This is a genomic window from Exiguobacterium sp. UBA3968, from assembly GCF_002385115.1.
Taxonomy (GTDB): Bacteria; Bacillota; Bacilli; order Exiguobacteriales; family Exiguobacteriaceae; genus Exiguobacterium_A.
Map to the genome: position 1 here is coordinate 57672 of NZ_DGCW01000008.1, position 57671 is coordinate 115342.

General features: G+C 45.5%; 58 protein-coding genes, 1 tRNA gene and 1 other annotated feature (1 of these 60 only partly in view). Of the genes, 19 read left to right on the top strand and 40 right to left on the bottom strand.

The features are described 5' to 3' along the window. Both pflA and abc-f read left to right on the top strand, forming a co-directional pair. A protein-coding gene (gene pflA, locus B3S86_RS14210) for a pyruvate formate-lyase-activating protein (protein ID WP_035412629.1) crosses the window boundary here: on the top strand, positions 1-684 show its 3' portion. Its footprint begins 36 nt before the window's first position; only the last 684 of its 720 coding nucleotides appear in the window; its start codon lies beyond the left edge, outside the window; the stop codon is at positions 682-684. Between the two features lie 274 nt (positions 685-958). Next, entirely contained in the window at positions 959-2659 is a 1701-nt protein-coding gene (abc-f, locus tag B3S86_RS14215; protein ID WP_290753943.1) for a ribosomal protection-like ABC-F family protein, read from the top strand. Positions 2660-2729: 70 nt separating this feature from the next. Here the strand turns inward: abc-f and rsgA are convergent, their stop codons facing one another. Next, on the bottom strand, positions 2730-3779 hold the full coding sequence (rsgA, locus tag B3S86_RS14220) for a ribosome small subunit-dependent GTPase A (RefSeq protein ID WP_214856470.1): 1050 nt from the start codon (positions 3777-3779) through the stop codon (positions 2730-2732). 273 nt (positions 3780-4052) lie between these two features. Between rsgA and B3S86_RS14225 the strand changes: the two genes are divergently transcribed. From B3S86_RS14225 to B3S86_RS14245, 5 genes are read left to right on the top strand one after another with little or no spacing between them, the layout of a single operon-like run. Beyond that, positions 4053-4430 (top strand): hypothetical protein, encoded by a 378-nt coding sequence (locus tag B3S86_RS14225; protein ID WP_290753948.1) that lies wholly within the window; start codon positions 4053-4055, stop codon positions 4428-4430. A gap of 50 nt (positions 4431-4480) precedes the next feature. Next, on the top strand, positions 4481-5098 hold the full coding sequence (locus B3S86_RS14230) for a hypothetical protein (protein ID WP_023467259.1): 618 nt from the start codon (positions 4481-4483) through the stop codon (positions 5096-5098). 59 nt (positions 5099-5157) lie between these two features. Beyond that, positions 5158-5877 carry a cell wall-active antibiotics response protein LiaF gene (liaF, locus tag B3S86_RS14235; protein ID WP_029340864.1) on the top strand — a complete coding sequence of 240 codons (720 nt, stop codon included), beginning with the start codon at positions 5158-5160 and terminating at the stop codon, positions 5875-5877. Continuing rightward, positions 5874-6899, top strand: a complete 1026-nt coding sequence (locus B3S86_RS14240; RefSeq protein WP_056063588.1) for a sensor histidine kinase — start codon at positions 5874-5876, stop codon at positions 6897-6899. The genes liaF and B3S86_RS14240 overlap by 4 nt, the downstream gene beginning before the upstream one ends. Continuing rightward, on the top strand, positions 6896-7525 hold the full coding sequence (locus B3S86_RS14245; protein ID WP_023467256.1) for a response regulator: 630 nt from the start codon (positions 6896-6898) through the stop codon (positions 7523-7525). The genes B3S86_RS14240 and B3S86_RS14245 overlap by 4 nt, the downstream gene beginning before the upstream one ends. Before the next feature lie 99 nt (positions 7526-7624). Here the strand turns inward: B3S86_RS14245 and B3S86_RS14250 are convergent, their stop codons facing one another. The 11 genes from B3S86_RS14250 to B3S86_RS14300 all read right to left on the bottom strand — a co-directional run bounded on the left by B3S86_RS14250 (position 7625) and on the right by B3S86_RS14300 (position 18542). After that, the gene (locus B3S86_RS14250; RefSeq protein ID WP_251137987.1) at positions 7625-9316 is read right to left on the bottom strand and encodes a b(o/a)3-type cytochrome-c oxidase subunit 1; all 1692 of its coding nucleotides are present in this window, start codon (positions 9314-9316) and stop codon (positions 7625-7627) included. A 1-nt stretch (position 9317) separates the two neighbouring features. Then, positions 9318-9788 (bottom strand): cytochrome c oxidase subunit II, encoded by a 471-nt coding sequence (locus B3S86_RS14255; protein WP_290753954.1) that lies wholly within the window; start codon positions 9786-9788, stop codon positions 9318-9320. A 12-nt stretch (positions 9789-9800) separates the two neighbouring features. Further along, entirely contained in the window at positions 9801-9914 is a 114-nt protein-coding gene (locus B3S86_RS14260) for a cytochrome C oxidase subunit II (RefSeq protein ID WP_155960209.1), read from the bottom strand. Positions 9915-10146: 232 nt separating this feature from the next. Beyond that, positions 10147-10860 (bottom strand): Crp/Fnr family transcriptional regulator, encoded by a 714-nt coding sequence (locus B3S86_RS14265; RefSeq protein ID WP_290753959.1) that lies wholly within the window; start codon positions 10858-10860, stop codon positions 10147-10149. A 157-nt stretch (positions 10861-11017) separates the two neighbouring features. After that, positions 11018-12172 carry a CDP-glycerol glycerophosphotransferase family protein gene (locus tag B3S86_RS14270; protein ID WP_056063580.1) on the bottom strand — a complete coding sequence of 385 codons (1155 nt, stop codon included), beginning with the start codon at positions 12170-12172 and terminating at the stop codon, positions 11018-11020. A gap of 52 nt (positions 12173-12224) precedes the next feature. After that, positions 12225-12614, bottom strand: coding sequence for a glycerol-3-phosphate cytidylyltransferase (tagD, locus tag B3S86_RS14275; RefSeq protein WP_035412608.1), 390 nt, complete (start codon positions 12612-12614; stop codon positions 12225-12227). 16 nt (positions 12615-12630) lie between these two features. Further along, positions 12631-13800, bottom strand: coding sequence for a CDP-glycerol glycerophosphotransferase family protein (locus B3S86_RS14280; RefSeq protein WP_290754235.1), 1170 nt, complete (start codon positions 13798-13800; stop codon positions 12631-12633). 62 nt (positions 13801-13862) lie between these two features. Further along, a complete protein-coding gene (locus B3S86_RS14285) occupies positions 13863-15245 on the bottom strand; it encodes an aldehyde dehydrogenase (protein WP_290753965.1) in 1383 nt (460 codons plus the stop codon). A 100-nt stretch (positions 15246-15345) separates the two neighbouring features. Then, a complete protein-coding gene (gene deoD / locus B3S86_RS14290) occupies positions 15346-16053 on the bottom strand; it encodes a purine-nucleoside phosphorylase (RefSeq protein WP_290753968.1) in 708 nt (235 codons plus the stop codon). Positions 16054-16077: 24 nt separating this feature from the next. Continuing rightward, positions 16078-16782, bottom strand: a complete 705-nt coding sequence (locus tag B3S86_RS14295; protein ID WP_035412600.1) for a response regulator transcription factor — start codon at positions 16780-16782, stop codon at positions 16078-16080. Next, complete coding sequence (locus B3S86_RS14300; RefSeq protein WP_035412597.1) at positions 16779-18542, bottom strand: sensor histidine kinase; 1764 nt, start codon at positions 18540-18542, stop codon at positions 16779-16781. The genes B3S86_RS14295 and B3S86_RS14300 overlap by 4 nt, the downstream gene beginning before the upstream one ends. A gap of 197 nt (positions 18543-18739) precedes the next feature. Here B3S86_RS14300 and B3S86_RS14305 point away from each other — a divergent pair, with 197 nt between their 5' ends. Next, positions 18740-20029 (top strand): NCS2 family permease, encoded by a 1290-nt coding sequence (locus B3S86_RS14305; RefSeq protein ID WP_290753975.1) that lies wholly within the window; start codon positions 18740-18742, stop codon positions 20027-20029. A gap of 59 nt (positions 20030-20088) precedes the next feature. Here the strand turns inward: B3S86_RS14305 and B3S86_RS14310 are convergent, their stop codons facing one another. Next, positions 20089-21369: an ABC transporter substrate-binding protein gene (locus B3S86_RS14310; protein WP_035412590.1), complete on the bottom strand. Its 1281-nt coding sequence runs from the start codon at positions 21367-21369 to the stop codon at positions 20089-20091. A 190-nt stretch (positions 21370-21559) separates the two neighbouring features. Here B3S86_RS14310 and B3S86_RS14315 point away from each other — a divergent pair, with 190 nt between their 5' ends. Next, positions 21560-23020 (top strand): potassium/proton antiporter, encoded by a 1461-nt coding sequence (locus B3S86_RS14315; RefSeq protein ID WP_035412588.1) that lies wholly within the window; start codon positions 21560-21562, stop codon positions 23018-23020. Positions 23021-23174: 154 nt separating this feature from the next. Here the strand turns inward: B3S86_RS14315 and B3S86_RS14320 are convergent, their stop codons facing one another. The 5 genes from B3S86_RS14320 to B3S86_RS14340 form a co-directional block, all read right to left on the bottom strand. After that, positions 23175-23810, bottom strand: a complete 636-nt coding sequence (locus tag B3S86_RS14320; RefSeq protein WP_056063558.1) for a DedA family protein — start codon at positions 23808-23810, stop codon at positions 23175-23177. A gap of 16 nt (positions 23811-23826) precedes the next feature. After that, the gene (locus B3S86_RS14325; RefSeq protein ID WP_035412585.1) at positions 23827-24048 is read right to left on the bottom strand and encodes a hypothetical protein; all 222 of its coding nucleotides are present in this window, start codon (positions 24046-24048) and stop codon (positions 23827-23829) included. Positions 24049-24217: 169 nt separating this feature from the next. After that, positions 24218-25192: an aspartate--ammonia ligase gene (asnA, locus tag B3S86_RS14330; protein WP_035412582.1), complete on the bottom strand. Its 975-nt coding sequence runs from the start codon at positions 25190-25192 to the stop codon at positions 24218-24220. A gap of 66 nt (positions 25193-25258) precedes the next feature. Next, positions 25259-25506: a binding site (T-box leader), on the bottom strand. A 144-nt stretch (positions 25507-25650) separates the two neighbouring features. Beyond that, a complete protein-coding gene (locus B3S86_RS14335) occupies positions 25651-26538 on the bottom strand; it encodes a carbohydrate ABC transporter permease (RefSeq protein ID WP_035412579.1) in 888 nt (295 codons plus the stop codon). Beyond that, complete coding sequence (locus B3S86_RS14340; protein ID WP_052019165.1) at positions 26535-27422, bottom strand: carbohydrate ABC transporter permease; 888 nt, start codon at positions 27420-27422, stop codon at positions 26535-26537. The genes B3S86_RS14335 and B3S86_RS14340 overlap by 4 nt, the downstream gene beginning before the upstream one ends. A 166-nt stretch (positions 27423-27588) precedes the next feature. On the opposite strand from B3S86_RS14340, the gene B3S86_RS14345 reads away from it, so the two are divergent. Continuing rightward, positions 27589-29268, top strand: a complete 1680-nt coding sequence (locus B3S86_RS14345) for a formate--tetrahydrofolate ligase (RefSeq protein ID WP_035412576.1) — start codon at positions 27589-27591, stop codon at positions 29266-29268. A gap of 16 nt (positions 29269-29284) precedes the next feature. Then, positions 29285-30241 (top strand): alpha/beta fold hydrolase, encoded by a 957-nt coding sequence (locus B3S86_RS14350; RefSeq protein ID WP_235514033.1) that lies wholly within the window; start codon positions 29285-29287, stop codon positions 30239-30241. Positions 30242-30312: 71 nt separating this feature from the next. Here B3S86_RS14350 and B3S86_RS14355 read toward each other — a convergent pair whose 3' ends face one another. Both B3S86_RS14355 and B3S86_RS14360 read right to left on the bottom strand, forming a co-directional pair. Next, entirely contained in the window at positions 30313-30732 is a 420-nt protein-coding gene (locus tag B3S86_RS14355; protein WP_023467229.1) for a hypothetical protein, read from the bottom strand. Further along, a complete protein-coding gene (locus B3S86_RS14360; RefSeq protein ID WP_231496925.1) occupies positions 30729-31274 on the bottom strand; it encodes an imm11 family protein in 546 nt (181 codons plus the stop codon). Before B3S86_RS14360 ends, B3S86_RS14355 begins: the two co-directional genes overlap by 4 nt. A gap of 169 nt (positions 31275-31443) precedes the next feature. On the opposite strand from B3S86_RS14360, the gene B3S86_RS14365 reads away from it, so the two are divergent. After that, positions 31444-31517 (top strand) — tRNA-Gly (locus B3S86_RS14365). Positions 31518-31669: 152 nt separating this feature from the next. Beyond that, positions 31670-32479: an MBL fold metallo-hydrolase gene (locus B3S86_RS14370; protein WP_035412567.1), complete on the top strand. Its 810-nt coding sequence runs from the start codon at positions 31670-31672 to the stop codon at positions 32477-32479. A gap of 53 nt (positions 32480-32532) precedes the next feature. Here the strand turns inward: B3S86_RS14370 and argF are convergent, their stop codons facing one another. From argF to argC, 7 genes are read right to left on the bottom strand one after another with little or no spacing between them, the layout of a single operon-like run. Then, a complete protein-coding gene (gene argF / locus B3S86_RS14375; protein WP_056063549.1) occupies positions 32533-33462 on the bottom strand; it encodes an ornithine carbamoyltransferase in 930 nt (309 codons plus the stop codon). After that, positions 33459-36491, bottom strand: coding sequence for a carbamoyl-phosphate synthase (glutamine-hydrolyzing) large subunit (gene carB, locus B3S86_RS14380; RefSeq protein ID WP_290753991.1), 3033 nt, complete (start codon positions 36489-36491; stop codon positions 33459-33461). Before carB ends, argF begins: the two co-directional genes overlap by 4 nt. Further along, the gene (locus tag B3S86_RS14385) at positions 36481-37539 is read right to left on the bottom strand and encodes a carbamoyl phosphate synthase small subunit (protein ID WP_290753993.1); all 1059 of its coding nucleotides are present in this window, start codon (positions 37537-37539) and stop codon (positions 36481-36483) included. Before B3S86_RS14385 ends, carB begins: the two co-directional genes overlap by 11 nt. Then, a complete protein-coding gene (locus tag B3S86_RS14390) occupies positions 37536-38681 on the bottom strand; it encodes an acetylornithine transaminase (protein ID WP_290753996.1) in 1146 nt (381 codons plus the stop codon). Before B3S86_RS14390 ends, B3S86_RS14385 begins: the two co-directional genes overlap by 4 nt. Then, positions 38647-39420: an acetylglutamate kinase gene (gene argB / locus B3S86_RS14395; protein WP_214856452.1), complete on the bottom strand. Its 774-nt coding sequence runs from the start codon at positions 39418-39420 to the stop codon at positions 38647-38649. The genes B3S86_RS14390 and argB overlap by 35 nt, the downstream gene beginning before the upstream one ends. After that, positions 39417-40634: a bifunctional glutamate N-acetyltransferase/amino-acid acetyltransferase ArgJ gene (gene argJ / locus B3S86_RS14400; RefSeq protein WP_290753998.1), complete on the bottom strand. Its 1218-nt coding sequence runs from the start codon at positions 40632-40634 to the stop codon at positions 39417-39419. Before argJ ends, argB begins: the two co-directional genes overlap by 4 nt. Positions 40635-40664: 30 nt before the next feature. After that, positions 40665-41696, bottom strand: a complete 1032-nt coding sequence (argC, locus tag B3S86_RS14405) for an N-acetyl-gamma-glutamyl-phosphate reductase (protein ID WP_290754000.1) — start codon at positions 41694-41696, stop codon at positions 40665-40667. Positions 41697-42203: 507 nt separating this feature from the next. On the opposite strand from argC, the gene nhaC reads away from it, so the two are divergent. Both nhaC and B3S86_RS14415 read left to right on the top strand, forming a co-directional pair. Further along, positions 42204-43580 carry a Na+/H+ antiporter NhaC gene (gene nhaC / locus B3S86_RS14410; protein WP_290754002.1) on the top strand — a complete coding sequence of 459 codons (1377 nt, stop codon included), beginning with the start codon at positions 42204-42206 and terminating at the stop codon, positions 43578-43580. 257 nt (positions 43581-43837) lie between these two features. Beyond that, positions 43838-44047 (top strand): DUF3006 domain-containing protein, encoded by a 210-nt coding sequence (locus B3S86_RS14415; protein WP_290754005.1) that lies wholly within the window; start codon positions 43838-43840, stop codon positions 44045-44047. Between the two features lie 90 nt (positions 44048-44137). On the opposite strand, the gene B3S86_RS14420 is transcribed toward B3S86_RS14415, so the two are convergent. From B3S86_RS14420 to nfsA, 5 genes are all read right to left on the bottom strand, one after another. Next, on the bottom strand, positions 44138-44590 hold the full coding sequence (locus B3S86_RS14420; protein WP_290754007.1) for a hypothetical protein: 453 nt from the start codon (positions 44588-44590) through the stop codon (positions 44138-44140). A 2-nt stretch (positions 44591-44592) separates the two neighbouring features. Beyond that, positions 44593-45129, bottom strand: coding sequence for a TlpA family protein disulfide reductase (locus B3S86_RS14425; protein ID WP_231496927.1), 537 nt, complete (start codon positions 45127-45129; stop codon positions 44593-44595). A gap of 150 nt (positions 45130-45279) precedes the next feature. Next, positions 45280-45990, bottom strand: coding sequence for an NAD(P)H-binding protein (locus B3S86_RS14430; RefSeq protein ID WP_035412533.1), 711 nt, complete (start codon positions 45988-45990; stop codon positions 45280-45282). A 156-nt stretch (positions 45991-46146) separates the two neighbouring features. Beyond that, positions 46147-47352, bottom strand: coding sequence for an LCP family protein (locus B3S86_RS14435; protein WP_290754012.1), 1206 nt, complete (start codon positions 47350-47352; stop codon positions 46147-46149). Positions 47353-47367: 15 nt separating this feature from the next. After that, the gene (gene nfsA / locus B3S86_RS14440) at positions 47368-48114 is read right to left on the bottom strand and encodes an oxygen-insensitive NADPH nitroreductase (RefSeq protein WP_290754015.1); all 747 of its coding nucleotides are present in this window, start codon (positions 48112-48114) and stop codon (positions 47368-47370) included. A gap of 144 nt (positions 48115-48258) precedes the next feature. Here nfsA and B3S86_RS14445 point away from each other — a divergent pair, with 144 nt between their 5' ends. Further along, the gene (locus tag B3S86_RS14445; RefSeq protein WP_290754018.1) at positions 48259-49170 is read left to right on the top strand and encodes a hypothetical protein; all 912 of its coding nucleotides are present in this window, start codon (positions 48259-48261) and stop codon (positions 49168-49170) included. A 99-nt stretch (positions 49171-49269) separates the two neighbouring features. On the opposite strand, the gene B3S86_RS14450 is transcribed toward B3S86_RS14445, so the two are convergent. Next, on the bottom strand, positions 49270-49533 hold the full coding sequence (locus B3S86_RS14450; protein WP_035412522.1) for a hypothetical protein: 264 nt from the start codon (positions 49531-49533) through the stop codon (positions 49270-49272). A gap of 149 nt (positions 49534-49682) precedes the next feature. Between B3S86_RS14450 and B3S86_RS14455 the strand changes: the two genes are divergently transcribed. Then, complete coding sequence (locus B3S86_RS14455) at positions 49683-50513, top strand: GNAT family N-acetyltransferase (RefSeq protein ID WP_349677890.1); 831 nt, start codon at positions 49683-49685, stop codon at positions 50511-50513. Here the strand turns inward: B3S86_RS14455 and B3S86_RS14460 are convergent. The 4 genes from B3S86_RS14460 to B3S86_RS14475 all read right to left on the bottom strand — a co-directional run bounded on the left by B3S86_RS14460 (position 50502) and on the right by B3S86_RS14475 (position 52955). Further along, positions 50502-51437: a hypothetical protein gene (locus tag B3S86_RS14460; protein ID WP_035412518.1), complete on the bottom strand. Its 936-nt coding sequence runs from the start codon at positions 51435-51437 to the stop codon at positions 50502-50504. The two genes, B3S86_RS14455 and B3S86_RS14460, sit on opposite strands and share 12 nt — an antisense overlap. 113 nt (positions 51438-51550) lie before the next feature. After that, positions 51551-51910 (bottom strand): hypothetical protein, encoded by a 360-nt coding sequence (locus tag B3S86_RS14465; RefSeq protein WP_035412515.1) that lies wholly within the window; start codon positions 51908-51910, stop codon positions 51551-51553. A gap of 29 nt (positions 51911-51939) precedes the next feature. Then, positions 51940-52425: a GNAT family N-acetyltransferase gene (locus B3S86_RS14470; protein ID WP_052019161.1), complete on the bottom strand. Its 486-nt coding sequence runs from the start codon at positions 52423-52425 to the stop codon at positions 51940-51942. A gap of 14 nt (positions 52426-52439) precedes the next feature. Then, positions 52440-52955 (bottom strand): GNAT family N-acetyltransferase, encoded by a 516-nt coding sequence (locus B3S86_RS14475; protein WP_035412512.1) that lies wholly within the window; start codon positions 52953-52955, stop codon positions 52440-52442. Positions 52956-53200: 245 nt separating this feature from the next. Between B3S86_RS14475 and murB the strand changes: the two genes are divergently transcribed. Beyond that, a complete protein-coding gene (murB, locus tag B3S86_RS14480) occupies positions 53201-54115 on the top strand; it encodes a UDP-N-acetylmuramate dehydrogenase (protein ID WP_214856439.1) in 915 nt (304 codons plus the stop codon). Between the two features lie 55 nt (positions 54116-54170). Here the strand turns inward: murB and B3S86_RS14485 are convergent, their stop codons facing one another. Further along, the gene (locus tag B3S86_RS14485) at positions 54171-55394 is read right to left on the bottom strand and encodes an aminopeptidase (protein ID WP_290754033.1); all 1224 of its coding nucleotides are present in this window, start codon (positions 55392-55394) and stop codon (positions 54171-54173) included. 98 nt (positions 55395-55492) lie between these two features. On the opposite strand from B3S86_RS14485, the gene B3S86_RS14490 reads away from it, so the two are divergent. Next, positions 55493-55912: a YkvA family protein gene (locus B3S86_RS14490; RefSeq protein WP_035412504.1), complete on the top strand. Its 420-nt coding sequence runs from the start codon at positions 55493-55495 to the stop codon at positions 55910-55912. Positions 55913-55947: 35 nt separating this feature from the next. Here B3S86_RS14490 and B3S86_RS14495 read toward each other — a convergent pair whose 3' ends face one another. Beyond that, on the bottom strand, positions 55948-56784 hold the full coding sequence (locus tag B3S86_RS14495; RefSeq protein ID WP_035412502.1) for a formate/nitrite transporter family protein: 837 nt from the start codon (positions 56782-56784) through the stop codon (positions 55948-55950). A gap of 183 nt (positions 56785-56967) precedes the next feature. Continuing rightward, positions 56968-57570: a hypothetical protein gene (locus B3S86_RS14500; protein ID WP_290754038.1), complete on the bottom strand. Its 603-nt coding sequence runs from the start codon at positions 57568-57570 to the stop codon at positions 56968-56970. Positions 57571-57671 lie beyond the last annotated feature (101 nt).

The window sequence follows — 57671 nt, forward strand, 5'->3', positions numbered from 1 at the left end:
GGAACAGTCGATGGTCCTGGCATTCGATTCATCGTCTTTACGCAAGGATGTCCACTACGGTGTCAATACTGTCATAACGTGGATACATGGGAGTTCGGTTGCGGACAGCGTGTCTCAGCAGACGAAGTCGTAAAAGAAGCGATCAGCTATCGCTCCTTTTTCGAGGCGACGGGTGGCGGAATCACCTTCTCTGGAGGTGAACCGCTCGCTCAGCCAGAGTTCCTAGAGGCTGCTTTAACAGAAGCGAAGCGGCATGGACTGCATACGGTCATCGATACCGCTGGATCCGTCGTCCCGAAAAACATCGACGCCATTCTCGATGCGACGGATTTGGTTCTGCTCGATATCAAGCATATCGACGATGCTGCTTGTCGCGTCTTGACTGGACGAAGTAACGCCAATACACTCGCCTTCGCAAAACGCCTAGCCGAGCGAAACATTCCCGTCTGGATTCGCCACGTCCTCGTTCCAGGTATTACGATGTCGGAACATTTCCTCCGTCAGACCGGCGAGTTCATCCGGACGCTCGGAAACGTCGAGCGCGTCGAGGTACTGCCGTATCATCAACTCGGAGTCTATAAGTGGGAAAACCTTGGTCTTGCTTATCCGTTAACTGATGTGCTTCCCCCTTCACGAGAAGAAACAAACGCTGCGCAAACCCTACTTGAATCGTACTTGTGTTAACGTTTCCAATTTGTTACAATGACATCATAGATTATGAACAGGAGGTACAACACCGAAATGAAGCAATCACTCGTACACGTCGCTTGATGAATGAAATCATCTCTTTCGCAATGCAGTTGCGGATGTCTGACGCTACGAGTCTGCTCTTTTTCGGTGTGACCATCCTCTGGTCATCGCCTTCTTTGAGTTACACTCCGGCACACCATCCGCTCGCTTCGGATGGTGTGTTTTTCATTTCATCTTATCGGAAATGAACACTAAAGGAGCTGCTTTTATGCCTACTGAAACACTTACGATCCAACACCTATCGATGGACTACGACGAACGACGCCTTTTCTCGGACGTTTCTTTTCATATTCATACCGGTGAACATGTCGCCTTAATCGGTCCGAACGGCATCGGAAAAACGACACTGTTACACTTGATCGCTGATCAACTTCAACCGACTGACGGTTCGATCAAGCGTCATTACAAAAAACTCGGTCTACTATCACAACACTTTGTGGCGGGCGATCACACCGTTCTTGATGTCGTCGAACGAGCGGATGCGGTTCGTTATCAACTTCGCGCTAATGCCATGAATGGTGACTTGACGATTTATCAACAAGCAATCGATCAGGACGCCTTCTCGCTGGAAGCAGATGCAGCACGCGTCTTAAAAGAAGTCAAATTAGAGGAAGCACTCTGGACACACAAAGCATCCAGTTTAAGCGGTGGTGAACAGACGCGCCTCCAACTTGCCTGTCTGCTTCTATCACGACCTGATTTCATCATTCTCGATGAACCGACGAATCATCTGGATCAAGAGACACTCGAGTGGCTCACGGAATGGGTCAACATGTCACGGACCTCGATTCTCTATGTCTCACACGAACGATTCTTCATCGACGCAACGGCTGATGCCGTCATTGAATTATCCGAATCAGGGGCAACGCGATACAGCGGAAACTATCAGTCCTATAAAAAACAAAAGGAACATCAAGCTCTGTCGCAACAACGAGCGTACGAAAAACAAGAACGCACCCGTAAAGAGCTGACACGCATGATTCAAGGATACCGGCAATGGCATCAAAAAGCTTCGGATCAAGCTAGTGAACGCGATCCATATGCGAAAAAGAAAGCCGCCAAACACGCAACAAAGGTCAAAGCAAAAGAACAACAGCTTGAGCGCTTACTGGAGAATCGTGTTAAAAAGCCAGAGGTTGCACCGACTGTTCACGTCGCATTTGAACATGAAGCGATTCATGCGAAGCGACTCGTTTCGTTCGAACACGTCACGTTTAGATATGAGACGAAAACCATTCTAAACGATGTCTCATTTTCAATCGATCGCGGTGACCGGATTGCTGTCATTGGACCGAATGGAAGTGGGAAAACGACCTTACTGCGTCTCATTGAGGGCGAATATGCTCCTAATCAAGGGACAGTCATCCGCCATCCTCGATTAAAAACCGGCTATTTTTCACAAGCTCTTTCCCATTTACCGACATCCGGTACGTTGTTAGAGGCATTGCTCGAGTTCGGCACGATGAGTGAAACGGATGCCCGGACACTACTCGCCTGTTTTTTATTTCGACGTGATGATGTTTACCGGTCGATTGCCGACGCCAGTATGGGTGAGAAATGTCGAATCGCCTTTTTACGCCTTTATTTCTCTGGTGCTCACTTGCTTATTCTCGACGAACCGACGAACTATTTGGATCTTGCGACTCGTGAACAAATCGAAGCCGCCCTCGATGTCTTCCCTGGTGAGCTCCTCTTCGTCTCTCACGATCGTTATTTTACCGATCGGCTATCGAACCGGACGTTTGACTTAACGACTGGATTCAACGATCATCCAGACGGAACTGCCGTGGTAAGAAATGCACGCCGAAGTGACCCTGAAGCGACTCAATCCGATCTACATCGTCTTGATGCTTTGACAGGTGATGTGCCGTTCGATACAGAAACAAATGAATCACTTTCAAAAGAATAACAAAAAAAGCATCTGCATAGAAAAAGAGACTCCTGTTTCCATTGCAGATGCTTTTCATATTTCAGTCGTATTACCGCTTTTGATACTTCAGTTTCGTATGCGCTTGTGCCTGCTTGTGGATTTTTTTCCACTTTTCTTTCTCCGCCGCCTGCAACGCCACGTTTTGCTTACGTTCCGTATAGGCGATTTCTCGTTTTAGCTTAACGAAGCTGTTCCAGCGCTCAGCAGATAGCGTTCCATCTTCTAAAGCTGTCCGAACGGCACATCCTGGTTCCTTCTCATGTTTACAGTCTCGAAAACGACAGTTTTCAGCAAGCTCTTCAATATCGGAAAACGTCGACGATAAACCGTCACTTCCATCCCATAAGGCCAATTCTCGCATCCCCGGTGTATCGACGAGTAATAAACCGTTCGCCAGTCGTTTCAGTTCGCGATGTGTCGTCGTGTGACGTCCGCGTTCATCGTCTTCCCGTACGCCACCCGTCTCCATTAACTGTTCTCCAGCTAAAGCGTTGACGAGCGTCGACTTCCCAACGCCGGACGATCCGACTAACACGATCGTTTGCTTGACTTGTAACTGGGCACGTAGTTCCTCTAATCCGTCACCCGTCAAAGAATCAACGGCAAGGATCGGTGTTCCGAACGCGACTGCTTCAACAGCCTGCAGTTCTATTTCGATCGACGGCATCAAACTTTTTTTCGTCAGGACGATGATTGGTATCACCCCTGCATCCCAAGCAACCGTTAAATAACGTTCCAGTCGACGGACGTTGAAGTCATGTCCAAAAGCCATGACGAGCAAGGCAACGTCGACATTCGCGCAGATAATTTGTTCCTCGGTCTCCGTCCCTGCCGCTTTTCGGGAAAATTGAGACGACCGTGGCAAGACCCGTTCGATTCGTCCTTTGCCTGGCTCTCGCTCTGTTTGAATGATCCAGTCTCCAACCGCTGGCAATTCAGCTTTCGTTCCTGATTGAAAACGCAGCTTACCAGACAGTTCGCTAAGTGATTCTCCTGTGTCCGTCATGACACGATAATGCGTTTGGTAGACGGCCGTGATTCGTCCCAGTTGTTCTGTTCCTGTCGTTTCGTAGACAGGTGGTGTACCCCATTCGTTCAAATGGTTTCCTCCTCTGATTTAAGGGAGGGAAACCCCTCCCTGGTTTTCGACACATGTTACTTTTTTAGCGTTGATTGTTGCACTCATCAACATCACTCCTCTCGATTCGATTCCTTTATAGAATATCATATCAATCAATGTTTCTGGTAGCGCTTCCCTCAAAGTCAGACCTTCTCTCCGCCTTAAGCCCGAGAGCAAATACGGTCCAAAGAGCGTCGTACGAACAGAAGGACTTCCGTATTATAAAGGTATCAACACAAGGGAGGCTTCCTCATGAAGCAATCGAAAGGAAAACAATTGGTGATGATTCTTACCGGACTCGCATTACTCGCCGTTGTCATCGGAACATTACCACATATGATCGGACTTGGTTTAGGGGCATTACTTGCGTTCTATTCGATCAGTAAGTTCATGCAATCGAACAAATGGCCAGCGAAACTCGGTTTCGGATTTCTAGCAGCCATCGGAATCGGACTTGCCCTCTCAAACATCTGGGCAGTCATCGGAATCGCAGCAGCCATCGCATTGTACGTCGGTTACATGCGTATGAAACTACAGCGTGTCAATGTTCAAGATCTCTTTAACCGCCGCCGTACGTCAACAACACATTTTGAAGCTGACTGGAAAGACTTAGACGAAAAACGATTCTAAATTTAAAGATAATACCCATACTGTTTACCACTTTCAAGGAGGAATTTTTCATGAAAAACGTGTTTGATCAACTCAATGATTTTGCGACACAAATGATGACAGAAGTCAAAAAAGCCGCTGAACAGGGCGAAGTACCTGCTAAAAAGCTCGTTCGTCATATTCGATCTACAGAAGCTGATTTAAAAGAGATTGATCGACTACTTGAGCGTCAACGGACATTATTGCTGGAACTGACTCAAAAGCAGGAAGAAGCGAAGGATTTAGCCGATAAACGCTTCAAACAAGTTGAAATCGCAAACGAAGCCGGTGAACAGCAACTCGCCGAACGTGCTGCCATCGAATCGAAACATTACGGAGAGCAATACCGGTTCTTCGAAGAACTCGTCGCTGAAACGAAACGCGAGTTAAATGAGCTTGAACGTGAAGCCCTCGAATTGAAGTTGAAGCTCGAAGACCTACAGAACAAACGGTACGAATGGATGATGCGCGAAAACGTTTCGAACTTAAAAAACAAGATGAACCAGGTGCTAGATCGCGAACCAAATGCTACTATAAAAGAAGAAGCACATCCGTTCACGGCGGAAGAACCTGAAGCAAAACAACCAGCCGTTGATGAAGATGATATCGATGCGCGTATCGCTGAACTCGAACGCCGCATTCACCAATAAGCAGTTCATGACGAAGGAGGCGTATGCCTCCCTTTGTCATGTTAGAAAGGAGATTGATCGTGCGACGATTAAGTACGAAACAACTGGTCGGTTACGTATCGATCCTGTTCGCCCTTGGTCTATTCTATGACCTATTATCCGGTGCAGGAAATGTATTGTTCGGTGTCTTATTCCCTTTCCTGCTGTATTACGTCGGGATTCATTTCCGGCGGCGCAATCATGAAAAACTAGCGATCCTCTTTTATATCGTCGGTACGATCATTCTTGCTGGCGTCGTCCTCAGTTCGGCTGCCATCGGTTTTGTCATTGCCGGAATTTTGCTCTATCTTGGGATCATTCTTGTGACACGGCATTCTGTCCGTGAATTTTTGTTTTCACGGATTGCCCCCCATCAATATGAAGAGGAAGGCATCAAGATTCAACCAGCTTACTCCTTCTCGACCCAGGCCGATGCACCGTATGTCTTACAGGACTTAAGTGAACAGTTCATCGTCAAGGATTTAGAAATCGATTTGACGCATGCCTATGTCCCGGAAGGTGAAACATTGATCGTCGTCAGTGGCGTCGTCGGGGACGTCCGGATTCTTTTACCGTCCGGTTATGATTATACGCTCGACACGTCGATCGGCTTCGGAAGCGTCAAGACGGACATCCGCCGTATTCCGACCTTCTTCAATCGACGCATTCAATTCCGAGCACCAGAATATGGTGAAGCGACGCGGAAGGTTCGTATTCATGTCATGCTCGGTATTGGCAACGTGGAGGTGTCTTCGATATGAAGCGTGATCAATTTCCGCTTGGTGTCATCGCTCTGCAAGTCATGACGGGCTTCTTGACAGCCGTCATGACGACGTTGTTATTCTTAAGTACACGCCAAGTCGATTGGCATGTTCTCTTCGTCCGTCAGCAAGACTTTCCTGTCCTTTTACTCGTCATCGGACTCTCATTACTACTGCCGCTTGCTATCGGTAGCATGCATTATTTTTTCTTGCGTCGTGACTTCAAGCGTGTCACGACTGCCATCATCGAACTGGAGCAAGGAAAAGATGTCACAATTGTTCCCGGTCCCTATTTTCATACATTGACACGCCTGTCACGAATTGGAAAACGTATTGACGAGCAAGTCGAGACCGTTCAAAAGATCAGCACGCGTCCGCAGCACGTCGAACAGGTACGGATTCAAGCTGTCACCGAAGAACGCAAGCGACTCGCACGTGATTTACACGACTCCGTTTCACAACAACTTTATGCCATCTCGATGATGACGACAGCAGCCAAACAGACGATTTTGTCTCAACCTGAAGCTGCTGCCAAACAAATCGAAATGGTCGAGACGATGGCACAAACGGCACAGTCTGAAATGCGTTCGCTCTTACTTCAACTTCGCCCCGTCGAACTCGAAGGGATGACGTTACAACAAGGACTTTCTCAACTGCTCGAAGAATTATCTAGAAAGCAGTCCACACAATTGAGTTGGAAGTTAGAAGAGATGTCACTCCCACGACAAATCGAAAACGAGTTGTTCCGGATCGTTCAAGAAGGATTAACGAATGCCTTACGTCACGCGAAAGCGTCCCATATGGATATCGAGCTCCGAGAATTCAACGAAACAATTATCCTGAGCATGAATGATGATGGTGTTGGATTTGTTGTGGATGAAAAAAAACTTGCCTCTTATGGCATCAATTCGATGCGAGAACGAACGGCTGAGATGGGTGGAACGATTCGTCTCGTCAGTGTTCCTGGACAAGGAACCCAAATCGAAGTAAAACTTAGAAAAGATCGGATGGTGCAAGTATGATACGCGTATTATTAGTAGATGACCACGAGATGGTCCGGGCCGGTGTGTCTGCTTTCCTTTCCACACAACCAGACATCGAGGTCGTCGCTGAAGCTTCGGATGGTCAAGCGGGAGCCTTGCTGGCGCTCGAACACCGACCGGATGTCATCTTGATGGATTTAGTGATGGAGCCAGTTGATGGCGTCGAAGGAACCCGGTTGATCCGCAAAGACTGGCCGGAAGCAAAAATTCTCGTCGTGACGAGTTTTCTTGATGACGAGAAAGTCTATCCTGTCATTGAAGCGGGTGCGATGAGTTACGTTTTAAAGACAGCTAGCGCCTTTGACATCGCAGAAGCGATTCGCAAGACAGCAAACGGTCAATCCGTCATGGCAGCACAAGTGACCGGTAAAATGATGGAACGTCTTCGTCGTCCTACGACACACTTACATGATGACTTAACGGAACGTGAGCAGGAAGTTCTTCAATTGATGGCTCGTGGTATGGCGAACCAAGAGATTGCGGACGAATTATTCATTTCCTTAAAAACCGTAAAAACACATGTCTCGAACATCTTATCAAAACTAGATGTCGTAGACCGTACACAAGCTGTCGTCTATGCCTTCAAGCATAATCTCGTCAAATAAGATTTAGCCCTTCATTACTTATTCTTTAAGCGCATGCCAAAAACCCCGAATCGTCTCTTAGTCAGAGACCGTTCGGGGTTTTGATGTTGTACGAAACGATTACCAAAGCTTCCATCCCGGAGCGCCTGGAGGGGCGTTTTCAATCATATGCCAAATCGGTACTGTGTACGCAAACGCAATCAAAGCGAACGTTACAAAAATCCATAGCTTCCAATTTTCAAAGAAGAGTGGCGTTGCCATCGCCTCTTCTTCTGTTTCAGCAATCGGAAATTCTTCCGTTCCTTTTGGTGTACGAAATGCAAGTTGGAACATCGCATACAAGAACAATAGAATCGAGATGAATAAAATCGTCCCACCAATTGCCATGGCGACATGATATGGAATCCAGTCAGCGACGATCGAATCTTTGAAGTAGGCGGCAGGACCCGTCCGTCGTGGATTACCGAGTAGACCTGAGATATGCATTGCTGTCGACATGAAGAGCATTCCGATCGTCCAGGCAGCCGTTTGAATAAGCCCAAGACGATTCATTGCCGCTGTTAACGTTCGACCACGTAAGAGCGGGACAAGCCAGTAAGCCGTTCCAAAGAACGTCAATGCCACAGCGGCACCGACCGTGATATGAAAGTGTCCTGTGACCCATAACGTATTGTGAACGATGATGTTTAGTTGATGGGATGCGTTGATGACACCACCTGCACCTGCAGGAATGAAGAACAACATCCCGATGAACGGTGCAAGAAAACGTACATCGCGATACGGCATTTTTTTCACCCAACCAAATACCCCGGTCGCTCCTTTCCGACGACCCGCCAACTCAAAAGTCGCAAACATCGAGAAGGCTGTCATCAATGATGGAATGATGACGAGGAACGTTAAAACGACTTGGACATACTTCCAAAAAGCAGAAATCCCCGGCTCTAACAATTGATGGTGAAAACCAACCGGGAACGAAAAGAGGAGGAACAATAAAAATGACATACGTGCTAACGCGTCGGAAAAAACCTTTCCACCAACGATTTTCGGGATGACTGTATACCAGACGATGTAGGCAGGTAACAACCAGAAATAGACGAGTGGATGACCAAAGTACCAAAATAGCGTCCGGGATAGCTCGATTCCGACCTTATCCGTCCAACCAAGGGATAAGGGAAGGAGCTGAAAGAGAATCGTCGCTGCTACTCCGAGTGTCGCAACCACCCATAATAAGGCAGTCATAATACTCATGTATGCTTGAAGTGGTGGATGAACGCCAGGGTGTTCCCGTTTATAATCAGCATACATACGGAACATGGCACCAGAAGCAATCCACGTTCCGACGACGAAGATGACGAGTCCAATATAAAATACTGGATGTGCCTTGAGTGGTGCATAGAATGTATAGAGGACGGAAGCTTCTCCTGCAAGTACCATCCATGTGACGAGGATGACACCAAGGATCATGAACCAGAATCCAACCCACCCGAGACGTCGAGGAAAGTCTTCGAAACGTCCAAAGGATTGACCTAAAAATGAAAAAAGTAATCCAAATATGAATAATGTCGTAAAGACGATCGCAAGCATTAACCCGTGGGCAGTGAGAAGCTCATAGTAGCCGACTCCAGCAATTTCTGGAATGACACCTGTCCGCACCATCGTTTGCAACAATCCACATAAACCACCAATCAATAAGGCAACGAGTGAAAAACTAACATGCGCGAAAGCGAGCTTCGCTTCCTTAATTCCGATGACGGTAGCAGGCAGACCACGCTCCATCTCGAACTGTCTTAATTTTTTTGAAATGGCATTCATCTTATTCCACCACCTTGATTTTGGTTGCCATCATATGATGACCCGATCCACAGTATTCATTACAGACGACCAAATACTCGCCAGCTTCCTTGAATGTATATTCAATGGAATTGATATGACCAGGAATGACCATCATATTGACATTCGTCTTGACAATTTCAAAGCCATGGACGACATCTTTTGATGTCACCAAAAAATCAACCGTTGCCCCTTTGGGAATGACCATATCTTTTGGTGTGAATTGGAACGCTTGTGCGACGATGATCGCTTCGTATCGGTCGTCATCGATTTTTTTTAGTCCTGGCTTGTCGAATGGTTTCGTTTGATCAACTTTCGTCGGATCAATCAATGTTGCATCGGATGGCGGTTGATTTCCGGATGCAAAAGCGGATACGCCGATGATGGTTAAAAAGACGCCAAGCATCACTGCTCCAAAAATCAGCCAGATTTTTTCTAGACGATGAATATGCATTGTGACTCCCCCTTACCGTGATAAGAATAATAGAAAGATTGAGCTCCACATCCCAATGATGATACCTGCTACGATCAGGACGGCAATAAATGTTCCTTTGAGGTTTGATTCTGATTTTTGGTCCATGGTGATTACTCCTCTCCTGCTTTGAACTTGTCTTTATTGTAAGAATTCAGCAAGTTCGGAAACTGTGATATATATCACTTCAAATGTGAAGAATCCGCACTTTTCTTTCTAAAAACACACAAAAAGTTCACATCTGAACAAGAGAAGGAGGCACGACTCATCTACAAAAAAAACAATCCATACATGAGACAGAAAATTCTGCTTCACGTTTGAATTGTTTGTACACTATCTATTAAATTCGACAAACACCTGCTGGGCATCCTTCACAATGACACAGATCACGCAGATATTGTGCATCATGAATGATGATTTCTTTTGGCGTCATCGAAATGACACCTTCTTTTTTCCACTGGGAGAACATCCGATTGACCGTTTCACGCGGTGCGCCAATCAATTGACCAAACTCCCCATCGGATGGACGTTGTGCAAGACGGTAGGTTTCTCCTACTTGTTCCCCTTCCATCGCGATGAGACGAAGTAACGTCGAAGCTAACGCACCCGGTTTTCCGAACAATAGCAAGTCGCGCAATTTAGTCTCCGTCTGTTTCCGCATCAATGCTTGCCACCGCATGATCTCAAGCGCAAAAGTACCATCCTTTCTCATGAGTTCCTCTAATTTTTCTTTTGAGAGGAAACCGATGATACTATCCTCCATCGTCTCGATACTGTATGAACTCGGAAAAGCTTCTCCTACATCAAATTCACCAAATAGATCCCCTTTGAAATATAAGAACATGAGTAATGGACTGCCTTTTTTCGTCAACTTCGATAGTTTGACGCCTCCTTGTTTCACATAAAACAACTTGTCGTTCATTTCCCCTTCCCAACAGACGATGGAATCCTTTTTGAACGTCGTTTCCGTCATGAAGCTCTCTAGTAACGTTCTTGTCTCAGGTGATAAGATGAATGTATTCGCTTCAGTCGTTCCACAAGTCAGCATATCCATTTCTCCTCTCCTTTTCTTCTGCTTTTAGTATAGAACATCACAGTTCAAAAGAATGGATTTTCAAAAGATTGTCAAACTTTGTTCAATGTTTCACATTATTTTTGAAAAAGTATCTGACGACCGCTTTCTAAAACTAAAGCAATCGTCAGATATAGTATTACATACCTGTTCCGTAATAATGATGAACGATTCGTTCAACTGCTTGACCTGGTGGGTGATCATACCAACTTGTTTGGAATTCTTGCATGTGCTGACGGCACTCTTCAAGTATCGCGTCAGACACGATCCACTCCATCAATTGTGCAATCTGCTCCGTCTGTCGCACCGGTAATGGTTTTGGATACTGATCGACAAGTCCTGGTAGTTGTCGATATGTATCGATGTCCGGTGTGTATAAGAACGTTGGAACCTCAAGAAGACAGCTTTCAAATGGAATCGACGAATAGTCGGTCACCAGAACATCCGTGATGAGCAAATAATCATTGATCTGATACGTGTCATCCACAAGATGTATATGGGCGGAACGATAGGTCGAAAGCGCTCGGATCGTCGGATGTAACTTAACAAGAATCGTCCAGCCTGTTTTAGCCAGTTGTTCAAATTGTTGAATCGTGTGATCTTCCGTTCCTTTATATTCGCGGTAAGTCGGGGCATACAATAGAATCCGGCGGTCGGGTTTTACATAACGTTCTTTTAAATCAAGCGCCCGATGTTCCCGCTGAACCTCATCATACCAATAATCCGTCCGCGGCATGCCGAACGGTTTAAAATGAGATCGTTTTAAATCATGCGGTGCCATGAATTGTGTCGCACAACGCATCCCCGGCACGATGAAATCACCATATTCCTGATAGACACGTCGGAACCGATTTCGTATCCGTTCCGATACGAACAGGCTTTTCGAAGAAGTTAGTCCAAACTGCTTTAACGTTCCGCCGGCATGCCATAGCTGGATACGCCGTGTTCCACGTCGCGTTTTAGCAACACTGAATTCCGCAACATAATTATCGACGAAAACCGTCCGGGAGGTCGCAAGTAAATATGCGAGTCTGACGAACCGTAATCGACGAAAGCGAAGCATTCGGTCTGACTTCCATAAATCCGGCTGCTTCATGAAATGGTGATCATATACAAGATACCGTTTCTCATTTGGCAATTCCTGCGCCAAGCGATCATTAACAGGTTTTGCGTTATCCCCGTATGTCATCCAAAATAAAGTGACGGGGCGAAGCGGTAACAACCGAAAGACACCATAACAAATACGAAACAACAATAAATAGACCCATACGATTCCTTCTCTAACCACTTTCATCCTGCCCTTCTACGAAGAAAGACCGCACGTCGTCGTGTGGTCTCCTCTTCAATCACTTCGAAGCTAATTCCGTTTTAATCTGACTCGTAGAAATACCCTCAGTTCGGCTAAGGTAAACGACTTCACAATGCTCTTTTAAGAAATCGAACTCGCCTTTCCAATCATCACCCATGACGAAGAGGTCGACGTTATGCTTCTTCACATCTTCTACTTTTTGATCCCAGCTGTTTTCCGGAATGACTTCATCCACATAACGGATGGCTTCAAGAATCATCTTTCGATTCTCGAAATTATGGTAGGACTGCTTATGTTTCAAACGGTTGAATTCGTCCGTTGAAATCGCAACGATAAGATAGTCTCCCATCGCTTTTGCGCGTTTTAAGATGTTGATATGACCCCAGTGTAATAAATCAAATGTTCCGTACGTAATAACCTTCTTCATGATTCTGCTCTCCCTTTTATCCGTGAATTCTCTTTATGATCGTCTTCATCGCCCGTTCTGAAGCCTGTCCATCATCCCATTGACAATACGTCTCTTGGAACGCTCGAAATGCTGACGCATACCGTGTGTGCCAATCATCTAACTGGTTCAGCTCTTCAAACAGTGCTGTTTCAGTCGACAACAATGGTCCCGGTGCCTCCTGCTCAAAATCGAAGTAAAATCCACGCAACTGATCTCGATAATGTTCTAAATCATACGTATAGAATAAAATCGGACGAGATAAGTGCGCAAAATCAAACATGACAGAAGAATAATCCGTGATCAAGGCGTCCGACGCCAGATAGAGCTCCGCGATATCCGGGTAGTCCGATGTATTTCGAACGGATGGATAAGCAGTGACGTCGAGACGACTTCCGACTAAATAGTGCATTCGGACAAGCAGAACGTATTCATCCCCAAATCGCTTTTCAAATTCATTTAGCGAAAAAGGTAGCTCAAATGAATATTTCCCTTGACCTTCGAATGCATTATCTCGCCAAGTTGGTGCATACAACAAGACTTTTTTTGAATGATCAATATCATAGTGGCGATATACTGCTTCTTTGATTTTAGCATGTCGCGCCTCTTGATAAAATATATCATTTCGAGGATACCCAATTTCTAGCATCTCACCTTCAAATGCAAATGCCCGTCTAAATATTGAACTGGAATAGGCATTGGGTGAAACTAAGCTAGACCATTTTGCTGCTTCCTGCTTAAATCCTTGTTTATATCGTTCGGTTGTCGTATTCGCCATTTGGACATCATCCATATCAAGCGCTAGTTTCTTGAGCGGTGTGCCATGCCAAGTTTGGAGATAAAACGTTTTTTCCGGTTTGATCAACCAACCCGGTAACCGACTGTTTGATACCCAGACCCGTGACGTCGCAAGTAAATAAATCCAGCGGAACGTCAACCGATCTACTGTCTTGACATTTGGTGGAAATGCAACACCTCGTTGCTTGCTGAAAATCAACTCACACTCCGGATGCATCGCGCGCATCAATTCATAAATGGCACGCGGACTGTCACTATATTGTTTTCCGAGAAAACTCTCGAAAAGAATTCGCTTACGTTTTTGTGGCAACCATGTAAAGACTCTCATGACGGTACGAAGACCGCGTTCAATCAAGCCTGTTCGTTTCATCCACTGTTTTACTTGATGTTTCAAGTGAAGAGCTCCTTCTTAAGTCAATTAATCACAGCTCATCATAACAAAAAGCGCATCCATTTGGAATTGCTATTTGTTCGCATGTAGCGGAACGGTAATTCAAATGCCGTCGTATTTTTGACGATTCCTTTCCGATGACTGAACGTCTCGAAACTATATTTGCCATGATATCCACCCATTCCACTCGCTCCGACTCCACCAAATGGTAAGTGGTGCTGTGCGACATGCATCAATGTGTCATTGACGCATCCACCACCAAACGAAATTCGCTCAAGGACGCGATGCTCGATGGCTTTATTCTCTGTGAATAGATAAAGCGCAAGCGGCTTATCACGATCATTGACGAATGTAATAACTTCTTCGATTTCACGGTATGTTAACACCGGTAGGATCGGTCCGAAGATTTCGTCTTGCATCAATGGAGCATCCGTTACTACACCAGTCATGACGGTCGGCGCCATCTTGCGTGTTTCCGGATCCACTTGTCCACCGAATTCGATCGTTCCTTGCGTTAAATAATTGCTTAAACGATTCAAATGATCGTCCGATACGATTTTAACGTATGAAGAGACGCCTACGCCGTTTCCGTACTGTTTGAAGGCTTCTTCTTCTATCAGTTGTAAGAAGCGTTCTTTGACGTCTTCATGAATCAATACATAATCCGGAGCGATACATGTCTGTCCCGCATTCAACCATTTTCCCCATGCGATCCGCTTCGCTGCTAGACGAAGGTCTGCATCCTTGTGCACGATCGTCGGAGATTTTCCACCTAGTTCAAGCGTGACTGGCGTCAGGTGCTTCGCCGCAGCCTGATGTACGATTTTTCCGACGCGTGTGGAACCCGTAAAGAAGATATAGTCAAAACGCTCGTTTAATAAGGCACTGCTAACTTCAGCATCCCCTTCTATGACGATTCCGAATCGTTCATGGAATGCCGTTTCAAAGACTTCTCGTAATACGCGAGAGACATTCGGTGTCAACTCGGATGGTTTAAGGACGACCGTATTCCCGGCTGCAATCGCACCAATGACAGGAGCAAGTGCGAGCTGGAAGGGATAGTTCCATGGTGCAATCACAAGCACATTGCCATAAGGTTCGTATTGGATTTCACTTTTCGACCCGATATGCAGAAGCGGTGTTGCGACACGTTTTGGTCTTGCCAGTCGACGGAGTTGTCTCTCCATCCGTTGAATCTCTCCGTAAACGAATCCGATTTCCGTCGTGAACGCATCATGCTGTCCTTTATTGAGATCTTGTTTTAATGCCTCATAAATCGCCGCTTCATGTGTTTCGATTGCTTGGCGTAAGAACGTTAACATACTTAAGCGGAAGGCTAGACTGCGTGTTGCCCCTGTCCGGAAAAAGTGCCGTTGTAATTGCAAGCGTTCTGAAAGAACTGTCTCTGTCATCGTTGTTTCCATCCGAGAATCTCTCCTTTAACTGGTCTATAACACTGCCTTCATCTTACCATATCTCTTTTTCGATATGAAAAAAGACGGAGAGGATTCTCCGTCTTGCTCTTTATAATTGAATCGCTGTCTCGAGCGCGACTTTCATCATGTCGTTGAATGTCGTTTGACGCTCTTCCGATGTCGTTTCTTCCCCTGTCAACAGATGATCCGAAATCGTCAAAATCGTCAATGCATTTACCTTATGTTTCGCAGCGAGCGTATACAGTCCTGCTGCTTCCATCTCGATTGCGAGGCATCCGAAATCTGCCCATTTTTTGAAATGATGAAAATCATCTTGATAGAACTGATCCGTCGTGAAGATTTGACCGACTTTTGCATCGATGCCTTGTTCTTTTGCGGTTGTATAGGCTTTATGCAACAGATCAAAAGACGCTGTCGGTGCGTAGTCTAATCCGTTAAAACGAGCGCGGTTTTGTGCCATGTCATGTGAAGCACTCATTGCGATAACGACATCGCGGACTTTAACGTCTGGAGTAATGCCACCAGCAGTACCGACACGAATCAAGTTTTTCGCACCATACGACTGAACGAGTTCGTTCGCATAGATTGACATCGATGGTACACCCATACCTGTTCCTTGAACAGAAACTTTTTTACCCTTATAAGTACCTGTAAAACCATACATTCCTCGAACTTCATTGTAGAGAACAACATCCTCTAAAAACGTTTCGGCGATGTATTTAGCCCGTAACGGATCTCCTGGAAGTAAGACCGTTTCGGCGATTTGTCCTTCAGCTGCGTTAATGTGTACACTCATGTACGATTCCTCCTCGATAGTCGTTTAAATCGACAACAATTCACGAAACTCGTTCGGTGTGACACCGAATTGTTTTTTGAACACTTTCCGAAAATACTTATCGTCCTGATATCCGACTTCAAGCGCAATTTCATAAATACGCGCTTCCGTCTCGCTCAACAATTCCTTCGCCCGATTCAAACGAATTGTTTGAATGTAATCAGATAAGTTAACAGAAAAACGCTGTTTGAAGCGCCGTGATATATACTCTCGGCTCAAGTAAAACCGTTCGCTCATGAATTGTAGTGTCAATTCTTCCGCATAATGCGTTTCGATGTATTTTGCGATTTGATCAATCGCTTCCCCTGATTCCACTACCGGATGGATACATTCCATCGCGCGGGACAAGGCATCATTGAGTACATCTGGATCAACTGGCTTCAATAAATAATCAAAGGATTGATGCAAAATGGCACGCCGCATATACGTATAATCATCATACCCTGTCAGCACGATCGTGACGACCTTTGGATGATGATTTTTTGTCCATTCCAGTAACGTCAATCCGTCCAGTCCAGGCATTTCGACGTCGGTCAGCATTAAATCGATCGTTCCGGTATCCAGTAAACGTTTTGCCTCTTCCCCATGTTCCGCCTCGTATAGGTTTGAAACACGCCATCTGTCCCATTCTCCGAGCAGTTTGACCGCTTCTCGTACATGTCGTTCATCATCTACGATCAATACGTTCATGCCAAATCCCCCTTTTCATATGGAATCCGAATCACGATTTTGAATCCTCCCTCCGTCACTGGAGAAGAGAGGGTCATACTTGCTTCCTCCCCGTAAAATATCAAGAGACGTTCGTAGATATTGTGGAGACCGATCCCGCTCGTCTCGAGATCCTCTGGACTACGATGCATCCGCATTTTTCGATCAATTTCTTCAAGTCGTCCTGTTTCAAGGACGGCACCGCTATTCTCGATTTGAATGATGAGACGTCCACCATCCGTCCGTACTTTGTAGGCAAGATAGTTTTCTGTCGCCGCTAATTGTTGACGGAAGCCGTGTTTGAAATAGTTTTCAGCAAACGGTTGTAAGATCATCTTTGGTACTTCAATGTCATTGAGGTGCCAAGGGACGTCGACGATATAACGGAATCGCTCAGGAAAACGTTGCTGTTGCAGACGGATGTATGCTTGAAGATGATCGACTTCTTGTTTTAACGTTACGATCGTTTGTTCATTGTTCATCGAGTAACGCATCATTTGCGATAATCCGGTGATGGAGCGGTACGCGATCTTCCGGTCCCCTTGTAACGTCGTCGTTCCGATCGATTGCAAGGCGTTGAATAAAAAGTGAGGATTGAGTTGAGATTGTAAGGCTCGAAGCTCATTCGTCCGATTTTCGAGCGCCAATCGATATTCCCGTTTAATCAAACGATCGATCCGTTGAATCATGCGTTGGAACTGACGATTGAGTAATCCAATCTCGTCATTCGTCGTGGCAACGAACGGTGCCGATAAATCACCCTGTTCGACTCGCCAGACGTTTGCCGTCAACTGTTTAATCGGTTTCGTGATTTGCATGGCAACCAGACTCGCGGCAATAATCATGACGATAAGAGAAGCGAGACCAATCAGTACGAGAATCAATGCCGTCTCGTTTGCCCCTTGGATGACGGATGCATAAGGAATCCGTTTGATCAGTGTCAACGGGATTCCGTTCGTCATCGTTTTCGAGTAGACGATGAACGATTTTCCGACACGTAGACTTCCACTCTGTCCAGTGAATTGGTCGGTAGGTAGGTCCATCTTTGCTCCAGTCTGTGCCAGAACACGTTGATCGGTCATCAGCCACAGCGACTCATCCGGATCATTCTCGAACAATTTTAATTGCTGTTCAAATACCCGAACCGGAATATCGACTGAGAGGAACCCAAGCGGCTCATCCGTCTCGACACGATCAATCCGATAACGAAAACTGACGACTTGTTTCTCATCGAGAATCATCGTATGCACATTGTACGGCTCGATCGGGTGAGCTCCGTCAATCAACCAACTGTTTTTTTGTTTCATTAATCGAAAATAATCCGTTTCTTGCATCCAATCAAATGTTCCTCGACTCGTCGTTTTCATATTGTAAACCGAATACTCTGAATAGCCATTCAAGATGACGAAATGTAACTGCTCAATATCCTGTCGGGATAAAAATAGACCTAACATCGCCCGCGAGACGACTCCATCGGATTCGTCTAGTTCCTGATCCGCTCCGACACGCATGATGTTCATCAACGAGCGATTCGCATATAAACTCGTTGATAGACGTCGAATATCCTCTATATAATGAGTCACCTGTGTATTTCCCCGAGTCAACACGTTCAGGCTAGAATGTTCTGCCTGTTCGATGTTCTGGTGTCGTACATAAAGATAGGAAATCGAAGTCGCGAGGGCTGTCGGAATTAAGATCGCTAAGACAACGAGACGAATCAAACGTGTCCGGATACTTTTCATAAAAGGCGCCCCCATCCTTTTTCTTGTAATCAATCGTATCATAACCTTGAATTCGCTTACATCATTTCCTGATATTCTCTTTCAGGATTGCAATAATAAATTATTTTTTCTTTCGACTTGATTCCGAATGAATTTTACTATAATATCATCAATGTTCGTCTTTTAACCAATTTGTTATGAAGGTGGTTCTTTTATCCATGTTTAAACTTGCCGCACACCAAACAACCGTAAAACGTGAAATCCAAGCCGGATTTGTAACGTTTATTACGATGGCATACATTTTGCTCGTCAATCCGACGATTTTAGCAGATGCCGGTATCCCTCAAGCCCAAGCTTTTTCTGCGACGATCATCGCTACATTGATCGGTACACTTTTAATGGGGTTCTATGCGAATCTACCGATCGCAGTCGCACCCGGAATGGGACTCAACGCGTACTTCACATATACACTTGTCGTCGGTGAAAAAATTCCATATCAAACAGCACTTTCAGTCGTGTTCGTCGCTGGTGTCATCTTCTTATTGTTGTCACTCTCGCCGATCCGTACGAAACTGATCGAAATCATTCCGATGACCTTAAAGCTTGCCATCACGGGTGGAATCGGTCTCTTCATCGCTTCACTTGGTCTCAAGATGTCAGGAATTCTCATTGGTAGTGAAGATACACTGGTCACGATTGGTGCCTTGACGTCACCAGAAGCGCTGATCACACTCATCGGGTTATTAGTTGCTGCGATCTTGACAATCAAACGGGTACCAGGAGCTATCCTTTACGCCATGATCCTTTCTGGTGTGATCGCATTTTTGACAGGTGAATTAAAGTTCTCAGATTCCTTCGTCGCGTTACCAACGTTACCGGAAGGATTGATCATCACTAATCCGTTCAACGCCATTCAGGACGTATTTCAGTACGGGCTATTCAGCGGCGTCCTCTCCTTCGTGCTCGTAACGATGTTTGACACGACAGGTACGATGGTCGCTGTCGGTGAACAAGCTGGATTGATTGAAGAAGATGGATCATTGAAAAATAGTGAACGCGCACTATTATCTGATTCGACTGCGATGGTTGCCGGTTCCTTGTTCGGAACAAGTCCAACAACTGCTTATGTAGAATCTGCAGCAGGTGTTGCTGCGGGTGGTCGGGCTGGACTCACGTCCGTGACGGTCGGGATACTCTTCGCATTATCTGCCATCTTTGGACCGTTCGTTCAATCGATTTCAAGTGTTCCCGCGATTACCGCACCCGCGTTGATTTTAGTCGGTGCCTTTATGATTCAAAACATCAAACAGATTCCATGGGGTGATTTCAGTGAAGCTTTCACAGCTTTCCTTGTCATCTTGATCATGCCGTTATCCGGTAGCATCGCAACCGGTATCGCATTCGGCTTCATCGTTTATCCGATCATGAAAGCCATCCAAAAAGAGCGCGTCCATCCACTCATCTATGTATTTGCGCTTCTCTTCTTCATCCAATTATTTTTCCTATAATAAAAAAACATGCCTTTCCGTCAGTTGATCGGAACAGGCATGTTTTTTTGAATCACTTCTTATTTCTTCATTTTGTCCCATGTTTTCGTGAAATCTTGTAGCATCTCGTCAGCTGTTTTTTGCTTACCGACGTATGCCTGCATGATCGCACCAAACTCGTTTACTGCACCATCCGGATACTTGAACCAGTTCCATGAGATCGTTTTACCAGCTTTCGAGTACGCTTGGATATCATCTGCAAGCGGTCCTAAATCTTTTGCTTCGATTGATTTGAAGGCCGGAATAAACTTGAATTTGTTGACCATGTAGTCTTTTCCTGTATCAGATGTCGCCATCCACTCGAGGAATTTTTTTGCTTCTGCTTTATTCTTCGAGTTTTTATTGACGACCCAGTTATTTGGTACGCCAACAGGGAGACGATCCATTTTTTCTTTATCGTCATTGATTGGCATCGGGATGAAGCCCATATTGATATCCGGATTCACATCTGTGATCAATTGCTGTGCCCAGTTCCCTTGTTGAATCATCGCTGTCTTACCTTCAGCGAACTGAGAAACTTGTGTGTTGTAATCCGTCGTTAACGGATTTTTATTCCCGTACTTAATCGTCAAATCAAACAGATTCATGAATTCCTTGAACTGTTTGTTATCTTCGAATTTAGCTTTTCCAGCATTCAAGTCCGCGATGAACTGATCTGGATCATCCTGCTGTGCGACCGGAATGTTCATTAGGTGGTTTCCAAGAATCCACCACTCTCCATATCCGATCGAAAACGGCGTCACACCATCTGCTTTCAACTTTTTAGATGCATCCGTTAATTCCGTTAATGTTTTTGGAAGCTCTGTGATGCCTGCTTTTTTGAAGATATCTTTGTTGTAGATGAAGCCGTATCCTTCAAGGTTCATCGGCATGCCGTATAACTTTCCATCAATCGTCATCGGCTCTTTTGATAGGTCCGTTAGATCACCGACCCATTTTTCGTCTGACAAATCTTCTAATTTATCCTGCCATGTTTTTGCTTCCGTAAAGCCACCGTTGTTAAAGACATCCGGTTCATTCCCAGAGGCAAACTGCGACTTCAAGGCAGCACCATAATCCGATCCACCACCAACTGTTTGTACGACGACTTTCGTCCCCGTCTCCTTCTCATACGCTTTTGCCATTTTTTCCATGTCTTTTGCGATTTCAGCCTTGAATTGGAATACGTTGAGCGTCTTACCATCTTTTGAACCACTATCTTTCGAGTCATCGCTATTCAATGTACCGCCACCACATGCTGCCAAAGCGACGACCATCGCCGTTGTGACGACAGGTAATGCTGCCCATCTTCTTTTACGCATTCGGATTCCCTCCCTGATTTCGTTTCATTTACGTGCTACACCTTCACAATAAATGAAAACGCTTGCAATGAAGAGAGAGAAAGTTGTCCGGTGTGGTGGAAAATATTGAACAATCGTTATCCGAGTCTTTTCATCGGGATTGTTGTATCATGAAACTAGAAGATTCTTTATTGAATAGGAGCTTGATGCCATGTCCTTACAATTCACGATTTTATTGATTGGTATACTATTGTTCGCCGCTGTGTGGACGACGAAGTTATCAAGTCGTCTGAATATTCCTGCTCTATTGATTTTTATCGCTCTTGGTATGATTGCCGGAAGTGATATTACGGGTTTCATTCGCTTTGACGATGCGGAACTTGCCCAGCTTCTTGGAACTGTCGCTCTGATCATCATTCTGTTTGAAGGTGGTCTGCAAACAGCGTGGAAAGAAGTGCGACACGAGCTCGCACCTTCGCTTTCTCTTGCAACGTTCGGAGTCTTCATTGCTACTTCCATCGTTGCAGTTGCCTCCCATTACATTCTTGGCTTCAGTTGGGCGAATGCCTTTTTACTTGGCGCAATCGTAGGATCGACGGATGCTGCTGCCATCTTTTCTGTCTTAAGTGGACAACCGATCCGACGTAAGGTAGGGTCAACACTCGAAGTTGAATCTGGAACGAATGACCCCATGGCTGTCTTTTTGACCGTCTTATTCCTTGAATTCGTGACGAATCCTGAAGAAGCATCACTCTTGATGGGACTCGGTTCACTCGTTTGGGAAATGTCGATGGGGCTTTTAATCGGTCTATTCATTGGATGGACAGCTTCAACCTTGATCAATCGGATTGACTTATCTTCCTCGAGCTTTTATCCGATTTTACTCATGTCGTTTGCTTTCTTGTCTTTCGGGTTAGCCGATACATTTCATGCTAGTGGATTTCTCGCCGTTTATGTGACAGCAATCTATATCAGTAATCATGAACTCGTCTACCGTCAGACGCTCGTCCGCTTTACGATGAGTATGGCGCACCTAGCTCAAATCGGAATGTTCATTGTTCTCGGGTTGCTCGTCTTCCCGAAACAATTGCTCGATATCCGGGTTATCCTGTCTTCCGTTGCCCTTGCGTTGATTTTGATTTTCATTGCTCGACCGCTGTCCGTTTGGATTAGCTTATTGCCGTTTCGTTATTCGTGGCAAGAGAAGGTCTTTATTTCTTTTGCTGGTCTAAAAGGAGCGGTACCGATCATTCTTGCGACATACCCACTTGTTGCCGACATCGAGAATGCATCGATGATTTTCAATATCGTGTTCTTTACAGTTCTACTATCGACACTGATTCAAGGGAGTATGTTGACATTCCTTTCCGAACGGTTACGTCTCAACGAGACACAGACTTCTGCTATCCATACGGTCATTGAGTTCATGTCGATCGGTAAACCGAACGCAGAAATCATTGAATTGACGTTACCGATGTCCCATCCGTTCATCGGAACGACGATATCAGAAATCGATCTACCGCAAGAGTTTTTGATTACCGCCATCATTCGCGATGATCATATCATTACTCCCCGTGGCGACACTGCTCTTGAAGGCAATGATCAACTGTTACTGCTGACGCCTAAACATCGTATCAAGTCGCTGAAGCGATTCTTGTTTCCTCCTGCTTGAATCCCGGGCTTACTCAAAAAAAAGAAGGACTCGTCTTTTCACGCCCTTTCCTGTAGGTGTCGCGTGTGACGAGTCCTTTTTTTATGAGATAAGGGTGGCAGATCATCATTCTGCCACCCTTATCTTTGTAGAGACTGACTTTTTGTCGACCCCTTCATTTATTCTGTTGCTTCGTTTTTACGTCTTGCGTCTGTCCGTGTTGTTTCGCTTTAGAGCGACGATACAGGATGTACCCGCCGAGGATTACGACGATTCCGCCTAAAATCCACCATAACTCCTGCTCTAGCCCTTTAAGCATTGACTCCGCTCGCTTTACTCCGAATCGCTCCCCGACCCAGATGTAAAAGAAAGAGACCGGAAATAATCCAATACTTGAAGCGAGTAGATAGCGCTTGAATGAAAGACCAAACAGACCACAGGGAATCGAGACGACTGAACGAACGACAGGGAAGAATCGTCCAAATAACGCGGACCATGTTCCATACTTTCCGACGATTCGCTCACCCTGCTCAATTTCTTTTTCTTTGATCAGTAACCATTTTCCGTATCGTACAAGGATTGGACGACCTGCGTAACGCCCTAAGAGATAAAAGACTGTCGCCCCCATCAAACTCCCTAGAAAGCCGACGAGAACAGCAATTGTCCAACTGACTGTTCCGTTCGATACATATAAACCGAGTAGCGGTAATCCGACTTCTGCTGGAATCAATTCTGTTCCAAGACCAATGATCATGATTCCTAAAAACAGCCAGAGATTGGATTCTCCGGCCGAAAATAACCATTCCAACATACGAGTAACCCTCCGTTCATCCTCTCGCTGGACGGAGGAGATAATAAATGATGACGACTAGAGTTGTCCAGACACCTGTGAAAATTCCGATGACCCCGACAATGAAAAAGCCGAGTGCAACGATTGAGCCTGTCCGTTTATAATCCCGCCACATTGTCCGTAAACCTTTAATGTTGAACCAAAGAAACGCAATGAACAAAATGGGGATGAGTATTCCGACGATTAATAGAGAAGACATGCTTTCACCTCTTTCTTATTTATTGTTATCCCCATTCTATCAAGAATTGACACGCTTTTCCTCCGCCTGAGGTCTTATGACCTTTAAAAAAAGAGCACACTTCCGAATGGAAGTGTGCTCTTCGTTACTTAAAATATCATTCTTTTGACGCTTTCTTACTATATATATGTTAGAGCAAGTGAATACCTTCAGCTTGAAGACTTTTACGAGTCTCTTCCGACCAGACAGAAGCTTGGACTTCGCCGATATGACGTTTCTTCAATAAGAACATCGCCATACGTGATTGACCAATCCCTCCACCCATCGTTAACGGCAGACGCTCTTCGAGCACACCTTGATGGAACGGGAAAGCCAATTTATCCTCTTCTTGAGCGATGGACGTCTGTTTTAATAGCGCTTCACGGTCAACACGAATTCCCATTGAAGACAATTCAAATGCTCCGATTTCTGGGTGATGTACTAAGATGTCACCGTTGAGTGTCCAATCGTCGTAATCTGCCGCTCGACCATCATGCTTCTCTCCCGAAGCAAGCGCGCCACCAATCTGCATCAAGAAAACAGCACCGTATGCCTTCGTGACCTCTGTTTCACGTTCTTTTGTTGAAAGCGTTGGATAGGCATCCTCTAGTTCTTGTGTTGTCATGAAATGAATCGTTTCCGGTAAGATCGCTGAAATGCCATACTCTGCTTCCACTTCTTGCTCGACTTGGCGAATCGTTGCATAAATCGCTTGTACCGTTTCTTTTAGATAGGCACTCGTCCGTTGTTCTTTCGTAATGACCCGTTCCCAATCCCACTGGTCGACGTGGATGGAATGTGTCGCATCAAGTATCTCATCACGACGAATCGCATGCATCAATGTGTATAATCCTTCTCCAGCTTCGAATCCGTATGTGTGAAGCGCTTGACGTTTCCATTTCGCAAGGGATTGGACGATTTCAAGATCTGTCGTGTGATCTAGTGCATCAAAGCGGATGATGCGCTCTACGCCGTTGAGATGGTCGTTGACGCCGAGTGTGCTCTCTACGAACAATGGTGCTTCAACACGTGTTAATCCGAGTGTCGTCGAAAAGCGTTCCTCAAAGCGTTTCTTTACGAGTGTGATTGCTTCCTGTGTGTGTTTCATCGATACGAGTGTTGTCATGGTGATGTTCCTCCTCAATTGTGTTTTGAAAAAGAAGCCATAAAAAAGAGCCCTTCTTTCCCAAGAATATGGGACGAAAGACTCGGTTCCGCGGTACCACCCATGTTAGCAACGATGTTGCTCACTCAAAAGACGAATCACTTCATCTTCGGCCATATGATAACGGACAGGCAACTCCGGCTACGCCTACTGACATTCGGGTTCGGGTAGCGACTCCGGGAGGTTCTTCGCATCTTGCTTCCGACTGGGCTCTCACCATCCCCAGCTCGCTATACGGTCGTACAAGGTGTTACTCTTCCCTTCAACGTCGTTGTTACAATTGAATTGAGAACATCGTACAACAGGTCGCAAGTATTTGAAAAGCCTTTTTTTCAAAAAAAATAAAAGTTATCAGATTAATCTGATGCATGAAACATAAAAAAAGCGTTCTCCTAGAATCGAGAACGCGCTTACAAAAATTATTTGATTGATCCACTTGTAATCCCTTGAATGATCTGTTTTTGCAGGGCGAAGAAGAATAGCAACAACGGAATGATCCCAAGCACGAGTCCGGCAAGAGCCAAGTCCCATTGTTTTGTATACTGTCCGAAGAAGTAAAACGTCGCGAGAGGAATCGTCCGTAAATCGACATCTCGTAACATGAGCGAGGGTAATAAGAAATCGTTCCAAATCCACAGCGTGTTCAAGATGATGATCGTCACTGTAATCGGCTTGAGCAATGGGAAGACGATGCGCCAGAACACACCCCATTGTGAACAACCATCAATGATTGCTGCCTCCTCGATTTCTTCAGGAATCGACTTCATGAAACCATGATACAGGAAAATCGATAGTCCAGAACCAAAACCAAGGTACATCAAAATCAGTCCCCAATAACTATTCTGTAATCCAAGATCCCCAGACAGTTTCGATAAAGGAATCATGATTGATTGGAATGGAATGATCATCGCAGCAACGAACAAGAAGAAGATGATCGTCGACAAACGTGTTTTCGTCCGGACAAGCTTCCAGGCTGCCATTGAACAAAAGATGATGATGACCGCATTAGCACCGACTGTAATGATGACGGAGTTTAAAAAGACTTTACCGAAGTTCATGGCTTCCCATGCTTCTGAATAGTTGGAAGTCATCCATTCCTTTGGTAGACCCGATGTGTTCGTAAAGATATCTCCCTGCGTCTTGAATGAATTCGAGACGACGTAATAAAACGGAATCATATACAGAAGCCCCATTAATAAGGCTGCTAGTTCGACCGTTCCAAGACGGAGTGAATAACGACCTCTCGCCTTTTTAGAGCGCTTTGGTTTTTCCTCTTGCGGAGTAGGTAACGGTTGTGCCGTACTCATGCTTCCACCTCCCGTTTTTTCGTCAGATAGACTTGAGTGACTGTAATCGCCGCAACAACAACGAAGAAGATGATTGCTTTCGCTGAACCGAGTCCAAGATTATTATTCGTAAACGATTCCTTGTAAATGTTTAAAGCAAGCATTTCGGTCGATTTGAAGGGTCCACCATTCGTTAGTGACAAGTTCGTATCGAATAACTTGAAGGACCACGAAATCGTTAAGAACAGACAAATCGTGACGGACGGCATAATCAGTGGCAACGTAATGTTCCGTAACGTCGATAGACGATTGGCACCATCGATTTTTGCTGCTTCAATCAGCTCTTGAGGAACGTTTTGTAGAGCCGCGATATAGATGACCATGATGTAACCGCCACCTTGCCAAATTGAAACGATGACGATACCCCAGAACCCTGTTCGGGCATCTCCTAACCATGGAAGTTCAAATATGCTCCACCCTGTCAATTCACCGATTGATGCAAAGCCTTTGACATAGATGAACTGCCAGACGAATCCGAGAATCAATCCACCGATTAAGTTCGGCATAAAGAATATTGTCCGTAAGAAATTACGTGTGCGAATATTTTGTGTCAATAAGAACGCCAAGATGAAACCGACGACATTCGTTAAGACGACGGCGACGACCGTATATTTCGTCGTCAACCAAAATGACTGCTGAAACTGCTCGTCACTCGTAAAGAGACGGACATAGTTATCAAAGCCGATCCAATTTAATTCTCCTGTTACACCATTCCAGTCCGTGAACGAATACATGACGCCATTGAAAAACGGTACAAGCACGATCACTGCGAATACAAGAAAGACCGGTCCGACGAAGAGCCAAAAATCAAGACCGCGTTTCCACTTCTTTTGTCCAGATGTCATTGTTTCATCCCTCCTCCACTCTACAGTACGTCTTTCACTTACACTTGAACACGTCACCATTTGACCCATTGGGTGGAAAATATTGAACGTTTTCTTTTGGCGCGTTCACACTAGATAGGCTACTATTAGAAAAAAGAGAGATCCAATCAAAGAGGGAGTCGATACCATGGAAAAGACCATTCGTTCTGACTTAGAAATCGCACAACAAACTGTCTTACGCCCGATTCGAGAAATCGCGGATCGGATTGGTTTGCAAGAAGAAGATTTTGATACGTACGGAAAGTATAAAGCGAAGTTGACAGACGGGCTGCTGAACCGGTTGGCAACGAAATCTGACGGCAAACTGATTCTTGTCACTGCTATCAATCCAACGGCTGCCGGTGAAGGGAAATCAACCGTCACTGTCGGACTCGGACAAGCACTACACCGAGCAAACCATAAGACGATGATTTGTTTACGGGAACCCTCACTTGGTCCGACGATGGGATTAAAAGGTGGTGCGTGTGGTGGTGGCTATAGCCAAGTCCTGCCGATGGAGGAGATCAATCTCCATTTCACAGGTGATATGCATGCGATCACATCTGCTCATAATACAATCAGTGCCTTGCTCGACAATCACCTGCATCAAGGCAACATTCTTGGCATTGATCCACGCCGTATCGTCTGGAAACGTGTGCTTGATTTAAACGACCGTGCCTTGCGCCAAGTTACGATTGGTCTCGGCGGTCCTGCACATGGCGTTCCGCGTCAAGATGGCTTCGATATCACGGTCGCTTCCGAAATCATGGCTGTCCTCTGTCTATCAGACTCTATCACGGATCTCGAACGACGCCTGAGCCGCATTGTCGTTGCGTATACGTACGATCAACAGCCGGTTACGGTCAAGGATATTCAAGCATCAGGAGCTGCAACGTTACTTCTAAAAGATGCGTTCCGCCCAAACCTCGTTCAGACCGTCGAAGGAACACCGGCATTGATTCATGGCGGACCGTTCGCGAACATCGCACACGGCTGCAACTCTTTGATTGCTACACAAACCGCGTTGAAGTTAAGTGACTACGTTGTCACAGAAGCAGGATTCGGCGCTGACTTAGGAGCTGAGAAATTCTTCAATATCAAATCTCGGATTGGCAAACTCCATCCGGATGCCGTCGTCATCGTCGCTACGGTTCGTGCCTTGAAGATGCATGGTGGTGTAGACAGAACACAACTCAGCGAAGAAAACCTCGCTGCCTTAACGGATGGTCTTGCTTTACTTGAAAAACATGTTGAGACGATGAACTTGTTCGGTGTCCCTGCCGTCGTTGCCTTGAACCGTTTCTTCACCGATACGGAAGCCGAGCGGAACATGATTTTGACATGGTGCCAGGAACGAAATATTCGTGTGGCGGAAAGCGAAGTCTTCAGTAAAGGCGGTGCCGGCGGTGAAGCACTCGTCGCGGAAGTCATGCAAGCACTTGAGGAACCAAGCCAGTTCCGTCCACTGTACCCTGACGAGTTGCCGCTTCGTCAAAAGATCGAACGTATCGCAAAACGTGTCTATGGCGCAGCCGACGTTCATTTTGAAGACAAAGCCCTCCGCGAACTCGAACGGTGTACGGAGATGGGATTGAATCATTTACCGATTTGTATGGCAAAAACGCCATTTTCTTTAACCGATGACCCCGCTCGGTATGGTCGTGTCGAAGACTTCACGATTACAGTTCGTGAAATCCGACCATCGATTGGTGCAGGATTCATCGTTGCATTGACTGGGAATGTATTAACGATGCCGGGATTACCCGCGGTTCCTGCTGCCTTCCATATGGGCGTTTCGGAAGACGGACAGGTATTCGGACTTTCTTAATGAGAGGATGAGTTACATGACGATTGATCATTCACACTGGATAGCCTCTGACGGCTATACTACGACATTGCATAGCCTCGAAGCACATGATTCGAAAGGAGTCGTGATCGTCTTTCACGGGATGATGGAGCATGGCGCACGGTATGAGGAATTCGCAGAATTCCTCTATGCTCATCATTACCACACGATCATCGCAGATTTGCGCTGTTTCGGAACTCAAGCTGCACAGCGCGGGACACTCGGTCATCTTGAACCTAATCAAGGTTTTAATCAATTGATGCAGGACGCAGAAGAACTCGTCTCTGACATCAAAGAACGTTACCCGACGTTACCAGTATTCATTTTCGGTCACAGTTTTGGTTCGTTGATCGCTCGCCGGATTGGTCAAACACTCGGTCACACGGTAGCAGGAATCATCGCGAGCGGCCCTCCGACGAGCACAGGTTTACTCGGTAACATCAGCGAAAAGCTCGTCGAACGCCAAATCAATCAGCTTTCTTCTACACATCTTGCTGAACGTTTCGGACAACTGGTCTTCGGACGCTATAATCTACGTTTCTTCCCGGCACTATCGAAAAATGCCTGGCTCTCTTCGGATCCACAATCCGTCATGCGCTATGATGAAGATCCGTTATCCGGTCAAACGGTCACACTCGGGTTCTTCCATGAACTCTTGCACGCAACGAAACTCGTCAACGCACTTGCCTCCATCTATCAGCATCCGCGTCACTTACCACTGTTGCTCATTGCGGGTGGCGATGACCCGGTCGCATTTGACGGAAAAGGCGTCCATCATCTGTTCGATATGTATAACCGTGTTCGTGTCGATGCCGTACAGCTGACGATTTATAAAGGGTTACGCCACGAGCTCTTCCATGAGTTCGAACGTATCCGCGTTTTCGCAGATATCGCGAGCTGGTTGAATAAACAAGTCAACCCTGCAGCTACACGCTCATCTTCTCGTTCTTCTTAAGTCATATCGATCGATACAAAAAGGCAGCAGATCCAAGGATCTGCTGCCTTTTGAACAATCTATTGTGTACTTCATTGAATCCAAGTTAGTGAAGAAATCATCGCTTCGATTTCCTCGATTTCAAGCGTCTCGCGTTCTGCGGAGTATGTCAATAGGACTAGCCGTTCCCCGTCTGAATACGCATAGATGCGTAAGAAGATATCTTCTTCTTTCCCGTCTACTGCTAGCAATGCTTCTTTTGTTGAATTACGGCGGACTTCAAGTGCTCCCGTTAGTTCGATGCCGAACTCTTCTACCAACAGATTGATTTCTTGTTCTGCCGCTTCATACGGTGTCAGTTCTTCTGAATCGGACTCATAAATGGATAATTGTAGCGTGCCCATTGCATTTTCGTCTGTTGAATAAAAACTGACGTATGTTTCTTCTTCTTGATATTCAAATACCTTTGGATATTCTAGCGTGATCCAATGATCGACTGTGTACTGTTTCATTTGAATTCCTCCATTCGTTGTATCTCTTCAAAGCGAATACCCGTCACAGCCATACGCTCGAATTGTCGAGCGAGTTGAGCAGAGACGAACATGCGATGTGTTCGCTCATCTCGCATAAGATGATGCGGACATATCGAATCGCTGATTCGTCGCTCTGTCAAAAAATAGACGCGCCGTCTCGGAATCGGACGGAATACATCCGTCGTATGTAAATGTTCGATCCGACTGACAGATAAGAGATTGAGAAGATAGTACGGAACCACTCCGTCCTTCGTCTCAAGATGTACCTTGAGACATTGTACAGAAAAGGGCGCATATGCTGCAATGACTCGCTGCACACGTTCCGAGACGAGCGGCAGATCGAATGTGTTCGGAAGGACATCCGGTAGCAAATCCGCATCTTGATTGATGGAAAAAGCAAGTACACCTACGTTATGGAACCACTCTCCTATCAATAAGCGATGACGATCGAATTGGTGATGACAAATTGCTTCCCATCCTTTTCCCATCGGCTGTTCGCTCCAAACTCTTACTTCATTCACCAGACACTCTCTCCTCTACCCAACTTTACCCATATTACAAATCAAGATTACCAGTGTAAACGATTAACTAGTATTATTGTACACTGAATCTCAAAAGAAATTGCCTTTTTTCATAAAAGTTATGGAAATGCTCTCTTTGCTATGCTACTATATTTCATGTAGCCAATACGCGGGTGTAGTTTAATGGTAAAACCTCAGCCTTCCAAGCTGATGACGAGAGTTCGATTCTCTTCACCCGCTCCAATTATGACATAACATAGGTCTAGGACCATTTCCCTCTAGAGGGCAGGCGACTCGCGGCGTGCGAGTCGTCTTTTTTATTGGTTCTGCTGATGATTCCAACGAATTTATGGGTATACAACGATATAGATAGAGATTCGTAAAGGAGGATTCGTATGATTCAGATGAAAATGCCTGGCGTGACGATTTATCAAAGTACACTTATGAAAACGACCTCAACATTGATCGAGACGCCTGATTGTCTGATTGTCGTCGATCCTGGCTGGCTTCCTGATGAGATTGCAACGATTCGTCGAGACGTTGAAATCGTGCGTCGTGAACGACCATTATATGTCGTCTATACGCATGCTCATTTTGATCATATTTTAGGTGCTTACGCCTTTACGGATGCCATCGTCATCGCTTCTAAACCGTTCATCGATGTCGATCGACAAGAAGCGCTCAAAGCCGTTCAAGACTTTAACGATGAATTTTACATCGACTCCCCCGTGCTATTTCCAGATGTGACGCATGTGATCCATGAGTCTGAAACGATTTTGACGATTGGACAGACGAAGCTGATCTTCTTTATGACGCCCGGTCATGAAGCGACTCACCTTTCCTTCATCGTTATGCCACTTCACTTGTTAGTCTGCGGTGATTATGCTTCCGATGTTGAAATCCCTTTGATTGAACACGATTCCTCTGAATATTTGACGACACTCGAACTACTCGAGTCGTTCATTTATGAATATGAAGTCAAACTCTTGATTCCCGGACACGGTCACATTTGCGATGTCCGAACAGAGATGATTGAACGACTTCATCAGAGCTATGATTATATCCTCGCGCTCCGTGCCGGAAAAGAATCTGACTGGGCACCATCCTGGCAAACGACTCCGTTCATGAAACGTCTGCACGAAAAAAATAAGCGACAAGTCAAACAAGAACACGAGGAACGATTAGCACGGCGTCACTACGATTAACTTTCATCAACCAAAAGACTCGGTCGCTAAATCGGCGACCGAGTCTTTTATGATTATCCAAGTAATGTGACGAGTAACGCTTTTTGTGCGTGGAGACGATTCTCGGCTTGATCGAAGATGACAGATTGCTTGCCATCGATGACGTCTGCCGTGACTTCCTCCCCACGGTGTGCCGGCAGGCAGTGCAAGAAAATGGCTTCATCATTCGCTTGATTCATGATATCGTCATTGACCTGATATCCTTCAAATGCTTGCAGACGCATCGTCGCTTCTTCCTCTTGCCCCATGCTTGCGAAGACATCCGTATACACGACATCCGCACCACTCGCTGCTTCCTTAGGGTCCGTCATGACGATGATATTTCCACCGGTTTCTTTCGCGATGGCTTGTGCCTCATGAACGACTTGTGGATCAGGAGCATAGGCTGCTGGCGCACAAATCCGGACTTCCATTCCACTGAGCGCTCCACCAATCATTAGCGAATGCGCCATATTGTTCCCGTCCCCGATATATGTCAAAATCTTTCCAGCCCGGGTTCCGAATGTCTCTTCGATCGTCAGCAAGTCAGCAAGGACTTGGCACGGATGATGCAAATCCGTCAGTCCGTTAATGATTGGAATCGTGCCATGTGCCGCAAGTGTATCGACGATCTCATGACCGAACGTCCGGATCATGAGGGCATCGACGTAACGGCTCATGACTTGAATCGTATCAGAAAGCGGCTCCCCCCGACCGATTTGCATATCTGCTCCACTCAGTACGATTGGATGCCCGCCGAGTTCGACAACACCCACTTCAAATGATAGGCGTGTCCGCGTCGATGCCTTTTCAAACAATAAGGCAACTTTTTTATGGCTTAATACGTTTTGGTAAACGCTTGGTTGATGCTTGATATCTTTCGCGAGTGCCAATAGCTCCGTCAATGCTTCCGGCGTCAGTTCCGCCATCGTCAAGAAATGTTGCAGTTGTTGCATCGTCTTCATTTTACTTCCTCCTTGATCGGCTCTGTCCATGTATGAAGTGGCTTAATAGCATAAGAGGACTTTTCTACCGCTTGTAGATGATACTGTGCTAGTTCAGGTTCTGTCAGAACTTGTACTCCGGCAGCAAGCGCTGCTTCGCGACTGGTTTTTTCTTCTGTCACGTGTGAATAGAAAATCGCACATTGTGCCCAGTCGATCGTTTCATCTAACGCTACACCTGTTCCGAATGCCTCGGTATCTGCTCCAGCAACGATGATGTCTCTTGCGGTCAAATGTCGTTTCGTCGTCTCGTCGAAAATGAAACGCTCCAGTGCCAGTCCGTCTGTCGTCCATTGCAACGTTTCACCTGTCGAACGCATGACAGGGCCTGTTTTCGGATCGACTCCTTGTAGTTTCAGCGTTGAAAAAACAGGGGTCTTGACGGCATGGAAATTAAGTTTCGTCTGTTCTGTTGGTAGTGCGACCGCTTGACCGACAGCAGCTTGGACTGCCCACTGCAAGATTGGTTGACCCGTTACTTTGGCGACGATCGGTAACGTGCGGGAGGCACGCGGATTGATTTCTAGCACGTAGACCTGATCGTCATGCAAGACGAATTGGATATTGTACGCTCCTTTATAATCCATCCGTTGCCCGATTATCTGTGCAATTCGTTCTACTTCGCTCTGAACGGTAGCGCTGAGCGATACAGGTGGTAGAATCATCGTCGAATCTCCAGAGTGAACTCCTGCCCGTTCCAATTGCTCCATCAAAATCGGAACGTACGTCGTTGTTCCATCCGTAATGCAATCGACTTCGATTTCCTTTCCTTGGAGGTAGGCATCCACGAGGACAGGGAATGCTAATTCGGAAACGATCGTCTCTAATTGCTCTTGATCGTGGATGATATGCATCCCCTTACCTCCGATGACATAGGAAGGACGAATCATGACCGGGTAACCGATCGTTGTTGCGACTTCTATCATTTGTTCGTGCGTCGCCACTTCTTGTCCCGGAATACGATCGATCCCGATGTCATCTAAAAATTGATAGAACCGCTCACGGTCTTCCATTTGATCGATGACAGCTGCCGTCGTTCCGAGAAGATGATAACCGGCTTTCTCCAAACCAGACGCCAGCGCAATCCCTGTTTGTCCTCCGAACTGGACTAAAACGTCTTCGCAATCCTCTGCTTCTAGCACATGCATGACGTCTTCGAGTGTCAACGGCTCGACATACAGGCGATCTGCGACTTCGAAGTCGGTCGAGACGGTCTCCGGATTATTGTTGATCATGATCGTTTCATAACCGGATGCTTGTAGTGCACGTACCGCGTGAACGGAACAATAATCAAATTCGATTCCTTGACCGATCCGAATGGGTCCCGCACCGATGACAGCGACTTTCTTTTTCGTCGATGCAGTGACTTCCGTTTGACCACTCCAGTTTCCGTAGAAGTAAGGAGTTGCACTCTTGAACTCTCCTGCACATGTATCAATCATATGATAGACAGGAAGGATGCCTTTCTCTTTACGTAAGTGCTCGATGTCTACAGCACCGACACCCGTCAGAAAGGCAATTTGTTCGTCCGTGAAGCCCATCATTTTTGTCTGTTTTAAAGAACTTTCATTCGATAAATCAATTTTTTGTTGTTGATCGACGAGGCGCTGGAGTACTTTGACGAATAAAGCTTGTACTTTCGTCTGTTCGACGAGTTCTTCGACGGTCGTTTCCTGACGATCTAGTAGTGCTAACATCGCGAGCAGACGACGGTCCGTCGGCGCTTTTATTTCTTTCCACAATACGCCAGCCTCCGCTGTTTTCATCCATGTCGGATAAAGAGGCGATTGCTCGACTCCTGCACCACGCCACGCCTTTTGTAACGCTTCTTCCAGCGTCTTCCCCATCGCCATACTTTCACCGGTCGCCTTCATTTGTGTACCAAGTGTCCGGTTACTGTCAGTAAATAGATCGAACGGGAAACAAGGCACTTTTGCCGTGATATAATCCATCGTCGGTTCGAAGCTCGCCATCGTCTCCTTCGTGACAGGATTGATACAGTCGTCGAGTCGCTCACCGAGTGCAAGACGCGTCGCTAATTTCGCAATCGGGTACCCCGTCGCTTTGGAAGCAAGTGCTGAAGAGCGACTGACACGCGGATTGACTTCAATGACGAAGTAGCGTTCTTCCGTCGGGTGGATCGCAAACTGGATGTTGCATCCACCGATGACACCGAGGTGCGACACGATTTTACGCGCTTCCGTCCGCAATTGCTGATTCATTCGATCCGAAATCGATTGAATCGGTGCAAAGACGACAGAGTCTCCGGTATGGACACCGACGGGATCAATGTTTTCCATGTTACAGACGATGATCGTCGTATCTGCACTGTCACGCATGACTTCATATTCGACTTCTTTATAACCAGCAATACTCACTTCAACCAAACACTGTGAAATCGGACTTGCTTGTAAGCCGTTTTGCGCTAGCAGACGTGCTTCGTCCTTTGTCAGCGCAATTCCACCGCCCGTTCCCCCGAGCGTAAAGGCTGGTCGGATGACGAGTGGGACACCATGTACTGCCATGAATTCTTCAAGCTCTGCTAACGATTCGATCGTTTGACTTTCCGGGAGCGGTTGCGCGAGCTCGATCATCTTTTGCTTGAATCGTTCGCGATCTTCTCCGTCTCGGATCGTCTCAAGCGATGTCCCTAGGAGTTCGACACCGTATTGCTCAAGTACTCCTGCTTCTTCGAGTGACATTGCAAGATTGAGTGCCGTTTGTCCGCCGACCGTCGCTAGGAGATGGGACGGTCGATCTTGTTTGATGATAGCTGTTGCTTTTTCAAGAGTCATCGCCTCAATGTAGACATGATCTGCCGTGCTCGGATCCGTCATGATAGTAGCCGGATTCGAATTCATTAAGATGACCTCGCATCCCGCTTCTCGAAGCGCCTGACAGGCTTGTGTGCCGGAATAATCAAATTCTGCTGCTTGTCCGATGACGATCGGACCCGAACCGATGACGAGTACTTTCTGTTTATCCCACATATGCTACCTCCTGATGTAATACGGTATTTACGAATTGATCGAAGACGACCATCGCCTCTGTCGGTCCTGGACTCGCTTCTGGGTGAAACTGGACTGTCATGATCGGTAGAGCCGGATGAATCAATCCTTCAACGGATCCATCATTGATGTGTTCATACGCAAGTTCCATCTCAGACGCTTCGATGCTTTTAACATCAACGGCATAACCATGATTCTGAGACGTCATGAATACTTGTCCGGATGCTAGATGACGTACAGGATGATTCGCTCCTCGGTGTCCATGATGTTGTTTTAATAAGGTACAACCGAACGCATGAGCGAGAACTTGGTGTCCCATACAAATACCAAGTGTCGGATAGCTCGTCGCCAGTTCACGGATTTCTGAAAGGAATGGATCTAGTTGCGTCGGATCACCAGGTCCATTGGAAAACAGCAGACCGTCTGGTGCCAGTGCTTGAATCCGTTCCGGTGTCGTATCGTATGGCACGACCGTCACACGCATATGCCGTTCAATCAAAGCATCGATCATCGATTGTTTCACACCGTAATCGATACAGACGACATGACCATCTTCGACTTCCGGAACGTATTCAACGTTTGAAGTCGTCGACACAGAAGCGATGTATGCTGCGTCTACTGACTCCGGTACTGTCATATTCTCCTGCATCATGTCTCCAAATTGGTCGCCCTCTGTCCGTAATAGATGTACAAGGGAACGCGTATCTACTCCCGACAAAACCGGAACATTCGCTTCGCCTAGCCAGCTTGCGAGTGATGTTCCTTGCCCATCCTCAGCCAAAGTTTGAACGATGACACCAGCGACTTGAATCTGGTTGCTTTCTGATGCCTCCGCTTGAATACCGTATTGACCGATCAACGGATATGTGAAGACAAGAATTTGCCCCTGATAAGATGGATCCGTTAAGACTTCCTGATATCCTGTCATCCCAGTAAAAAAGACGACTTCTCCTTTGACTGGAACTGTTCCTTGCCACGAACCGGTAAACGTCGTTCCGTTCGCAAGCGTTAGTTTTCCGGATTGTTTCATACGATGACCTCCTGTTGACAAACGAGTTGTATTTTTTCGATGGCTTGCGTGAGTTCTTGTTCCGTCACGAATAACGATGGCAACAAGCGAATGACATGAGGACCAGCCGAAACGACAAGAAGACCATTCTCACGTAAGGCATCAATCAGCGGTGCAACAGGCATCGTACATTCCATACCAATCATCAAGCCACGACCACGAATAGAACTCACGATCGACTTGGGTAATTTTTTTTCTAATTGTTGACGTAAATATTCACCTTTTTCTTGAATGTCTGCCATGACAGTGTCACTTAACAAGAGGTCAAGTGTTGCTTCTGCAGCTGTCATCGCGAGTGGATTTCCACCAAATGTCGAACCATGCGATCCGGGCGTGAATACTTCTGCTGCCTCTTCCGTTGCGAGTAGCGCACCAACCGCGAGTCCACTTCCAAGTCCTTTCGCAAGGGTGATGATATCCGGTACGAGTGGTGTCTGCTCAAATGCAAAACGTGAACCCGTCCGACCAATTCCGGTTTGCACTTCATCGACGATGATTTTGACATCGTATTGCTGCGCCTTCTTCATCAACGCTTCTAGCCACGCATCGTCAGCGACGACGACCCCACCCTCTCCTTGAATGATTTCGAGCCATACAGCAGCAGTTTGATCCGTAATTGCTGATAGGCTTTCCATCTCGTTAAACGGTAGATGTTTGAATCCATTCACCATCTCCCCGTATCCCGCTTTGATTTTTTCCTGTCCTGTTGCGCCCATCATCGCAAATGTCCGACCATGGAAAGATTGTTTAAACGTGACAACTTCTGTTTTCCCTGTCCATTTTCGAACGAGTTTGTACGCCGCCTCGTTTGCTTCAGCACCACTGTTACAAAAGAAAGCATGACTGAGATGACTGTCTTCCGTCAGTCGCTCGGCGACCCGCTCTTGTGCCGCGATTTGAAACAGATTCGACGTATGCCAAATTCGGTTCAACTGTTCCTCTAGCCGTTGCTGAACATAAGGATGACGGTGCCCTGTGTTGCATACAGCGATTCCCATGATGAAATCAAGATACGTCTTTCCTGTCGCATCTTCTACGATCGATCCTTGTCCTTTGACCAATTCCACATCAGTACGTTGATAAGTGGGTAGTAGTGCACTCATGTAATTCCTCCTTGATTCGTGTCCCTGCAGCTAACGCATTTTTTCCCGATCGAATGACGACCTCTGAAATACCATGCTGAGTGGCCTGCATCATCGCTTCGACCTTCGGAATCATTCCCCCGTAAATTTCTCCCGACGCGATCGCAGCTTCGATAGCTGCAGACGTGATTTCTGATTGATAGTCACCGTTTACTTTTACACCTTCGACATCCGTCAACAATTCAAATCGGTCGACGGACCAAGCCTTCGCGACAGCAATGGCACACGCATCCCCGTTACTGTTCAACACACCTTGTTCCCCTGTGACAAGGGATGTGACGACCGGCACATAACCATTCGTACTCAACACCGTGAACAATCGTGGATGAATGTGCGTAATTTGACCAACTGCCCCGAGTCCTTTGACTTTTTTACCATGGACGCTCGCACCGTCTAACCCGCTCATCCCGACCGCTGGAATTCCTGCCTGATTCAATTGCTGGACGATCCCGGATTGGACTTCCCCTGCTAAGATCCGTCGCGCCCCGAGTAACACACCATCCGTCGTCACACGGACACCATCTCGAAACACGGGTTTGATTCCCTCTTGTTCACAGTAACTCGATAGAAGTGGGCCACCCCCATGGACGATCAATAGTTCGTTACCGGTTTCGACCCACGCTTTCCATTCCTCGAAATACCGCGCATCCAATTGCTCCCATACACTACCACCCAGTTTGATGACTTTCCGTTTCGTCATGTCCGGTAACTCGCATTGATTTTGACGTAATCGTACGTCAGGTCACAACCATAAGCGTGTCCTTGTCCTACTCCATCATGCAAATCGATATGAATTCGGACGTCTTGTTGCGCGAGATCCTGCGATGCGATTGTTTCATCAAATAAAATAGGCATGCTCTGTTGTAACACCCACTGCGAACCAATTTTAATATCAACGTTTGATACATCAAGCGGCTCCTTGATACTTCCGACAGCAGCGATGATTCGTCCCCAGTTCGCATCTTCCCCAAAGATTGCTGTTTTGACGAGAGACGATCCGACGACTTGTTTAGCGACCATCCGCGCTACTTCATCGGTTTGTGTTCCCTTTACCGTCACTTCGATCAACTTCGTCGCGCCTTCTCCGTCCCGCGCAATTTGTTTCGCTAAATCTTGACAAACCGTTTCGATGGCCTGTTCGAAGGCCAATGCTTCGTCCGTACCTTCAACGATCGGCGCTCCCCCTGCAGCTCCACTCGCTAAAATCATGACCATGTCATTTGTCGAACTGTCTCCATCTACGGTAATGCAGTTAAACGTCCGATGAATCGTCCGGCGCAATAGTGTCTGTAAGACATCCGGTTCAATCGTTGCATCGGTCGTCAAGAACCCAAGCATCGTCGCCATGTTCGGATGAATCATCCCTGACCCTTTCGCTACACCACATACTGAAATTTGGACATCCCCTTGCATGTATTGTTGACCAGCTGATTTCGTACCGGTATCGGTCGTCAGGATCGCATGGGCGAAATCACTCGCGGCATCCTTGTCATTTGTAGGGATCAGCTGTGGAATACCTGCTAGTAACGTATCAATGGCTAACGGTTGACCGATGATCCCAGTCGAAGCGATGACAACTTGTTCAGGAGCGATCCCGAAATGTGTCGCTAACGCTTGTTGTGATGTATACGCATGTGATAGACCAAGTTCTCCCGTGCAGGCATTCGCGTTCCCGCTGTTGACGAGGACGGCATGAATGCGTCCTTGTGACGCTTGAATTGCTTGCTTCGTCACAGTAATCGGTGCTGCTTGCACCTGATTCGTCGTATAGACAGCTGCGGCACTTGCTCCTTCCTCACACCAAATCAAACCAAGATCCTTTCGCTTTCGCTTTAGCCCCACGTGTACCCCTGATGCTTGAAATCCCTTCGGTGTCGTGATCGTCAATGGGGTCTCTACTTGTACTTGCCACACAGGCGTTCCTCCTCTTTCGTCTCCAAGTGTTTAAATAAAGATCGGTTGTTGGGTCAAACCAGACATTTCATCAAATCCTGCTAGAACGTTGGCATTTTGAACGGCCTGTCCGGCAGCACCTTTTTGCATATTATCGATGACCGAAACGATGGTAACGCGCCCTGTCCGTTCATCCTTATAGACGGTCAAATCACAGTGGTTGCTACCCACGACGGACTTAATCTCCGGATCGCTGTGTTGTACACGTATAAACGGTTCCGTTGCATACTGTTCCGTCAACCAGGATCGCCATTCTGCTTCTGATTGATCAAGGAACGGCTGGACCGTCATGATCGCCATGATGCCTCGATTGATCGGTAATAGTTGCGTCGAGAACGTGATCGGATGCGATGAACCGGTCCATTCCAAAAGTGCCTGTTCAATTTCTGGAATATGTTGATGTTGATTTACTTTATATAAACGAACGTTTTCACTGGAATGGACATGATGAGTCTGTGTTGTCAACGTCTTTCCTGCTCCCGTTAGACCAGAAGATGCTTGGATGATGATTTGAGAGGGATCGATTTTTTTCTCTTTTACGAATGGTGCTAGTCCAAGAAGGACCGCTGTCGCATAACAACCGGGATTCGCAATCCATCTGCTCGTTTTGATTGCTTGACGATTCCATTCCGGTAAACCATACGTCGCTTTTTGTTGTAACTGGGCATCAATTGGTTCCTTATCATACCAAGCTTCATACGATTCAGACGGTAGTCGTAAATCACCACTTAAATCGATAACGTAACCGGACCAATTTTGAAGTTGTTCTAAGTATTGTTTCGAGACTCCACTCGGTGTCGCTAAGAACACTATGTCTGTCTCTGTTTCCGTTAAATGTTCTACGGAAAAGGAAGATAATAATGAATACGTTTTTTTATTCATGAATGGGAATAATTCATTCATCGATTGTCCTGCCATCGAATCACTCATCAAACAAACGATTTCAAATGAAGGATGTGCTTCTAATAGCCTTAATAGTTCAATTCCGGTGTATCCTGTTACTCCGATGATGGTACATTTCATAACTGTACGCTCCCCTTCAAAGAATGTTATACCGATTTAAACATATGTATATTTATACTGTCAATTGAATTTTTATTAGTTTTTATGCAAAAAAGAAGCGTTGAAGTGATTGTCTTCTATAAGACAGCCCCTTCAACACTTCTTTTATATCGATTCATTTAACGCTTTTCAGTACGTTGCGCTACGAGATGATCGATCCCAAATACGCCTGCACCCATGATTGCAACGACTACCACAAAAATCATTGTAAACATATGTACCCTCCTCATCGTTCACAAAAATGTCATCTGATACTTCCTATTGTGCAAGATTTAAAGAAAAAAAGAAAGCGTTTACGACAAAAAATCGTCACATTTATGCTCTTTTCTAATTCATTGGCGAATCTCTTATAGTTGACGCCAATGTTATTATTCGTTAAGATTACGTTTGTTCATTGCTTTCATGCATAAAAGCGTGTTAGCGATAGAGGACTATCATCTATCCATATTCTTTTAAGGAGGTGGAAGCATGCGCATGTCATTCCGTGAATCCGCAGCTATCCTAGGAATCAGCATCATCATCTTATTGTCCGCGTTATTCGGTGCCAAAGCCGAACCGCATCTTGCCATCTTGTCCAGTCTTATTTTCGTCTCAGGATATGCCGTTTACCGCGGTTTCAAATTCGATGACGTCGAACACCATATGATTCAAGGTATTCGGGAAGCAATTAAACCAATCTTAATCATGTTACTCGTCGGTATGACGATTGCGGTCTGGATGATGAGTGGCGCAGTGCCGACCCTTCTTCATTTTGGTTTATCTACACTTTCGGCGACTTGGTTCGCTCCAAGTGCGCTTCTGATCGCGATGGTCGTTTCGACCTTTACGGGTAGTTCGTTTACAACAATCGGTACAGTCGGTGTTGCCTTAATGGGAATCGCGATTGCATTAGGCGTCAATCCGGCACTTGCAGCAGGAGCGATCATCAGTGGTGCGTGTTTCGGAGATAAGATGTCACCTTTGTCAGATACGACGAACTTTGCACCGGGAATCGTCAACGTTACCGTATTTGATCATATTCGTTTCATGATGGGAACGACGATTCCTGCCATCACGATCACATTTATTTTGTTCTTCATCTTTGGACGTAGCAGTGGCACGGTCGATTCGACTGTTGTGAAAACGACACAAGAGGAATTAGCCCGCTTGTTCCATCTATCACCATGGACGCTACTTTCTCCTTTACTTGTCATGGTTCTAGCATTGCGTAAGATGCCGGTCATCCCGACACTTGTAGCTGGTGTCTTAAGTGGTCTATTGTTAACAGGTCTCGTTCAAGGAAATTGGGACGTTTCAAATTGGATGGCCGTCATTCAAAACGGTTTAAAACTAGAATCTTCTAGTAAAACCGTCGCAGCAATCATCAGTAAGGGTGGCTTGCAATCAATGATGTGGTCCGTTTCCCTCGTCATGCTCGCACTCGCTTTCGGTGGTGTTTTACGCGGCATCGGTGTCATCGATGTCATCATTGAACGGACCGTTTCACGACTCAAACGCGATGGAAGTATCATCTCTGCTGTTGCCTTATCTTCCATCGGTGTCAACGTGATGGCTGGAGAACAGTACTTGTCGATTTTATTGCCAGGACAAGCATTTAAACGGGTTTTTGAAGAACGTCAGATTGATCCACGTTTCCTTTCTCGTTCACTAGAGGATGGAGGAACACTCGTCAATCCACTCATTCCGTGGGGAGTTTCCGGAGCATTCTTCGCTTCAACACTAGGTGTTCCGGTAACGGAATACATCCCGTTCGCATTCTTTTTACTTCTTTCACCATTGTTTACGTTCTTACTTGCTTTTCTTCGTCCGACTAAAGTCGAAACGAAACAGTCCCTCGCTTCTTAAGTCTATTTCATATTAAAGGTCCGATATGACATATCGGATCTTTTTTTCTGCCACTATCGCTTTTATTTCCAGTTAATTACGTCCGAATTACGACGAAAACGGCTTGGAATCACGTTTTTTTAAAGAATTATGTGTAAAGATGAAACGAACTGGGAATATACCAAACATAAGAATAAAAATTACAGAGAATGATAGAGAAAGAGTACGTTCCTGTTCGATCGAGGAACGACTTCGATGTAATTGTGGGAGGAGTTAATATGATCAAACGTGGTACGCTGGAGCGACTTGATGGTAAATATGCCGTTCTACTGTGGGAAAATGGTTCAAGCTTCATTCCACGACGTTATTTACCACCTGAAGCAAGATTAGGCGATACAATTATTTTTGACGGTACGACTTATACGATAGATGTCAGCAATTCATCACCCTCTTCCTTTCAAACGTTTTCGTTTCGGCAAATGGGCTGATGATCGATAAAAAGCCATTCGGCATCATGCATCGACTATAGAGAAAAATTTCTCTCATCAGTCCTTCATGAAACGAATGGCTTTTTCGCTTTAACGACGAACATATAGGGAATGGTGACTACACGACGGACAAGGGTACTGATGGACATCAGATATTTCGATTCGTTCTAATATTGTTTGATCGTTTGGACACACATACTGTGGCTGTACGACATCCAATTGCAAAAATAAAGCACACCAAAATCGATTTGAAAACTGGTGACATGTTGGACAATGATATAAGTCTAATTGGTACGGTACCCAATCATCCGCTACTTCTGCTTGATGTAGCTGATAGTATTGGATTAAACGAAAACGATTCCAGTCGTCCACATACGTCCGCTGTAAGACCGGTTCATGCATCGACGGTATGAACCAAAGCGGCAGACCTGTCATGAACGCTTCAACTCCTTGCGTCAAGACAGCAGGAAACGTCGGCCACCCATCTAGTTGACCGAGTTGAAATGTTTGTTGAAAGGAGCAGTTGTCGCATAGGAGTTCCATTGTCATCCTCCTGTTCGTTTCACCATCTCTTTTAACATCTGTTCCGTCACAGGACCGACATGTTTTGCAAGAATCGTTCCTTTACGATCTAATACGTAGGTTGCGGGCATTGCTACGAGACGATAGGCGTCTTCTGAATTTCCTGTTCGATCATACAACACGGAATATTCAACAGGTGTCTGCTTCAGAAAATCGGCAACATCTGAAACACGCCGCTCCGATGTCGTGACGTTGATGCCATAAACAGGTATATTCGTATGTCGTGCAAAGGCATTTAGTTCTGGAATTTCTTGTTTGCAAGGTGGACACCACGTCGCCCAAAAATTAATAACAAAGACATCATGATTAATTTCGTCTAGATCGATTGTTTTTCCTTCTTGACGCAAGGATAGATTCGGGGCTTTCATCCCTACCTCTAGACCACCTTGCGATGCTTGTTTTTGTTGTTGTTCTACTTTCTTTTGCTTCGCATCGTATGTTTGATAACCTTGATAGGCAATGCCGATGATAGCGATCGCTAGGATCAGATAGATCAACATTTTTTTCACATCTAATCCCCTCCTTCTTCGTTAAGTGTAGCAGACTTCCTCTTTTCGACCGTCTTCTTTTATCAACAAAAAAGCGAACTCTTCTGTTTTGTAAACAGAAAAGAGTTCGCCTCATTTTATTTAGATACGCTCTTTAAATGATTAGTTAAAACGTGGTAATTGTTTTTTGACTTGACGGTTATCTTTGACGCTACCGACTGCCTCGGTTCCGCCTAAGGCCTCATTCAAGGATGTCTTCCCTTCCTTGACTTCTAGACGTCGATTGAATACTGACCGATTATCAACGGAAGCAACGAGAATCGATGCGACATCTGTTTCCGAAATCGTTGCATCCTTTGTATCTTTCAAATCTTCATCTGCCTCAATCAAACCGCGCCCTTCACCAGTCGTGATGGCAACGGGACAAATGATCGTATACGTCAAACCGCTATGTTCAATCTGCTCTTCAGCCGCATTCTTAGCAGCATAGAACGGATAGACATCCTTTTTAAATTGCTCAGGTCGATCAGCACCGTACGCACTTAATAGTACGAAATGACGTACACGCGCTTTTTTAGCTGCATCGATCGTTTTTAAGGCAACTGTCCGATCCAGCAGTTCAATTTCCGTTGCTTCGCCGTCTACTCCTGCGGTCGCCGCACAAATGACTGCATCCTGTCCTGCGACTCCATGTTCAATGACTTTTTCGAGTTCTGTTTCAATATCGACGTAATGTGCCTTGACACCGAGTTTTTCGAATCGTTCCACCAGATGTTCGTGACGAACGATGACCGTGACCTGATGACCCTTGGCAAGCGATTTGACGACGCGCGCTCCAATCGTACCGGATGCACCTACAACTAGTACTTTCATATGGGGGGTCCCTCCTCGATAAGTTAGTCACCTTCGTGGAATGTCATGATGTCATGTCCAAAAATCGTTACTTTCGGAGATGACCTAACACGATCCACCAAAGGAGCAACGTACATCAATTTATACCCGCAATGACCGGAAGGAAACCCCTCCCCTTTAGTTCTTCAAGGTACCATAAAACGTCGTATCGAGACGATCACGTAGTTCTTGCAGTGCCTTCTCATTCGGTAAGTCATAGAAAATACCATTCAATCGCTGACTGACGGCTTCAATTTCATAGTGTTTCCGTTCTGACATCAAGGCGATCGATAAACCTGCTGTTGCCATCTCACGAACACTTAAATCGAGGTTCATCTCTTCTTTCATATACGTGTGCGCTGCCGGAATTTTCGACCATCCAGTTGGCTTCAACAAGTGCGTCGCGACGGCTTGGATGACTTCCGACTGACGATTGGCGCGTGCCCCGTCATTGTCCGTTTTACGGTGTCTCGAATAGGCAAGTGCCATTGCACCATCCATATGGTATTCCTTTCCTTTCTGGAATGAATACTGATTTGCTTTCCCACTTGCATCCTGCTCGGAGAACGTTCCTGTCGATACAAGATCGATTCCACCGATTTGATCAACTAATCCGATGAAACTATCGAAGGAGATGACGATCTTCCCATCGATGTCTTCATCGAGTAGACCAGAAACGGCATCTTGTGTACATTCTTCTCCACCGAAGGCAAAAGCATGTGTGATTTTATCTTTCTTTCCATTCTCACAGGAGATCGGTGTATACGTGTCCCGAGGAATCGATGTCAACTGAATCGTTCGAGAAAGTGGAATGAATTGCATAACCGACAGGGAGTCTGAACGTGACCCGCGTAACGATTCTCCAGGTCGTGCGTCACTACCGATCAACAAAAACGTGAAGGGTTGTGAGGCAAAAAGAACGAATGCGATGAGCAACAGCAAAAACAATCCAAGAAGCTTTCGTTTAAAACGACGTTTTTTCTTGATTTTTTTAGGATAGGCTTCTTTTGAAGATACGTCAGGTTTTTTTTGCACGGATTGCTCTGATCGCCCAGTCTTTCTCGAACGTCTCGAGCGTTCTTGATTAGAAAACAATCGCGAGCCTGCACTCCCGATCATCTGTACGACCTGTTTCAGTACGCCGTTTTTAGAACGACGCGATGTACTTTTTTGGTCCCGTCGTTGCTCTTCAACATATCGATGGTACGTTTCGGTTCCCTGCTGTCCCTTAAGTGGTTCATGAGCAATCGACTCTTCCGACGAAAATGCCTCTTCTTTTGCTTGCTCTTCTAGTTCTAAGCGTCGTCGCTCCAAGCGGGAGCGCTGTGGTTGATGTTCTGCCATTCAGATACCTCCGTATCAATCTTTTGCGATTTGTTTCTCTTTCAAGAATTCGCGGAGATACGTCCGTTTCGGTTCGTGCATCGAGGCAGCCATCTGTTTGACCCACCCTTCTGTCCGTTGACCACCGGTCCGTTCTCCGTAATACGATGACGTCGACTCTTCGTATTTTGCCAGTAAGTCACGCATCGTATCGTCATCAGTATACGTATTCCGGTGGAAGACTGCATCCATCGGAAGGCGGGGTTTTTTACCAGGTTGCTGATCCGGAAGACCAACTGCGACTCCGAATAATGGTACGACGTGATCAGGAAGTTGTAAGAGCTCGCTGACACGACGGGCATCATTACGCAGTGAACCGATATAGACTGTTCCATATCCGAGCGACTCGGCAGCTACGACTAAATTTTGAGCAGCGAGTCCCGCATCAACAGCCCCCACAACAAGTGCTTCTGTCGTCTCGATCGTCCGACTTACATCCCCCCCTGCTAGTTCTGCTGCTAACATGTGTTTGTGGTAATCCATACAAAATACAAAGAAATAACTATTTTCTGCCACGTATTGTTGACCACTTGCAACGTCGACTAGTTGTCGTTTCAATTCTTCATCTTCGACACCGATAATCGCATAGGCTTGCTGATAAGAAGATGTCGATGCAGCCTGCGCTGCTTTAACAAGTGTCTCGATTGTCTTTTCGTCTAATTGATGTTGTTTGAATTTCCGGATTGACCGGTGGTTGAGTAAATGTTGAATGGTTTCATTCATGAGTAATTGTCCCCTTCTGTAATGAGTCTTCTTATTTAAGATAGTCGTCTCTGACTAAAAAGCGCAAATGAAGAGGTTCGGTTTATGAAAAAAGCGGGAAATGAATAGTGTTGTACTGTGCTTTTTTGGCGAAGGAGGTCGATCATGAGAATACGGAAACTACGTCTTTTATTGGAACAGTATGGCGATACGACCCTTCGCGATATCATCGTCGAAATCTATCGTCAACTTCCGAGACAAGTCATCGAAGAGAAAGAGTTTGACGCCATGTTGACACAGTTCGTGAAGTATAAGGATTTGCAAAAAGAACAGGAACAACCGACCGTCGAACAAACCATCGCACAGACAGATCGGTTCATCCAATTGGCATACGACTTACAGTACCTTGAGCCAAACCCAATCGTACCGCTTCGCGAACAAAAGAATTGGTATATTACCGCAAAACGTTTGCTGAAGCATTTACGCCATTATGCACATCGCAAAAATGGAACCCAGATTGCCTTTGAGGAGTTTTTCTTTCTTCTTTCGTCAGCTGCCGGAGAAGAACCTTTATTTTTAAGTAACGATCCTTTTCGACTATTAAAAGTCTCACAAGTCGATTTTTTTCAAGAATTAGTCGGTTATTATAAAAATGATAGTCATGGCATCGACTGGATGGAACGCGCGCTCTATACTGCCTTGAAAGTTCCAATGGACGTTGATACCGAACGCAGTGATCTTTTACTTGCCGTACTTGCCCACTGTGAGACAGCAGAACACCAAGAAGCCTATATCAATTGCTTGAACGTGCATGCAAAAAAACTACAGTCACATGTCCGAATCGATGCAGATGCTTTATCCACTTATCAAGAAATTCGCTTTGCAGAGTTGCATGCCCTGATTTCCCTACGAGCCTTAGAACGAGCGGAGACAATGCTGTTCACAGAATATATTCCTTACTTTTCGCATCGTTCGACTCCTTTTCGTTATTATCTCGACCTCCTCGAGCGCGCTGGACTAGAACAAGAGCATGATCGTATAGAGCGCGTCGGACGTAAAAAACGTATTCATTTTTAAGGATCCTTCTCTTCCTAACCACTCATACTATACAAAAAAGCAAGTGACGGACAGCGTCACTTGCTTTTTTGTATTCTCGTGGCTCAGAGCAGATTCATCTCAATCAGAAGCATTAACGATTCCAAGTCCAACCGTTGCCAGTAAAGCAATACAGGCAAATAAAAATGCCATATCGTTTGGTGAATCGAATCCTTCATAAATTGGTTCTTTTCGATCAACGATGATATGGTCTTCCGTTCCATAATTACCATACGTCGTCGAACTACTCACGCCCGGTTCATCGTAATCACGTGCTTCTACTGTCAATGTATCCGCACTGATTAGAAATCCTGATAACCCAATGATGATCCAAAAATACTTCATGATATTTTTGCCTCGATTCTTTCTTATCTTCAGGAATCCATCTACTTTTTATTTGAAACAAAAGATATAAATACCTTTTATTTCCTGTAAAATAAAAGTGAGATGCAACCATCTTCACTTTCTTAAAGGAGGAATTTAATTTGCCTATCGTGTATTACGGTCAATTGTCTCATGTTCAAAGACGATACGTCCATCAACTTCTACATTCTCATCAACAGCCGTATGATGTTTCATTTTTTCAGCCTCTTGAAGAGTGTCAATGGATTTACCTCGAGTCTGATCAGATCCAGGCGACACTTGGCTATCATGTCGTACATGATGTCGTTCGTTTAACGAACGGAGCTTTTCATGATATTCAAGCCTTCCGTCGTCTCGCCATTTCATTACACACACATGCCCTTCGGCAAGGGTGTCGACAAATTCACGTACAAGTTTCTCCACCACATGACCTTTCTGTAACCTCGATTTGGAAAGAGCTTGGCTACAGTTTATATGCCGAACAATTTCGTTTGATCGGATTATCAGACGGACAACCTGCCACATTGCGTTTGAAAGCTGTTCATGAACGCAATCAAGATACGTATCTGGCTCTTCGTAACGATGCCCTCAAAGGATCCACCCACTTCTTCCCTCACAGTGTTGCTGATTTAGAAAAGTTAATCAGACGAAAAGCTGTTCCTTATTTAGTCTATGATAAGCAATTGGTCGTTGGTACACTCTTATTTCAAAAACTCGGTCCGAACATTCGTCTTCTTGAAATCACCTGTCTACCTGGGCTGAGACGTCAAGGCTACGGAAGTCGCATACTCCATACGTTTCAGGAAAAACTACGACGTTCGAACATTCAAACGTTTGAAGTCTTTTTTCTTTCAACACAGCAAGACGTATTACGACTATATCGTCCCACGATGTTTTGCGATATCCAGTTAACCTCTTATTGGCATACATTTAGTACAGATCATCCCCCGTTAATCGTTTAACCGATCGACGACCTCTCTGTATTCAGGTAACACATACTCCGCATCCATTTTTCTAAAATCAACGTGCCCCACGTCACGAAGCACCAGACCCATCCCGAATAACTGTTCGATGTAGACGTCTCCCATTGTCATAGCAAGTCCAGGATGATGGTTATGGAAAGCAAGCAAGGCATCCTTACAGATTTCAGATGCAACAGGCTCTTGCATCACACGTTTTAATAAAGATGGAAAGAGCGTCGTTTGTCGTCCAATCAACGCATAGAATGGAAAGTAATGTTTCGCATAAACGAACGTCGGAAGATAGGCATTTGCCTCAATTGTTTTGAACAACAACGGTGAAGTCGGGCGCTGTAATCGTTCTGCTAGCCCAACGGTCGCTTTGCATTCGCTCAGCTGATCCAGCACTCGAATCGTCAATTCTTCTTCGATATCAAGTAATAAGACGAGATCAAGCAGATTTAATTCATGCGTCTCCATGAATTGATCACTGCGTTGAAGATGCATTGTGTAGGTAACGTCCAATTTTGTAGCGACAAGTGTCCATAGCTCTGGATGACGCGCCGCATAAAGACCTACAGGAAAGTGAAGCGGCTGCCGGACGATGGAGCGATGACCCTCAAGTGTGTAGACTTGATTGACGTCAAGACCGTGCGCTAATAGCATCTCGAGTAACTGCTGACGATTTTGACACGCGACAAGCGTTTGGAACAGACGATCGATTTCGCTGAACGGTTGTTTCATCTCCAGTGCTAGTTCTAAATGAGCAGGTGAATCCTGCTCTAGCGATCGTTTAATGAATTGTAAGGCACGTTGTTCCGCATCGTTCAGTTGAGCAACGTGCGTCCGAAACATCTCAACGTCAAGTTCCCGAAAGGCTTGCAACGCCGGAGCAATTGATTGATTTTTCGTAAAGGGTTTCCACATAATTCCCTCGACCTCCTCATTCCAGTATCTCTTCGTAGTGTACGCAATATCCGATCGTCTTAAAAGCAAAAAATGGAGGATCTTCCGTTGTTTCCGGAAGATCCTCCATTTTTTTATTTTTCCCCGACTTTTAGATGAGCATTTCGAAAGACGTCATCGTGCTTCCCTGTCTTTTCAACACTTGTTCCGACAGATCCATAATATTCGATTTCATCCTTTGGTTGGATGAATTCGTATGTGATGGCAGGCTCGCCACGAAGGCGGACGTGTATGATTTGCCGATGCTGTAAAGAAAAGGAGGCATGCACTTCAAGAAAGGAGGAAGCCGATAAATCATGTTGTCGCTCTAAAATCGTCATCAATTCTTGCTCAGAATCACGGTAATTCCCTTGCAATTGAGCATACGAAATACCGACTCCTAAAGAGAGGATACCGATTAAACTAAGCGCGCAAATGACCAGCACTTTCTTCATGACTGATCCACCTCCGAGAAAAGTTCATTCTACTTATTCATCGGTTTATCCTTCGACGACGTGAAGTCTTTTTTAGAATCCTTTGCGTAAAACTGCATATCTACATGTGGAATATCATCCTCTAAATAAGGTTCGGATACAGTTTCGAAACCAAATGACCCGTAAAACCCTTCTAAGTGCGCTTGCGCTTGTAAGTAGATCGTAGCTTTTTCCTGCAAATAATCCATCGCTTTCTCCATCATTTGTTTTGCCAATCCAACTGATCGGTGAGTACGATGAACGGCAACCCGGCCAATCGCTAATCCTTTTGTCGGATGGTTGTATATCCGAAGACATCCAACGATTTGACCGCTTTCGTTACGTACGATCAGGTGTGTGGCTTGTTGATCTTGATCATCTAGTTCCGGATATGCACACTCCTGCTCAACGACGAAAATATCCATTCGTAATTTCAACAATGCATATAACGTATCGGGTGTCATGTGATGAAAAGACTCAAATGCGAATGCGTACATAAAAACTCTCCTCTTTAGTTACGACAAAGTCGTGATAATTGTCCAGCATATATCGTGACCGGAATGTCTTTAAAAATCGTATCTTTTTCCCAGTTCAGACCGTTTGCGCGAGCGACATTTTGAGAAGAACGATTATCGGGATGAATGATCGAGATGATTCGATCATGCCCTCGATTAAACGCTTCCATCATTAGACGTTTCGCTGCTTCACGACCATAACCGACTTTCCAGTGCTTCGGTTCGAGCCAATAACCGACTTCTAATTCTTCTTTTCCATCCACTTCCTGCATCAATAATCCAGCGAAACCGATTGGTTCATTCGTTTCTTTTTTGAATAACAGCAAAAAACCAGTTTGTCGTTCATCCGAGTATCGTTCCAATTGTCGATCGAACCATTCTCGTGCCTCATCTTCACTCAGAGCAACGCCACCATTGATATAGCGCATGACTTGCTCATTTTGAACAAGTGACTTGTAAAAGCTGAAATCCGCTTCTTCGAATGGTCGCATCCATAATCGTTCACTTTCCATCCTCATCGCCTCCTTCTATATGTTTCTTTTCCCGAGTTCTTTTCCCTTCATTCCTCTTCCCTATTATTCTACCTGTGCGATGTTTTTCATTACTAATCGATGACATTCACTCCCTAGTGCTTGCAATTCCCGGCATAAGTCGGTATTTTGGGAACAGTATGTTGAACAACGACTGCACAATTAATGTTAAAATATATTTTGAGCGCATAAGCGCTGGATAGGAATTTATGAAAAGGACTGAGACCATGATGACTGAACAAGTAATGACAGGGCTATATGAAGGCATTTCAAAAGAATCTGTACTGATCAATGAACCTTTAAAATATCATACGTATACAAAAATGGGAGGAATCGCTGATCTCTTCATCATCCCAACGTCTTATGAAGAAACGGCTTTTGTCGTAAGATATGCTTACGAACGAGGCATCCCTTTGACATTGCTCGGGAACGGATCGAATCTCGTCGTACGTGATGGCGGTATTCGCGGTATCGTTCTTTCGTTTGAAAAGTTAACCGACATTTCGGTCGAAGGACATGAACTCGTCGCTCAAAGTGGCGCAGCAATCATCGAGGCGTCTCGTGTTGCGTATGCGCATCAACTGAGTGGTCTTGAATTCGCTTGCGGGATTCCGGGAACGATTGGTGGCGCGTTGATCATGAATGCAGGCGCCTACGGTGGAGAAGTCAAAGATTGCCTTCATAGCGCCACTGTTTTGACACGACAAGGGGATCTGTTGAACATTTCGCATGATGAACTCGAACTGGGATACCGGACGAGTTGTTTCTCAAAGAAAGAATACATCATTCTCGAAGGACGATTTGCTTTGACGGAGGGTGATCCAGCATTGATCAAGGAAGTCATGGATGATCTAACGCATAAACGAGAAACAAAGCAGCCTCTCGAATATCCTTCTTGTGGTAGTGTCTTCAAACGTCCAGAAGGCTATTTTGCGGGTAAATTGATTCAAGATAGTGAACTCCAAGGAACACGCATCGGTGGTGCTGAAGTATCAAAGAAACACGCCGGTTTTATCGTCAACGTCGAAAACGCATCAGCATCTGACTACATTGCACTCATTCGCCATGTACAAGAAACCGTCCAAGAAAAATTCGGTATTTTACTTGAGACAGAAGTAAAAATCATTGGGGAAGAAGCATGATAATAATCTAATTAGAAAAGGTGAGCCCAGTATTCGGACTCACCTTTTTATTCGTTTAGATCGACCAGTTTCCGTCACGCATGACTGATTCACGCGTCCCGTCCGCAAGTTCTCCCTCAATTGATAGATCCGCGGATCCAATCATGAAGTCGACATGCGTCATCGAGTCGTTCGCACCTTGTGCTTCTAGTTCTTCCGCTGAAAGACTGGGACCATTTTCAAGACACGTCGAGTACGCACGACCAATTGCTAAGTGGCACGAAGCATTCTCATCAAACAACGTATTGTAGAATAAAATACCTGAATCAGAAATCGGAGAACGATGTGGTACGAGCGCGACTTCTCCGAGATACCGGGCACCTTCATCGAGTGAAATTAAATCATCCAATGCTTCTTGCCCCTGTTTCGCTTCCGCTTTGACGATTTTTCCGTCCTCGAACCAAAGAGTAAATTCATCAATCAAGTTACCACTGTAGCTGAGTGGTTTCGTACTCGAGACATGACCGTTAACACCTGTCTTCTTCGGTAATGTGAACACTTCTTCAGTCGGCAGATTCGCGATAAAATCAACACCATCTGCATTCGGACCACCGCCACCTAACCAAACGTGACGTTCTGGTAATTCAATTGATAACTCTGTTCCTGGCGCTTTATAATGCAATGTTTTGTATTTCTTCTCTGTCAGGAATTTCGCTTTTGAACGCAGATTATGATCATGATCCGCCCATGCAGCAACCGGATCCGCTTGATCAGCACGTGTTGCCTTCAAAATAGCTGCCCACAGTTCCTCAATCGGTTCTTCTGCATCAGGGAATACTTTCTTCGCCCAGCTTTCAGAAGGTGCTGCTACGACACACCAGCTGACATTGTCACTCATGACGAACTTTCGCCAATTGGCGAGAGCAATACCAGCTGCTTTATTCGCACGCGCGATTCGACTTGAATCAACACCATTTAATAAATCTGGATCTTCGCTGACGACCGATAAGAATGCTGTTTTTTCTTCTGCAAGCTGATCGTAACGTGCTTTTAACCAATCCGGGAATGTATCAAACGAGTCTTCTGGTGCATCAAAATAACGGATTTTCGTCATCTCATCATCTGACCATTGTACATATACTTGCGTAGCACCTACTTCATATGCTACACGTGTGATTTCGCGAACAAGTGGTAAGTTCTCGATTCCCGCTCGCACCTCAAGTTGTTGTCCTGGCTGTAGATTGATCCCGGTACGCACTGCTAAAGACGCGTACTGTTGTAATTCTGCTTGTGTCGGCATTATGTAATCCCCTTTCTTGTATCTTTATTTTCACGAAATAGTTGCAATTTTGCAAGAAATAAGGCGAAACTAGAAAGAGAAGAGAAGGAGGCATCATCATGGAATTCACACCCGGAGATTTTAAATCAGCTTATACGTATTTTCACCGACAGGCACTCGATCTCGTCGGTGATGAAAAAGCACAACAAGAATTGTTGATTCGAGCAGAAATCGGACTCGCACATCTGACACAAGATATCGCGTCTACGGAAAGTTCTGATATCGAACGCGAGGCAGAACTCGTCCTTTATTTCCAATTAAAACAACTACTCGAAATGCTTCGTGCCCTCTATCAGAAAAAATTCGAGATGCATGCGGAGCAAGAACAATTATTGCTAACGGCAGTTCTGTACTTTACGTCTCCTGTTGACGCCTTACCGGACGATAACGTCCTCGGACTCTTTGATGACGCACAAATCGTCGAGACGATTTACGAAGAACTCGCCGCAGATGTTGATCGCTTTCAACATATGGAATGAATGAAAAAGCAGCTGTCGCGACAGCTGCTTTTTCATTATGCATTTTGTTTAGAAGCGATATGAACCGGTGCCGTAGATTGACGTGATTCATCTATTTCTAGTTTTTCTTTATTCAACCACGTATAAATCATTCCCATGAAGACTGCTCCACCGATGATATTCCCAGCTAAAGCCGGTAAAAGATTGTGCATGGCTCCTGCAAACGTAATCGTATCCGGATGTGGCACGATTAATGCGATAGAGAACAATGCCATATTTGCGATGACATGATCAAATCCTGATGCGAAGAAGACTGCGACAAGTACCATCATCATCATGATTTGCGCTAACTCATTCTTCATGTTCTTCGGAATGAAAATTGCTAAACAGACCATCCAGTTACAGAAGATTGCCCGAGTAAAGATTTCCCACGTCGAATGATGAATTTTTGTTTCCGATACAGCAAACAACCAATTGTTCATTCCAAGTTCCTGTAAGATACCTGTTTGAGAGAAGAGTAGTGCGAATGCTAATCCTCCAAGACCATTTCCGATCAGACAAATCAACCAGACTTTCATCGTATCCATCTTCGTTGTATAGCCGCGCATCGTTGCCGTCGTGAAATACATCGTATTCCCTGTAAACAGTTCTGCACCGCCATAAACGATCAAGACGAGTGCCACTCCGAACGTCAATCCACCGACAAGTGTCGCGACAGGTGATTCTGCCATATACAGCCCATTAATTGCTTTTAAGGTAAAAATGATTGCAAATCCAATGAATATTCCCGCTAACATGGCACGAACTAAGTATTCGAGAGGACGCAGTTGTAGCATACGTGTCGACTTGATTGCTTTATTCCGTAATCCTTCTAATGCTTCTACCTCGTTCATTGTAGAAACCTCTCTTTCTTTTGTTCAACACTTCACAATGTTTATTCATTTATTATGATACTTCCATCTTAAGAGATGTTCAAGTCTTGAATCGACCTGTTTTATCGTTTTCATAAAAGAACGAGATGTAAACGATATCATTGTGTCGAGATTGTGAAAAATGCCTTTTCTTGCTTTATACAATTAATTAGTTTGAATCGAAAATCCTGATGCGAAACGCTCGAAAAAGGTTTGTCGTCTGGAGGCATCAAGCACATATCCATCGATGACGACACGATTAAAACGTCCAGACGATGACGTAGCGCGTTCGATGTCAGATGGTGTATAGATGTCGAACGCGCTACGATCTATCTTAAAATCAGCTTTCGAATAGGGATCGGTATAGTGAATTTCAAGATTGGTCAAGTCAGGAATCGTCGAAAATAAAACGAGCGTATGATGCATAAGTACTTTTGATAAGCGAGCGTTCAAGAAATCCTGATTCATTTGTAATGTACCAGTATCGGTCCCGATCCAAGCACGCCGTTCTTTGCCTGTGACGTCATAAGCGAGCCGTAACGACTCTCCTTCGACATCTACCTGTTTTAATTCTGATGAAAACGGGAGTTGTTCAGCTAATTGGCGAACAGCTACCGTATTCATCATGGAAGCACCGACTTGTCTCGCTACGAGATCACCATCATGCCAAATAGATTGTTGGTTTTCTTCGTCTGGTTGTTGAAAAAGACGAATCCCCACCAATACGCCTAAACAAATACAGCCTATAATCAAGAATGTTTTCTTCATTTTCATCACCTTCCTAAAAAAACTTACCCTTTTTCATCTTTTTTCATAAGAAGGGTTGAAATTTTATGCATATGGGCGTACTCTTGCAGGCAGATACTCAC

Coding starts and splice junctions, on each gene's coding strand:
- abc-f (WP_290753943.1), top strand. CDS start 959: ATGCCTACTGAAACACTTACGATCCAACACCTATCGATGGACTACGAC.
- B3S86_RS14225 (WP_290753948.1), top strand. CDS start 4,053: ATGAAGCAATCGAAAGGAAAACAATTGGTGATGATTCTTACCGGACTC.
- B3S86_RS14230 (WP_023467259.1), top strand. CDS start 4,481: ATGAAAAACGTGTTTGATCAACTCAATGATTTTGCGACACAAATGATG.
- B3S86_RS14240 (WP_056063588.1), top strand. CDS start 5,874: ATGAAGCGTGATCAATTTCCGCTTGGTGTCATCGCTCTGCAAGTCATG.
- B3S86_RS14245 (WP_023467256.1), top strand. CDS start 6,896: ATGATACGCGTATTATTAGTAGATGACCACGAGATGGTCCGGGCCGGT.
- B3S86_RS14250 (WP_251137987.1), bottom strand. CDS start 9,316: ATGAATGCCATTTCAAAAAAATTAAGACAGTTCGAGATGGAGCGTGGT.
- B3S86_RS14255 (WP_290753954.1), bottom strand. CDS start 9,788: ATGCATATTCATCGTCTAGAAAAAATCTGGCTGATTTTTGGAGCAGTG.
- B3S86_RS14260 (WP_155960209.1), bottom strand. CDS start 9,914: ATGGACCAAAAATCAGAATCAAACCTCAAAGGAACATTTATTGCCGTC.
- B3S86_RS14265 (WP_290753959.1), bottom strand. CDS start 10,860: ATGGATATGCTGACTTGTGGAACGACTGAAGCGAATACATTCATCTTA.
- B3S86_RS14270 (WP_056063580.1), bottom strand. CDS start 12,172: ATGAAAGTGGTTAGAGAAGGAATCGTATGGGTCTATTTATTGTTGTTT.
- tagD (WP_035412608.1), bottom strand. CDS start 12,614: ATGAAGAAGGTTATTACGTACGGAACATTTGATTTATTACACTGGGGT.
- B3S86_RS14280 (WP_290754235.1), bottom strand. CDS start 13,800: ATGAAACGAACAGGCTTGATTGAACGCGGTCTTCGTACCGTCATGAGA.
- B3S86_RS14285 (WP_290753965.1), bottom strand. CDS start 15,245: ATGGAAACAACGATGACAGAGACAGTTCTTTCAGAACGCTTGCAATTA.
- deoD (WP_290753968.1), bottom strand. CDS start 16,053: ATGAGTGTACACATTAACGCAGCTGAAGGACAAATCGCCGAAACGGTC.
- B3S86_RS14295 (WP_035412600.1), bottom strand. CDS start 16,782: ATGAACGTATTGATCGTAGATGATGAACGACATGTACGAGAAGCGGTC.
- B3S86_RS14300 (WP_035412597.1), bottom strand. CDS start 18,542: ATGAAAAGTATCCGGACACGTTTGATTCGTCTCGTTGTCTTAGCGATC.
- B3S86_RS14305 (WP_290753975.1), top strand. CDS start 18,740: ATGTTTAAACTTGCCGCACACCAAACAACCGTAAAACGTGAAATCCAA.
- B3S86_RS14310 (WP_035412590.1), bottom strand. CDS start 21,369: ATGCGTAAAAGAAGATGGGCAGCATTACCTGTCGTCACAACGGCGATG.
- B3S86_RS14315 (WP_035412588.1), top strand. CDS start 21,560: ATGTCCTTACAATTCACGATTTTATTGATTGGTATACTATTGTTCGCC.
- B3S86_RS14320 (WP_056063558.1), bottom strand. CDS start 23,810: ATGTTGGAATGGTTATTTTCGGCCGGAGAATCCAATCTCTGGCTGTTT.
- B3S86_RS14325 (WP_035412585.1), bottom strand. CDS start 24,048: ATGTCTTCTCTATTAATCGTCGGAATACTCATCCCCATTTTGTTCATT.
- asnA (WP_035412582.1), bottom strand. CDS start 25,192: ATGACAACACTCGTATCGATGAAACACACACAGGAAGCAATCACACTC.
- B3S86_RS14335 (WP_035412579.1), bottom strand. CDS start 26,538: ATGAGTACGGCACAACCGTTACCTACTCCGCAAGAGGAAAAACCAAAG.
- B3S86_RS14340 (WP_052019165.1), bottom strand. CDS start 27,422: ATGACATCTGGACAAAAGAAGTGGAAACGCGGTCTTGATTTTTGGCTC.
- B3S86_RS14345 (WP_035412576.1), top strand. CDS start 27,589: ATGGAAAAGACCATTCGTTCTGACTTAGAAATCGCACAACAAACTGTC.
- B3S86_RS14350 (WP_235514033.1), top strand. CDS start 29,285: ATGACGATTGATCATTCACACTGGATAGCCTCTGACGGCTATACTACG.
- B3S86_RS14355 (WP_023467229.1), bottom strand. CDS start 30,732: ATGAAACAGTACACAGTCGATCATTGGATCACGCTAGAATATCCAAAG.
- B3S86_RS14370 (WP_035412567.1), top strand. CDS start 31,670: ATGATTCAGATGAAAATGCCTGGCGTGACGATTTATCAAAGTACACTT.
- argF (WP_056063549.1), bottom strand. CDS start 33,462: ATGAAGACGATGCAACAACTGCAACATTTCTTGACGATGGCGGAACTG.
- carB (WP_290753991.1), bottom strand. CDS start 36,491: ATGTGGGATAAACAGAAAGTACTCGTCATCGGTTCGGGTCCGATCGTC.
- B3S86_RS14385 (WP_290753993.1), bottom strand. CDS start 37,539: ATGAAACAATCCGGAAAACTAACGCTTGCGAACGGAACGACGTTTACC.
- B3S86_RS14390 (WP_290753996.1), bottom strand. CDS start 38,681: ATGAGTGCACTACTACCCACTTATCAACGTACTGATGTGGAATTGGTC.
- argB (WP_214856452.1), bottom strand. CDS start 39,420: ATGACGAAACGGAAAGTCATCAAACTGGGTGGTAGTGTATGGGAGCAA.
- argC (WP_290754000.1), bottom strand. CDS start 41,696: ATGAAATGTACCATCATCGGAGTAACAGGATACACCGGAATTGAACTA.
- nhaC (WP_290754002.1), top strand. CDS start 42,204: ATGCGCATGTCATTCCGTGAATCCGCAGCTATCCTAGGAATCAGCATC.
- B3S86_RS14415 (WP_290754005.1), top strand. CDS start 43,838: ATGATCAAACGTGGTACGCTGGAGCGACTTGATGGTAAATATGCCGTT.
- B3S86_RS14420 (WP_290754007.1), bottom strand. CDS start 44,590: ATGGAACTCCTATGCGACAACTGCTCCTTTCAACAAACATTTCAACTC.
- B3S86_RS14425 (WP_231496927.1), bottom strand. CDS start 45,129: ATGTTGATCTATCTGATCCTAGCGATCGCTATCATCGGCATTGCCTAT.
- B3S86_RS14430 (WP_035412533.1), bottom strand. CDS start 45,990: ATGAAAGTACTAGTTGTAGGTGCATCCGGTACGATTGGAGCGCGCGTC.
- B3S86_RS14435 (WP_290754012.1), bottom strand. CDS start 47,352: ATGGCAGAACATCAACCACAGCGCTCCCGCTTGGAGCGACGACGCTTA.
- nfsA (WP_290754015.1), bottom strand. CDS start 48,114: ATGAATGAAACCATTCAACATTTACTCAACCACCGGTCAATCCGGAAA.
- B3S86_RS14445 (WP_290754018.1), top strand. CDS start 48,259: ATGAGAATACGGAAACTACGTCTTTTATTGGAACAGTATGGCGATACG.
- B3S86_RS14450 (WP_035412522.1), bottom strand. CDS start 49,533: ATGAAGTATTTTTGGATCATCATTGGGTTATCAGGATTTCTAATCAGT.
- B3S86_RS14460 (WP_035412518.1), bottom strand. CDS start 51,437: ATGTGGAAACCCTTTACGAAAAATCAATCAATTGCTCCGGCGTTGCAA.
- B3S86_RS14465 (WP_035412515.1), bottom strand. CDS start 51,910: ATGAAGAAAGTGCTGGTCATTTGCGCGCTTAGTTTAATCGGTATCCTC.
- B3S86_RS14470 (WP_052019161.1), bottom strand. CDS start 52,425: ATGTACGCATTCGCATTTGAGTCTTTTCATCACATGACACCCGATACG.
- B3S86_RS14475 (WP_035412512.1), bottom strand. CDS start 52,955: ATGGAAAGTGAACGATTATGGATGCGACCATTCGAAGAAGCGGATTTC.
- murB (WP_214856439.1), top strand. CDS start 53,201: ATGATGACTGAACAAGTAATGACAGGGCTATATGAAGGCATTTCAAAA.
- B3S86_RS14485 (WP_290754033.1), bottom strand. CDS start 55,394: ATGCCGACACAAGCAGAATTACAACAGTACGCGTCTTTAGCAGTGCGT.
- B3S86_RS14490 (WP_035412504.1), top strand. CDS start 55,493: ATGGAATTCACACCCGGAGATTTTAAATCAGCTTATACGTATTTTCAC.
- B3S86_RS14495 (WP_035412502.1), bottom strand. CDS start 56,784: ATGAACGAGGTAGAAGCATTAGAAGGATTACGGAATAAAGCAATCAAG.
- B3S86_RS14500 (WP_290754038.1), bottom strand. CDS start 57,570: ATGAAGAAAACATTCTTGATTATAGGCTGTATTTGTTTAGGCGTATTG.